The sequence below is a fragment of the Bradyrhizobium sp. HKCCYLS20291 genome (genome assembly GCF_051167715.1).
Lineage (GTDB): Bacteria > Pseudomonadota > Alphaproteobacteria > Rhizobiales > Xanthobacteraceae > Bradyrhizobium.
Genome location: NZ_JBNPTO010000008.1, coordinates 1 through 54297 on the forward strand (window position 1 = coordinate 1; position 54297 = coordinate 54297).

55 protein-coding genes and 1 pseudogene (1 of these 56 only partly in view) are annotated in these 54297 nt (G+C 65.8%); 15 read left to right on the forward strand and 41 right to left on the reverse strand.

The features are described 5' to 3' along the window. Positions 1-623: 623 nt before the first annotated feature. Positions 624-1220: a DUF4265 domain-containing protein gene (locus ACQR07_RS18825; protein WP_434903718.1), complete on the reverse strand. Its 597-nt coding sequence runs from the start codon at positions 1218-1220 to the stop codon at positions 624-626. On the opposite strand from ACQR07_RS18825, the gene ACQR07_RS18830 reads away from it, so the two are divergent. The 4 genes from ACQR07_RS18830 (at position 1213) to ACQR07_RS18845 (ending at position 2669) form a co-directional block, all read left to right on the forward strand. Then, on the forward strand, positions 1213-1542 hold the full coding sequence (locus tag ACQR07_RS18830) for a hypothetical protein (RefSeq protein WP_434903719.1): 330 nt from the start codon (positions 1213-1215) through the stop codon (positions 1540-1542). The genes ACQR07_RS18825 and ACQR07_RS18830 overlap by 8 nt on opposite strands. Before the next feature lie 146 nt (positions 1543-1688). Beyond that, positions 1689-2015 carry an ArsR/SmtB family transcription factor gene (locus ACQR07_RS18835; RefSeq protein ID WP_434903720.1) on the forward strand — a complete coding sequence of 109 codons (327 nt, stop codon included), beginning with the start codon at positions 1689-1691 and terminating at the stop codon, positions 2013-2015. After that, a complete protein-coding gene (locus ACQR07_RS18840) occupies positions 2012-2419 on the forward strand; it encodes an SRPBCC family protein (protein WP_434864569.1) in 408 nt (135 codons plus the stop codon). Before ACQR07_RS18835 ends, ACQR07_RS18840 begins: the two co-directional genes overlap by 4 nt. Positions 2420-2456: 37 nt before the next feature. Next, a complete protein-coding gene (locus ACQR07_RS18845; RefSeq protein WP_434903721.1) occupies positions 2457-2669 on the forward strand; it encodes a hypothetical protein in 213 nt (70 codons plus the stop codon). A gap of 55 nt (positions 2670-2724) precedes the next feature. Here the strand turns inward: ACQR07_RS18845 and ACQR07_RS18850 are convergent, their stop codons facing one another. Next, on the reverse strand, positions 2725-3318 hold the full coding sequence (locus ACQR07_RS18850; protein ID WP_434903722.1) for a hypothetical protein: 594 nt from the start codon (positions 3316-3318) through the stop codon (positions 2725-2727). 129 nt (positions 3319-3447) lie between these two features. Between ACQR07_RS18850 and ACQR07_RS18855 the strand changes: the two genes are divergently transcribed. Next, positions 3448-3852 carry a hypothetical protein gene (locus ACQR07_RS18855; RefSeq protein ID WP_434903723.1) on the forward strand — a complete coding sequence of 135 codons (405 nt, stop codon included), beginning with the start codon at positions 3448-3450 and terminating at the stop codon, positions 3850-3852. A 125-nt stretch (positions 3853-3977) separates the two neighbouring features. On the opposite strand, the gene ACQR07_RS18860 is transcribed toward ACQR07_RS18855, so the two are convergent. Further along, the gene (locus ACQR07_RS18860) at positions 3978-7469 is read right to left on the reverse strand and encodes an indolepyruvate ferredoxin oxidoreductase family protein (RefSeq protein ID WP_434903724.1); all 3492 of its coding nucleotides are present in this window, start codon (positions 7467-7469) and stop codon (positions 3978-3980) included. 317 nt (positions 7470-7786) lie between these two features. Continuing rightward, complete coding sequence (locus tag ACQR07_RS18865; RefSeq protein WP_434903725.1) at positions 7787-8431, reverse strand: trimeric intracellular cation channel family protein; 645 nt, start codon at positions 8429-8431, stop codon at positions 7787-7789. Between the two features lie 148 nt (positions 8432-8579). Here ACQR07_RS18865 and ACQR07_RS18870 point away from each other — a divergent pair, with 148 nt between their 5' ends. Both ACQR07_RS18870 and ACQR07_RS18875 read left to right on the forward strand, forming a co-directional pair. Then, positions 8580-9029 (forward strand): hypothetical protein, encoded by a 450-nt coding sequence (locus ACQR07_RS18870; protein WP_434903726.1) that lies wholly within the window; start codon positions 8580-8582, stop codon positions 9027-9029. Positions 9030-9254: 225 nt separating this feature from the next. Then, positions 9255-9578 (forward strand): hypothetical protein, encoded by a 324-nt coding sequence (locus tag ACQR07_RS18875; protein ID WP_434903727.1) that lies wholly within the window; start codon positions 9255-9257, stop codon positions 9576-9578. A gap of 69 nt (positions 9579-9647) precedes the next feature. Here the strand turns inward: ACQR07_RS18875 and ACQR07_RS18880 are convergent, their stop codons facing one another. Further along, positions 9648-10463 carry an isocitrate lyase/PEP mutase family protein gene (locus ACQR07_RS18880; RefSeq protein WP_434903728.1) on the reverse strand — a complete coding sequence of 272 codons (816 nt, stop codon included), beginning with the start codon at positions 10461-10463 and terminating at the stop codon, positions 9648-9650. A gap of 45 nt (positions 10464-10508) precedes the next feature. Further along, the gene (locus ACQR07_RS18885) at positions 10509-10823 is read right to left on the reverse strand and encodes an NIPSNAP family protein (RefSeq protein WP_434903729.1); all 315 of its coding nucleotides are present in this window, start codon (positions 10821-10823) and stop codon (positions 10509-10511) included. Between the two features lie 75 nt (positions 10824-10898). Between ACQR07_RS18885 and ACQR07_RS18890 the strand changes: the two genes are divergently transcribed. Then, on the forward strand, positions 10899-11597 hold the full coding sequence (locus ACQR07_RS18890; RefSeq protein WP_434903730.1) for an ArsR/SmtB family transcription factor: 699 nt from the start codon (positions 10899-10901) through the stop codon (positions 11595-11597). A 25-nt stretch (positions 11598-11622) separates the two neighbouring features. On the opposite strand, the gene ACQR07_RS18895 is transcribed toward ACQR07_RS18890, so the two are convergent. The 10 genes from ACQR07_RS18895 to ACQR07_RS18940 all read right to left on the reverse strand — a co-directional run bounded on the left by ACQR07_RS18895 (position 11623) and on the right by ACQR07_RS18940 (position 22942). Next, the gene (locus ACQR07_RS18895; protein ID WP_434903731.1) at positions 11623-11955 is read right to left on the reverse strand and encodes a twin-arginine translocation signal domain-containing protein; all 333 of its coding nucleotides are present in this window, start codon (positions 11953-11955) and stop codon (positions 11623-11625) included. Between the two features lie 133 nt (positions 11956-12088). Then, positions 12089-12403 carry a hypothetical protein gene (locus tag ACQR07_RS18900; RefSeq protein WP_434903732.1) on the reverse strand — a complete coding sequence of 105 codons (315 nt, stop codon included), beginning with the start codon at positions 12401-12403 and terminating at the stop codon, positions 12089-12091. Between the two features lie 58 nt (positions 12404-12461). Next, positions 12462-13181, reverse strand: a complete 720-nt coding sequence (locus ACQR07_RS18905) for an alpha/beta hydrolase (protein ID WP_434903733.1) — start codon at positions 13179-13181, stop codon at positions 12462-12464. Between the two features lie 178 nt (positions 13182-13359). After that, the gene (locus ACQR07_RS18910) at positions 13360-13818 is read right to left on the reverse strand and encodes a hypothetical protein (RefSeq protein ID WP_434903734.1); all 459 of its coding nucleotides are present in this window, start codon (positions 13816-13818) and stop codon (positions 13360-13362) included. A 143-nt stretch (positions 13819-13961) separates the two neighbouring features. Beyond that, a complete protein-coding gene (locus ACQR07_RS18915; protein WP_434903735.1) occupies positions 13962-14198 on the reverse strand; it encodes a cytoplasmic protein in 237 nt (78 codons plus the stop codon). 117 nt (positions 14199-14315) lie between these two features. Further along, entirely contained in the window at positions 14316-15848 is a 1533-nt protein-coding gene (locus ACQR07_RS18920) for an acyl-CoA carboxylase subunit beta (RefSeq protein ID WP_434903736.1), read from the reverse strand. Between the two features lie 311 nt (positions 15849-16159). Further along, positions 16160-16876, reverse strand: a complete 717-nt coding sequence (locus ACQR07_RS18925) for a class I SAM-dependent methyltransferase (protein ID WP_434903737.1) — start codon at positions 16874-16876, stop codon at positions 16160-16162. A gap of 407 nt (positions 16877-17283) precedes the next feature. Continuing rightward, a complete protein-coding gene (locus ACQR07_RS18930) occupies positions 17284-20439 on the reverse strand; it encodes a multidrug efflux RND transporter permease subunit (RefSeq protein WP_434903738.1) in 3156 nt (1051 codons plus the stop codon). A 29-nt stretch (positions 20440-20468) separates the two neighbouring features. After that, positions 20469-21650 (reverse strand): efflux RND transporter periplasmic adaptor subunit, encoded by a 1182-nt coding sequence (locus ACQR07_RS18935; protein WP_434903739.1) that lies wholly within the window; start codon positions 21648-21650, stop codon positions 20469-20471. A gap of 722 nt (positions 21651-22372) precedes the next feature. Then, a complete protein-coding gene (locus ACQR07_RS18940) occupies positions 22373-22942 on the reverse strand; it encodes a hypothetical protein (protein ID WP_434903740.1) in 570 nt (189 codons plus the stop codon). Positions 22943-23262: 320 nt separating this feature from the next. Here ACQR07_RS18940 and ACQR07_RS18945 point away from each other — a divergent pair, with 320 nt between their 5' ends. After that, positions 23263-24231 (forward strand): dienelactone hydrolase family protein, encoded by a 969-nt coding sequence (locus ACQR07_RS18945; protein WP_434903741.1) that lies wholly within the window; start codon positions 23263-23265, stop codon positions 24229-24231. 100 nt (positions 24232-24331) lie between these two features. Then, on the forward strand, positions 24332-24817 hold the full coding sequence (locus tag ACQR07_RS18950; RefSeq protein WP_434903742.1) for a hypothetical protein: 486 nt from the start codon (positions 24332-24334) through the stop codon (positions 24815-24817). A gap of 164 nt (positions 24818-24981) precedes the next feature. On the opposite strand, the gene blaOXA is transcribed toward ACQR07_RS18950, so the two are convergent. From blaOXA to ACQR07_RS18970, 4 genes are all read right to left on the reverse strand, one after another. Further along, positions 24982-25800, reverse strand: a complete 819-nt coding sequence (gene blaOXA / locus ACQR07_RS18955; protein WP_434903743.1) for an OXA-1091 family oxacillin-hydrolyzing class D beta-lactamase — start codon at positions 25798-25800, stop codon at positions 24982-24984. 83 nt (positions 25801-25883) lie between these two features. After that, positions 25884-26165 carry an EscU/YscU/HrcU family type III secretion system export apparatus switch protein gene (locus ACQR07_RS18960; RefSeq protein WP_434903744.1) on the reverse strand — a complete coding sequence of 94 codons (282 nt, stop codon included), beginning with the start codon at positions 26163-26165 and terminating at the stop codon, positions 25884-25886. Then, positions 26162-27811: a flagellar hook-length control protein FliK gene (locus ACQR07_RS18965; RefSeq protein WP_434903745.1), complete on the reverse strand. Its 1650-nt coding sequence runs from the start codon at positions 27809-27811 to the stop codon at positions 26162-26164. The genes ACQR07_RS18960 and ACQR07_RS18965 overlap by 4 nt, the downstream gene beginning before the upstream one ends. 61 nt (positions 27812-27872) lie before the next feature. Further along, positions 27873-28655 carry an ATP12 family chaperone protein gene (locus ACQR07_RS18970; protein WP_434903746.1) on the reverse strand — a complete coding sequence of 261 codons (783 nt, stop codon included), beginning with the start codon at positions 28653-28655 and terminating at the stop codon, positions 27873-27875. Between the two features lie 89 nt (positions 28656-28744). On the opposite strand from ACQR07_RS18970, the gene ACQR07_RS18975 reads away from it, so the two are divergent. Beyond that, complete coding sequence (locus tag ACQR07_RS18975) at positions 28745-29185, forward strand: hypothetical protein (RefSeq protein ID WP_434903747.1); 441 nt, start codon at positions 28745-28747, stop codon at positions 29183-29185. Between the two features lie 6 nt (positions 29186-29191). Here ACQR07_RS18975 and ACQR07_RS18980 read toward each other — a convergent pair whose 3' ends face one another. Next, entirely contained in the window at positions 29192-30583 is a 1392-nt protein-coding gene (locus tag ACQR07_RS18980; RefSeq protein WP_434903748.1) for an RluA family pseudouridine synthase, read from the reverse strand. A 101-nt stretch (positions 30584-30684) separates the two neighbouring features. Here ACQR07_RS18980 and ACQR07_RS18985 point away from each other — a divergent pair, with 101 nt between their 5' ends. Continuing rightward, positions 30685-31635 carry an alpha/beta hydrolase gene (locus ACQR07_RS18985; protein ID WP_434903749.1) on the forward strand — a complete coding sequence of 317 codons (951 nt, stop codon included), beginning with the start codon at positions 30685-30687 and terminating at the stop codon, positions 31633-31635. A 321-nt stretch (positions 31636-31956) separates the two neighbouring features. Next, entirely contained in the window at positions 31957-33054 is a 1098-nt protein-coding gene (locus tag ACQR07_RS18990; protein WP_434903750.1) for an MBL fold metallo-hydrolase, read from the forward strand. A gap of 39 nt (positions 33055-33093) precedes the next feature. Here the strand turns inward: ACQR07_RS18990 and ACQR07_RS18995 are convergent, their stop codons facing one another. Genes ACQR07_RS18995 through ACQR07_RS19005 form a run of 3 tightly spaced genes read right to left on the reverse strand, consistent with a single transcriptional unit; the run spans position 33094 to position 36257 of the window. Further along, positions 33094-34428 (reverse strand): replication-associated recombination protein A, encoded by a 1335-nt coding sequence (locus tag ACQR07_RS18995; RefSeq protein ID WP_434903751.1) that lies wholly within the window; start codon positions 34426-34428, stop codon positions 33094-33096. Further along, positions 34425-35819: a DegQ family serine endoprotease gene (locus ACQR07_RS19000; protein WP_434903752.1), complete on the reverse strand. Its 1395-nt coding sequence runs from the start codon at positions 35817-35819 to the stop codon at positions 34425-34427. Before ACQR07_RS19000 ends, ACQR07_RS18995 begins: the two co-directional genes overlap by 4 nt. Before the next feature lie 60 nt (positions 35820-35879). Beyond that, positions 35880-36257 carry a winged helix-turn-helix transcriptional regulator gene (locus ACQR07_RS19005; RefSeq protein WP_434903753.1) on the reverse strand — a complete coding sequence of 126 codons (378 nt, stop codon included), beginning with the start codon at positions 36255-36257 and terminating at the stop codon, positions 35880-35882. Between the two features lie 116 nt (positions 36258-36373). On the opposite strand from ACQR07_RS19005, the gene ACQR07_RS19010 reads away from it, so the two are divergent. Beyond that, positions 36374-37390, forward strand: coding sequence for a zinc-binding alcohol dehydrogenase family protein (locus tag ACQR07_RS19010; protein WP_434903754.1), 1017 nt, complete (start codon positions 36374-36376; stop codon positions 37388-37390). 1097 nt (positions 37391-38487) lie between these two features. On the opposite strand, the gene ACQR07_RS19015 is transcribed toward ACQR07_RS19010, so the two are convergent. Then, complete coding sequence (locus ACQR07_RS19015; RefSeq protein WP_434903755.1) at positions 38488-38784, reverse strand: hypothetical protein; 297 nt, start codon at positions 38782-38784, stop codon at positions 38488-38490. A 306-nt stretch (positions 38785-39090) separates the two neighbouring features. On the opposite strand from ACQR07_RS19015, the gene ACQR07_RS19020 reads away from it, so the two are divergent. Continuing rightward, positions 39091-40554 carry a hypothetical protein gene (locus ACQR07_RS19020; protein ID WP_434903756.1) on the forward strand — a complete coding sequence of 488 codons (1464 nt, stop codon included), beginning with the start codon at positions 39091-39093 and terminating at the stop codon, positions 40552-40554. Between the two features lie 482 nt (positions 40555-41036). Here ACQR07_RS19020 and ACQR07_RS19025 read toward each other — a convergent pair whose 3' ends face one another. The 16 genes and pseudogenes from ACQR07_RS19025 to rpsE all read right to left on the reverse strand — a co-directional run. Continuing rightward, complete coding sequence (locus ACQR07_RS19025) at positions 41037-42575, reverse strand: amidohydrolase family protein (protein WP_434903757.1); 1539 nt, start codon at positions 42573-42575, stop codon at positions 41037-41039. A gap of 26 nt (positions 42576-42601) precedes the next feature. Next, on the reverse strand, positions 42602-43390 hold the full coding sequence (locus ACQR07_RS19030; protein WP_434903758.1) for an ABC transporter ATP-binding protein: 789 nt from the start codon (positions 43388-43390) through the stop codon (positions 42602-42604). Further along, positions 43390-44292, reverse strand: coding sequence for an ABC transporter permease (locus tag ACQR07_RS19035; protein ID WP_434903759.1), 903 nt, complete (start codon positions 44290-44292; stop codon positions 43390-43392). The genes ACQR07_RS19030 and ACQR07_RS19035 overlap by 1 nt, the downstream gene beginning before the upstream one ends. A gap of 161 nt (positions 44293-44453) precedes the next feature. Continuing rightward, positions 44454-45512: an ABC transporter substrate-binding protein gene (locus ACQR07_RS19040; protein ID WP_434903760.1), complete on the reverse strand. Its 1059-nt coding sequence runs from the start codon at positions 45510-45512 to the stop codon at positions 44454-44456. Positions 45513-45837: 325 nt separating this feature from the next. Next, positions 45838-47142 carry a chloride channel protein gene (locus tag ACQR07_RS19045; protein ID WP_434903761.1) on the reverse strand — a complete coding sequence of 435 codons (1305 nt, stop codon included), beginning with the start codon at positions 47140-47142 and terminating at the stop codon, positions 45838-45840. A 21-nt stretch (positions 47143-47163) separates the two neighbouring features. Further along, positions 47164-47304, reverse strand: a pseudogene (locus tag ACQR07_RS19050) (DUF1330 domain-containing protein); the annotation flags it as partial. 31 nt (positions 47305-47335) lie between these two features. Further along, on the reverse strand, positions 47336-47782 hold the full coding sequence (locus ACQR07_RS19055) for a hypothetical protein (RefSeq protein WP_434903762.1): 447 nt from the start codon (positions 47780-47782) through the stop codon (positions 47336-47338). Between the two features lie 265 nt (positions 47783-48047). After that, the gene (gene rplQ / locus ACQR07_RS19060) at positions 48048-48461 is read right to left on the reverse strand and encodes a 50S ribosomal protein L17 (RefSeq protein ID WP_284423139.1); all 414 of its coding nucleotides are present in this window, start codon (positions 48459-48461) and stop codon (positions 48048-48050) included. A 151-nt stretch (positions 48462-48612) separates the two neighbouring features. Beyond that, positions 48613-49644, reverse strand: a complete 1032-nt coding sequence (locus ACQR07_RS19065) for a DNA-directed RNA polymerase subunit alpha (protein ID WP_434864613.1) — start codon at positions 49642-49644, stop codon at positions 48613-48615. 115 nt (positions 49645-49759) lie between these two features. Then, positions 49760-50149: a 30S ribosomal protein S11 gene (gene rpsK / locus ACQR07_RS19070; protein WP_006611861.1), complete on the reverse strand. Its 390-nt coding sequence runs from the start codon at positions 50147-50149 to the stop codon at positions 49760-49762. A 128-nt stretch (positions 50150-50277) separates the two neighbouring features. Then, positions 50278-50646, reverse strand: a complete 369-nt coding sequence (rpsM, locus tag ACQR07_RS19075; RefSeq protein ID WP_006611860.1) for a 30S ribosomal protein S13 — start codon at positions 50644-50646, stop codon at positions 50278-50280. A gap of 195 nt (positions 50647-50841) precedes the next feature. Then, a complete protein-coding gene (locus tag ACQR07_RS19080) occupies positions 50842-51747 on the reverse strand; it encodes an adenylate kinase (protein ID WP_434903763.1) in 906 nt (301 codons plus the stop codon). 88 nt (positions 51748-51835) lie between these two features. Then, the gene (gene secY / locus ACQR07_RS19085) at positions 51836-53167 is read right to left on the reverse strand and encodes a preprotein translocase subunit SecY (RefSeq protein ID WP_434864615.1); all 1332 of its coding nucleotides are present in this window, start codon (positions 53165-53167) and stop codon (positions 51836-51838) included. A gap of 157 nt (positions 53168-53324) precedes the next feature. After that, positions 53325-53810, reverse strand: a complete 486-nt coding sequence (gene rplO / locus ACQR07_RS19090; RefSeq protein ID WP_434864616.1) for a 50S ribosomal protein L15 — start codon at positions 53808-53810, stop codon at positions 53325-53327. 11 nt (positions 53811-53821) lie between these two features. Next, the gene (rpmD, locus tag ACQR07_RS19095) at positions 53822-54013 is read right to left on the reverse strand and encodes a 50S ribosomal protein L30 (protein ID WP_006611856.1); all 192 of its coding nucleotides are present in this window, start codon (positions 54011-54013) and stop codon (positions 53822-53824) included. Between the two features lie 45 nt (positions 54014-54058). Beyond that, on the reverse strand, positions 54059-54297 hold the final stretch of the coding sequence (rpsE, locus tag ACQR07_RS19100) for a 30S ribosomal protein S5 (protein WP_006611855.1). Its footprint extends 334 nt past the window's final position; 239 of the gene's 573 nt are visible here — the last part of the coding sequence; its start codon lies beyond the right edge, outside the window; it ends in the stop codon at positions 54059-54061.

Sequence of the window (54297 nt, forward strand, 5' to 3'; positions counted from 1 at the left end):
TGCTGCACCCTACCTGGGCTGGACTTGCACCAGCCGGATCGCACCAGCTTTCCTGGCGCACCCTTTGCCCACCCTACAGAGCGACGCTGCGGGCTCGAGGATTCACATTTCAAACAGCACTGGACGCGCGCAACCGCTGCTCGCGGCACGAATGCCCGAGTTTTTGTTCGCAGTTCACCCTCTTGAGAATCGGAGGGCGCAGGGAATGCCGGGTGAAGGCCTCACCCATGGCCCGCCTGCTAAAAAAATGCAGGCGGCAGGTACCACAGGCAAAGCCGGTTCAACCGGCATTCCCTGCGCGACAGTCTTAACGTTTATACGCAGTCTGCCTGGTGCGCCGGGCTTGTTGGCCACCATTGCCCGCGCGGCGCGCAAGCGCCGTCACGAACGTAGCACCAGCGTCGGGGTGCCAGCACGCTGCGACTTCACGTCCGCGCCGAGCCGTTCGTCCGCGCATCCAAGGACACGCTGCGGCTCCATCGCGGCCATCGCTCCCCGCCCCGCGTGTCGTGACGATCGCGCGCAACGCCCCTCCGAGTGAGGCGGGATGGCGAGAATAGAGCACGATTTCCGTAAATCGTAAAGAGAAAAATTCGGTTCACCGGAAATTTCGGCGCAGGACGTCAGTTCTGCTGTAGCGGTCCTCGCCCTTGGCTCGAGACATGGGCATGGCCCTCCTGGAACATCCACAGCCCCATGGCCTCGCCCTGCGCCAGAGCGGCGTAGACGTCCGTCAGATTGGCTCGCGCAGGGACATCGACCGAGTAGAGAATACGCTGACCGATGCTCAAGCTGAGGGCCATGCTTTCAAACGAACAGCCGGCATCCTCCAACATCATCCACTGGGAAGACACGCGCCGATCATCGGGTTCAAACAGCACCATGTAGGTGGAGTGCCCGCCACGTTCGACCACGGATCCAAACGTGTGAATCCCCCGCTGATCGCCAGCCGTCGCCTCGACAAGGTCGAGATGATTGATCCCGCGCACGAAGAACGGCGAATTCCTGATCAGGAAAACCTCTCGGCCGTCCGCGCACAACCGCTCTGCCCAAAGCGTTTCGCTGCCATGTCCATGCCAGTCCGACGCGTCCAGATCGAACCGAATCTTGACCAGGCTCCCCAGGGATCCTTCTGACGTCCTGTCTGCCTCGCGCCGCATCCGGTTCACTTCCCTCTCGAAACGGTTACGATAGTTGCGGGAGTTCCGACTGATGTCCAATGCCATCCTCCATGTGCGGGCAAGAATCAGGCTGCTGACCAGCGAGGAAAGCGGCCGGACGCAGCCGGTTCGCGCTGGCTATCGTCCGAACCACAATTTCTTTGGCCCTGACAACAACGACATGACCTTGGGACTCATCGACCTGCCCGACGGTTTCGAATTGCATCCGGGCGAGAGCATCGACACAACCGTCAAGTTCTCGATGTGGCCCGGGCTCGACGGGCAGATCTATCCCGGCCGCGAGTGGCGTATTCAGGAAGGCGCCAAGCTGGTTGGCATGGGGACAGTGATCGAAATCGCGGATCAGCAAGGATCGTCGTAACGGCGGCGAGCCGAGCCGCCCGTCGCGTGCTGTCAACCGTCCCGACAATCGGCGCGTGACGGCGTGCGCCGGCCCGACTCCGGGGCTTGACTGATTGATAACCAAACGGTTATGCATTAACCCATAACCATTGAGTTATGGATCAGATGCCGCCGCGCTCGCCCGATCTGCTGTTCCGCACGCTTGCCGATCCGACCCGGCGGGCGATCTTCGAGGGGCTGTGCCGCCACGGCGAGCAGACCGTCGGCGCGCTCACCGCCAAGGCCGGCGTGTCACAGCCGGCGGTCTCGAAACATCTCGGCCTGCTGAAGCAGGCCGGGCTGGTGCGCGAGCGCCACGAAGGCCGCCTGACGCATTATCGCGCGCAGCCGAAGGCGCTGGCGCCCCTGCTCGACTGGACCAGCCGCATGGCGGCGTTCTGGGAGAGCCGGTTCGACGACTTGGAAACCCTGCTCAACAGGATGGATCAATGACCTCCGCGCCCGAAACCCGCACCGTCATCGTCGAGCGCGAGTTCGCGCATCCGCCCGAAAAACTCTGGCGCGCACTGACGCAGCCGCATCTGATCGCGGAGTGGCTGATGAAGAACGACTTCGTGCCGGAGCTCGATCACCGCTTCAAGCTCGACGCCGATTGGGGTGTGGTGAACTGCCAGGTCATGGCGATCGAGCCCAACAGGACGCTGTCCTACAGCTGGGCCGCGCTCGGACTCGACAGCGTGGTCACCTGGACGCTGACGCCGACCGCTGCCGGCACGCATCTGCGCATGGAGCAGACCGGCTTCGCCGCCGATCAGACCCGCGCCTATCAGGGCGCGCGCTACGGCTGGCCGAAATTCTTCGACGGCCTCGAACAGACGCTGGCCCGGCTCGGCTGAGCCGCATCGACTGCAAACATCATCATGGGAGGAACGGATGAACTGGAGCAACGCGATCAGACAAATGCATCGCTGGGTGTCCATCGCCTTCACGCTCGGCGTGATCGTCAACATCGCGGCGATGTCGCAGACGCAGCCGGCGTTCTGGATCGGCCTGTTGGCGCTGGTTCCGCTGATCGTGCTGCTGGGCACGGGGCTCTACATGTTTGCTCGGCCTTATGCCGCACGATGGCGCAGCGCGCAGATATGAGGTGGGGCTCGGCTCAAACTGCGTTTTTCGTAGAAAATCTGCCCGACGGGTACGGTCAAATGCAATTCTCGTTGAGCAGAACCTCAGGCTTGAGCCCAACGCTGAAGGAAAGGACCTTGCCGTCCTGCGTCTCGAAGACGATGGCGCGCTTGCGATCGCGTCCCTCTGCGATCATCCAATAATGCGGCGGCGGCTCCGGCTCGGTGAACCCGTGGCTGGCGCGGTCGCGTGCGAACTCCTCGGCCTCCTCCGGACTGATGCCGCGGAAGTCGGGCGACAGCTCCTTCCTGACGTGCGGATATCCGCGGCGAACGTCCGCCTCCGTCGCGCCCACGCCGACGCCGTTCGCATCGACGATGGCCGGATCCGGCTTCGCATAGTCGCGGAGAAACACGGTCACGACCACAATCCGTCCATTGACGATGACGTAGGACAGCGCCTTGTCTCTCCCGTCCGTCCGACCAGTGACGTAGCAATCCCTAGCGAACGGCGGCGAGACCGGCCCTAGCTTTGCCTTCAGCGCGCGCTCGGCCTCGGCAACCGTCATGCCGAGATGCACGGGACCCACGCCTTGCCATGAGAACTCGTGCCCATTCACCGCGGGCGATGTGATGAAAATCAGCGCCAATCCTATCACGATGCGCCACATGATCGTCCCCCTTCGAACCTGCACAAAAACTCCTGGCGAAATGCGACGGATTTGCGAGGAGCCACGACCACAAGCCCATCGCTGCCAAGCTAGCGTTGTCGACGGCGACGTCTACCGGAGCGGAAATTCATGTGGGCTGCAATTGGACTTGTCGGCATCCTCGTCGTAGCCTTCCTCAACGTCACCTGCTTCTGCTATCTGCAAGGCCGTTATCTTTCCACCCGTGAGCTGTTCGAGCTGGCGATCGCGGACCGGCTCGATGACATGGCTGATCTCCAGCCAGGCGAGACGCCGGCCTCATATCTGGCCAAACATCCGAACTGCTGCTCGATTCCGGATTTCCAACCGAGCAATTCCGTCGCGAACCTGCTGCTCGGCTACAAGATCCGCTATATCCGCGTGGTGTATCGCATGCGGCCGGACCTCATTGCGGTCTCGCCGAGGGATGGATCCTTTTACGAGGCGTTCGTCGAAATCTCACCCTGCGGACGCGTCTACCACAAGATCGGCATGCGCCAGGCGACAGCGGATTGAAGCCGGCGCCAATCCGGAAGGTGTGCAAAGGCGCGACGCGGCGCGCCCACCATGGAGCTATGAAATCGCTTCGAGACGGTGGGCACGCGCCGCCGGTGGCGGCGCTTTGCCCACCCTACGCGCCCCTACTCCGCCGCCATCTGGCGCGGCGCGGGCGGCGGGTTGGCGAGGTCGGCGGCCAACTGCGCGTAGCGCGCCTTGGCGTCCTGGACGGCCTTGTCCTTGACCGGGCCGTAGCCGCGGATCTTGTCGGGCAGCGACAAGAACTCGGTGGCGATCTCGGCATTGGCCGGCGACAGCAGGCCGAGCACCGTGGCGACGTCCTTCTCGTAGCCGGCGATCAGGTTGCGCTCCATCTTGCGCTCGGCGGAGTAGCCGAAGATGTCGAGCGGTGTGCCGCGCAGACCCTTCAGCTTCGCCAACAGCCGGAACGTCTTCATCATGCTCGCGCCATAGCTCTTCTTCTTCGGCCGGCCCTGCGGGTCGACACCGCTGTTGAAGATCGGCGGCGCCAAATTGAAGGAGATCTTGTAGTCGCCCTCGAAGGCGTCGTGCAGCTGCTTCTCGAAGCTGCCGTCGGAGAACAGCCGGGCGACCTCGTACTCATCCTTGTAGGCGAGCAGTTTGGCGTAGTTGATGGCGACCGCGCGCGGCAGCGCATCGCCATAGCCGCCCTTGTCAGCGGCCTCGCGGACCTGGTCGACCAGCTTGCGGTAGCGCTTGGCGAGCCGGGCATTCTGGTATGCGGTGAGATGCGCCGTGCGATGGGCGATGATCTCGTCCAGTGTCATCGCGTCGAGCGGTTTCGGCGGCACCGTCTCGTCCTGGCCGGTCATCATGCCGGCGACGCGCTCGGGATTGACGACGATGAGACGGCCGAGCCGGAACGCCTCGGTGTTCATCTTGACCGCGACGCCGTTGATCGCGATCGCCTTCTCGATCGCCTCGGCCGACAGCGGCAGCAGCCCCTTCTGATAGGCGTAGCCCATCATCATCATGTTGGTGGCGATGGAATCGCCGAGCAGCGCCTCGGCCGGCTTGGTGAAGTCGAAGAAGCTCGAATCCTTGCGCAGCGCGGTTTCCAGCAGGCTCGTCACCTTGCGGTTCTGGAAGTTGAAGTCGCGGTTGAGCACGAAATCGGCGGTCGGGATCAGATGGCTGTTGATGACGCCATGGGTACGTTCGGAGTCGCACAAGGTGATCGTCTCCTTGGCGCCCGCCACCACCTCGTCGGCGGCGATGACGAGATCGGCGGTGCCGGTGACGATGCGCGAGCAGGTCACGTCCGCGGTGTTCTCCGACAGCCGCACATGGCTCAGCACCGCGCCGCCCTTCTGCGCAAGACCGGACATGTCGAGGATCATCGAGGCCTTGCCCTCGATATGGGCGGCCATGCCGAGCAGCGCGCCGATCGTCAGCACGCCGGTGCCGCCGACGCCGCCGACGGCGACATTGTAGGGCCGGTCCAGCGACGGCTTGGTCAGCGGCTCCGGCATCACGCCGATGTCGCCGAGTTCGGCCGGCGCGCGCGAGCGCGGCTTGCCGCCGTCAATGGTGACGAAGGACGGGCAAAAACCCTTCACGCAGGAATAGTCCTTGTTGCAGGACGACTGGTTGATGACGCGCTTGCGGCCAAGCTCGGTTTCCAGCGGCTCGACCGAGATGCAGTTCGACTGCACCGAGCAGTCGCCGCAGCCCTCGCAGACGGCCGGGTTGATGAAGACGCGGCGCTGCGGATCCTCCATCGTGCCGCGCTTGCGGCGGCGGCGCTTCTCGGCGGCGCAGGTCTGCACGAACACGATGGCGGACGCGCCCTTGATCTGGCGCAGCGTCTTCATGACGTTGTCGAGCTCGTCGCGATGCGCCAGCTTGACGCCGGGCGCGATGCTGTCGGCGGGATAGGCGTCGGGATTTTCCGAGACCAGATAGATCTCGCGGATGCCCTCCGAATGCAGCTGGAAGGTGATCTGCTGCGGCGACAGGTCGCCGTCATGGCGCTGGCCGCCGGTCATGGCGACCGCGTCGTTGTACAGGATCTTGTAGGTAATGTTGGCCTTGGAGGCGACCGCCTGGCGGATCGCGAGGCTGCCGGAATGGAAATAGGTGCCGTCGCCGAGATTGGCGAAGATGTGCTCCTCATTGGTGAACGGCGCGATGCCGACCCACGACACGCCTTCGCCGCCCATATGCGTGAACGTCTCGGTGTTGCGGTTCATCCACAGCGACATGAAGTGACAGCCGATGCCGGCCAGCGCGCGGCTGCCCTCGGGTACCTTGGTCGAGGTGTTGTGCGGACAGCCCGAGCAGAAATACGGCGTGCGCGCCACCGGCGACACCAGCTGCATCTGCGAGGCGTCGCGGCCGTTGAACCAGTCGGCCTTGGCGCGCAGCATCGCCTTGATCTCGGGATTGAGGTCGAGGCGGAGAAGTCGCTCCGTGAGCGAGGTCGCAAGCGAGGCGACCGAGAGTTCGGTGGCGAACGGCAGGAAGCGCTTGTCGTGGTCGTCCATCTTGCCGACGATGCGCGGACGGACATCGTCGCGCCAATTGAAAAGCTCCTGCTTGACCTGGTTCTCGACGATCTCGCGGCGCTCCTCGATGATGAAGATCTCCTCGAGCCCGACCGCGAACTGGCGCACACCTTCCGGCTCCAGCGGCCAGGGCATGCCGATCTTGTAGAGGCGCAAGCCGATCTTGGCGGCGACCTCCTCGGTGATCCCCAGCTCGCGCAGCGCCTGGCGGATATCCTCGTAGCTCTTGCCGGACGCCATGATGCCGTAGCGGGCGTTCGGCGAATCCATCGTGACGCGGTTGACCTTGTTGGCGCGGGCAAACGCGATCGCGGCAAAGCCCTTGTAGTCCTGCAGCCGGCGATCCTGCTCGAAGCGGTCGTCGGGCCAGCGCAGGTTGAGGCCGCCCGGCGGCATCTCGAAATCGGTGGGAATGACGAACGGCGTCATCTCGTCGTTGAGGTTGATCTCGGCTGTCGTCTCGACCGTCTCGGTGATCACCTTCATTCCGACCCAGCAGCCGGAATAGCGCGACATCGCGATGCCGAGCAGACCCATCTCGATCATCTCGTGGATCGACGACGGATAGAGATAGGGCATCAGCGCCGACATGAAGGCGTGGTCGGACTGGTGCGGCACGGTGGAGGATTTGGCGCCGTGGTCGTCGCCGGCGAGGCACAGCACGCCGCCGTTCTTGGCCGAGCCCGCGGCATTGCCGTGGCGGAACACGTCGCCGCAGCGGTCGACGCCGGGACCCTTGCCGTACCAGATGCCGACGACGCCGTCATACTTGCCGCCGGGTGACAGATGCAGCTGCTGCGAGCCCCAGATCGCGGTCGCCGCGAGGTCCTCGTTCACGCCGGGCTGGAACTTGATGTTGTACTGCTCGAGATGCTTGCGCGCCGAGAACAGCTGCTGGTCGTAACCGCCGAGCGGCGAGCCGCGATAGCCGGAGATGAAGCCGGCGGTGTTGAGGCCGGCGGCGCGGTCGCGCCGGATCTGGGCCATCGGCAGCCGCACCAGCGCCTGGATGCCGGTCAGGAAGATATGGCCGGAGCTTGCGGTGTATTTCTGGTCGAGATTGATCTCGCTCTCGTTGATGCCCATTCCGCCCTCTTGCCGTGCTCTTATCGGGGTGTGCGTGCCTCGCCCGATGGCGGAAGCACGCGTTCTGCCAATAATTTATGTCTGGTTTTGAAGATTGCGCATCACAAATCTCGCCTGCGCAGGGCAGCCACCCGAAATCGCAATTTCGTGGCAGCAGCCGGCTCAGGCTTTTGCCGTTTGTGTCGAAAACGGCGCCCGGCGCGCAATGGGATGATGTGCGCCATGGCTCGGCGAGGCGGACGGTCGACGGTGACCGAGTTCGCGGTGTCGCGATTCCGGCTCGCCCCGTATTGTGCAATGCGACAGGCAAACCGGCGTCAGCTCCGCTCCTCGCTGTTGAAGACGAAGCGCGGCATATTCCATTGGTAGCGGATGGCGAGCAGCCGGAACGACAGCCCGGCGGCGAACGTCAGGGCCGTCCACAGTCCGCTGCCGATCCCGAGCGACAGGCCACTCGCATAGATCAGGCCGGTCAGCAGCGACACGCTGGCATAGAGCTCGGCGCGGAACAGCAGCGGCACGTCGTTGCAGAGGATGTCGCGCAGCACGCCGCCGGCGCAGCCCGTGATCATCCCGGCGACGATGACGATGCCGATCGGCACGTTCATCTGCCAGGCGATGTCGCAGCCCGTCATCGTGAACACGACGAGGCCGACGGCATCGAGCACGAGGAAGGCCGTTGTCAGCCTATGCACCAGCCGCGCCATCGCGATCGTCACGAACGGCGCCAGCACCGTGAGCAGCAGCAGGGACGGTTGCTCGACCCAGGCGAGCGGATAGTGGCCGAGCAGCACGTCGCGCAACGTGCCGCCGCCGAGCGCGGTGATCGCCCCCAGCAGGCAGACGCCCATCCAGTCCATGCTGCGGCGTCCCGCGGCCAGCGCGGCCGTCATCGCCTGCGCCGCCAGCGCCACCCACGACAACAGATGCAGCACGCCGTCACCCGGCGGCAGGTTCCACATCGAGAGCTCCAACAGCAGGACCAGAATCGCAATGCGCGCGAGGAACCTTAGCGCGCCGGGCAGCGGATCCGCTGGGGAATTCGCAAGGTTTCGCGGAACAGAGCCGGGCCTGCGCTGGTTGTCGGGTGACAATCGCAAGGAGGATGACATGGCCAACGAACGGCTTCCGAACGAGCGCTACCCTGATGGAATGAACCGCCCCGACATGCCGCCCCGTCCCGACATGACCACACGCCCGGGCATGGCCGGCAGCGACATGACCGGCGCGGGCATGACCGGCTCCGAGTACGAGCGTGCGGCGCGGATGGACAGCCAGCTGCAGCCGGATCCCGAACTCACCGAGGGACGGTCGTCGACCGGCCGCGTCGCGGCCTATGCACTCGGCATCGCCATTCTGCTCGGCGCCGTGTTCTACGGCCTGAACAACATGTCGACACGTAATGATCAGGCCAGCACCACGCCGGCCTCGCAATCGACCTCGACCACCAACGGCAACGGCAACGGCAATACCTCGCCGGGCGTGACCACCGGCGCCGCGGGTGACCGGACGACCCCGCCACCGGCCCCGGCCGGACAGAGCAACAACAACGCCAAGTAGTCACGCCAAGTAGTTCACCGCGATCTCGCGGGACGGCAGCAGCCGTCCACTCCTGGGCGGCAGATGAGCGATCATCTGCCGCTCCTTTTGTTTGTTGATCTTGTTGTTGATCGCGCGATGCGCCTTGCTAATGCGTGGACGACCGACAGGACCATGGAACAATGTCCTCGCTGGCAGATTGGGTCTGCGGCACTTTGACCCGGTCCTATCAGAGGAGACCACACAATGAAGGCTCTCACCCTTGCTCTCGCCGCCGCAGCAGGCACGCTCGTCGTGACGTCAGCTTCGGCTGCCCCGCTTCTTCTTTCGCCCGACGCTTCGGCGCTCCCGCAGCGCGACATCCAGCAGGTCCGAATGGTCTGCAACGAGGATGGCCGTTGCTGGCGCGAGCACCGCGAACGCCGCGTCATCATCGAGGACCGGGACCGCGATTCCTACGCCTATGCGCCGCGCGAGCGCTATATCGAGCGCCGCCACTATGAAGACCGCGGCGGCATCGGCATCCGCGCGCCGGGCGTCAGCGTCGGCATCGGCGTGGACCACGACTAAGCGCAACGATTGCTGATCATGGAAAAGCCGCGGCCCATGCCGCGGCTTTTCCTCGTGCGCAGATCGATCTCAACCGAAGATCTTGTTCAACTCACCGCCGGGATAGCCGCCTGCCAGCTCGGTGAAGGTGCCCTGCTCGGCCATTTCCTTGGCGGCCCGCATGAAGCCGGCCCAGGCCATCCGTGCCAGTGAGCCGCCGACGCTGATGCGGCGTACGCCGAGATCTTCGGCCTGTTTCAGCGACAGACCTGACGCACCGATCAGCAGGTTCACGGGCTTCGGCGCCACCGCTTTGACGACGGCCGTGATCTCCTCGACCGTCTTGATGCCCGGCGCATACAGACAATCCGCGCCAGCCTCCGCATAGGCCACAAGGCGGTCGGTCACGAGCCCGAGGTCGGGCTTGCCCCACAGAAACGCCTCGCAGCGGCCGGTCAGAAGCACGTCGCCACCGCTGGCGTCGATCGCCTGCCGTGCGGCGCGGATGCGCGCCACCGCCAGCTCGCGATCGAACAGCGGATGGTCCTTGTCCCCCGTGGAATCCTCGATCGAGAGACCGGCCAAGCCGGTCGCGACCGCGCGCGTGACGTTGGCGGCAACGCCCTCCGGCGCCTCGGCGAAGCCGCCTTCGAAGTCGGCATTGACGGGAATGTCGACGGCTGCCGACAGCGCCGCGAAATGCGCGAGCATCTCGTCCAGCACCGTGCAGGTGTCCGCCTTGCCGATCGACCACGCGAAGCCGGCGCTGGTCGAGGCGATCGCCTTGAAGCCGAGATGCTGCAGCATCTTCGCGGTGCCGGCGTCGAACGGGTTCGGCAGCACGAAGCAGCCGGCGCCATGCAGCCTGCGGAATGCGGCGCGCTTGTCCGCCGTGGTCACCGTCATGTCATCCTCCCATGCATTTCTCGCCACGCCATCATAGTACCGCTCTCATGGCCCCGCCACGACGTTGCGCAAAAATGTTCGCTCTTCGCCCAGGATGAATTTGTGCTCCTCCGCCAGCGCGAAGTTCGCCGCGCCCTCGGCGTCGCTGCGCAACGTCGCCCGGTAGCGCTCGTAGGCGGCGAGGCTCTCGAACGAGATCAGTCCATAGGCGATGTCGTTGGTCCCTTCGTGGGGCGTGAAATAGCCGATCAGGTCGCCGCCGCAGCGGGGGATGATCGACAGCCAGCGCCGCGCATAGGCTTCGTACAACTCACGCTTGAACGGATCGATGCGGTAGCGGATGAACACGGTGATGGGCATGACAACCTCAAGTATGATACACCGCGTCGACACTATCCGCTTGCCCGGAGAGAATGCTTCGGTTACCATCGAAGTATGAAATCAGGTCCAGACATCGCCATGGTCGCCGCGCTGGTCGGCGATCCCGCCCGTGCCAACATGCTGACCGCGCTGCTCTCGGGCCGCGCGCTGACCGCGACCGAGCTCGCGCAGGAAGCCGGGGTGACACCGCAGACCGCGAGCTCGCATCTCGCCAAGCTCGAGGGCGGCGGCCTGATCGATCCGGAGAAGCAGGGCCGCCACCGCTACTACCGGCTCGCCGATCCCGACGTCGCCGACGTGCTGGAGAAGCTCGCCGGCCTCGCGGCCCGCACCGGCCACATGCGCGTGCGCACCGGGCCGAAGGAGCCGGAGCTGCGGCGCGCCCGCATCTGCTACGACCATCTCGCCGGCGATCTCGGCGTGCAGATGCTCGACAGCATGACGCGGCAGAAACTGGTGCGGCGGCGCAAGCAGGAGATCGTGCTGACCGATGACGGCGAGCGCTTCCTGGCGAAGCACCTGCGGATCTCGACGGAGATGCTGGCTCACCCGCGCCGTCCCGTCTGCAAGGCCTGCCTCGACTGGAGCGCGCGCCGGCACCATCTCGCCGGCACCCTCGGCGCCCAGCTGATGAAGCGCTTCACGGAGCTGAAATGGGCGGCGCGCGATCCGACACCGGGCAGCCGCGTCGTGAATTTCAGCCGCACCGGCGAGAAGCATTTTGCGGCGCTGTTCGGTCCTGACGGCGACTGACGCGGAGCTGGCGGTTACACCTCGCCTACCAATAGTGCCGGCGGTGCCAGCGTCGATGCCAATGGCGGTGATGGTGGCGCCAGCCCCAATGACGGCGACGCCATCCCCAGTGCCGGCGGCGCCAGCCCCAATGGTGACCGCGATGGCGCCAATGCACCTGCTCCGGCGCGAGCCGGTCGGCCTCGTCCTGGGAACTGAGCGCGCGCTCGACCTTCTGATCAGAGACCGGAGGAACCGCATCGTTCAGCGGCACCGGCGAGAGCGGCGCGGCACGCGCCTCGGTTCCACTGAGCACTGCACCAGTGGCGGCGACACAGCCGAGGCCGAATGCCAGCTTCAGGAAATCCCGTCGTTCCATCACACGCCTCCATGCCTGATCGCCAAATCACGGAGCGAGTATTTGGCGGACCACCTGAACGTGAGCTGAACTCACCGGGTGCGTGACGAGCGATACTGCGCGAGACCTTCATCGTCGTCGCTGGCATCAGACGCTATCCGTCGACACTCTGCGCGAGCACGAGGCTCTCCCGCGTGCGCGTGACGTCGGGCCAGTCGCGATTGAAATCCGCAACCAGCCGCTTCATCTCGTCGCCGCCAACGGCGCGCTCCATCGTGGCGACATCGTCGAACTGATACATCGCCTGATGCACCGCGGGATCGACGAGGCTCCAGACGCGCCACGCCTTGCGCACGCCGAAGCTCTTCAGCGCGTCGGGCAGATGGACATCGCGATACCAGCGGTCGAACGCGTCGCGCCTGGCGGGGTCGGGCACGGTGGCGCGGACGACGAAGATGGCTGCGGGCATGGCTGGATCCTCCGGACATTGATGGTCTCGTCACGGAAGCCTAGCTGCAATCGGTCGTTCAGCGGAAGCCCGCCGCGAGCGACACCACCTGCCCGTCGAGCCCGTTGAAGCCGTGATGGCCGCGCGCCTGGCACGGATCGCCCTCTTCGGCGCCGCCGGACAGCCACTTCACGCGGGCGCGGCCGCCCGACCATTTGATGAAGGGATCGACACCCGCCGGCAGAGTGAACTTGCAGGCATCGCTGCTGTGATGAATGACGAGCGTGCGGGGCAACGCCGACGGCGCCCCCAGGATCGACATCACGTTCGAAGAGCTGCCGGACTCCGGGCTGAGAAAGCCCGATGTCAGCACCAGCGCATCCGGCCGCGCACCGCGGGCGATGCCTTCCGCCGCACGCAACGTGCCGCGGCTGGTGCCGATCACCGTTACCGGCCGCTTGATTGAGGCCATGTAGTCCACCGCGGCCTTCAAGTCTGTATTGGTGTCGGCGACCATCACGGCGAGGCCACGGGCCGCATAGGCCTTGCGGGTGCGCACCAGCTGATTGCCGAGCAGGCCGTGAATGTCGCCCTGTTCGCCGACATTGATGGCGCCGTCGCCGCCGGGCAGCAGGATCACGCTGGCGCGCGCCGAGGCCGGCCTGATCAGCGCCACGCGCGAGCCGCCGACCGAGACGGTCTCATCGGCGCTGGCCGCGCCGGCTGCGGCAGCCGACAGCATCATCGCCACGCCAACACGCACGATCGCACGACACGACCACGTCGCCAGTCCGATCATCGCAGCCTCCCCCGCGCCGACTCGCGCGATGCGGGAAGACTACCAGAAATCTACGAGGCCCGGAGTGCCTAGGAGTCCGGGCCTCGTCACCTCGCGACCTCGCGTGAGCGAAGCCGGTCGGTATTCGTCATATTTTATAGCTCGCCCCGGATTGATGGCATTGAGATGGCTCAAGCCGTCAGTAGCAACGCGTGATCGTGACAGTGTGATCGCCGCCGCGACGTCCCGGCACCGTCACGGTCTGCATCGGGCATGTGGTTACATACGGCCGATCGGACGGCACGACATTCGGCGGATAGCGATGCGCCCAGTCCCAGGGCACGTCATAGGTATAGGTGTAGCGCACGTCGGCGGAGGTGCGCTCGGGGATCTGCTGCGGTACCGCCTCACCGGTGCCGCCATAGGCGAACGCGCCAGTGGCAGGCAGATACGCGCGGGGGCCGCGGACGTGGTGATGAGCGAACGGCCGCACGCCCGACGACGAGGACGCAACCTGTCCAGAGCTTGCAGCGACGGGCGCGGCCACCGCGGCCCCGGACCCGGCCGAGGCGGCCCCGGCGGAAAACATCAGCGCGGCCGACGCCGCGTAGGCCAGCAAAGCTGTGGAATTCCGAAACGCCGATATTCTATCAGCCATGATACGCAACCCCTACTCTTCCGACCGACCAGCGATCCGACAAAGGCTAGGCCCGCGGCCTGGTTCCCGCAAACCCATCGTTAAACGTTAGTTAAGACAGAGGCTTAACGCCAGAGCGGAAAACGGCGCAGATTGCCGCGGCCTCACCCGAACCAGACTTTCCGCATCTGCTCGAGGAAATCCGGGGTGAGTGAAAGCCCCGAGGCGTCGCCGAGCACGCTATCGATCCCGCACGACGGGCAGCGCGCGGTCTGCTCGCGGTCGATCCAGTCGACGATGCGGTCGGGATTGAAAATCCGCTGGCAGTAGAAGCAGCCACAAAGACGACTGGCTTCGATCTCGAGGCGATGCCGCATCGAATGGCGATGCGCCAGCTTCAACGGATGGTCGTCGGGGAGTTTGGACATCGGAGAGGCGGCAGCTTCTGCTGCCGCTACGGTTCAAGTCGTGAATCGGGACGATGGCTCGTGCCGTCATCCCGCCCTGTGCGTCACCGCTCACAGCGGCAGATTGTCGTGCTTCTTCGCCGGCATTTCCATCTTCTTGTCGCGCAACATGGCGAGTGCGCGGGCGATGCGGCGGCGGGTGGAGTGCGGCATGATGACGTCGTCGATATAGCCGCGCTCGGCGGCGATGAACGGCGACAGGAAGCGGTCCTCGTACTCCTTGGTGCGCGCGGCGATCTTGTCCGGGTCGGCCATGTCGGCGCGGAAGATGATCTCGACCGCGCCTTTGGCGCCCATCACCGCGATCTGCGCGGTCGGCCAGGCGTAGTTCATGTCGGCGCCGATCTCCTTGGAGGCCATGACGTCGAAGGCGCCGCCATAGGCCTTGCGGGTGATGACCGTGACCAGCGGCACCGTGCACTGCGAGTACGCGAACAGCAGCTTGGCGCCATGCTTGATCAGGCCGCCATATTCCTGCGCGGTGCCCGGCAGGAAACCCGGCACGTCGACGAAGGTGACGATCGGGATGTTGAAGGCGTCGCAGAAGCGGACGAAGCGCGCGGCTTTCCGCGAGGCGTCGCTGTCGAGCACGCCGGCCAGCACCATCGGCTGATTGGCGACGAAGCCGACGGTGCGCCCGGCAATGCGGCCGAAGCCCGTCACGATGTTCTTGGCAAAGAGGTCAGCGATCTCGAAGAAGTCGCCCTCGTCGACGACCTTCAGGATCAGCTCCTTCATGTCGTAGGGCTTGTTCGGATTGTCCGGGATCAGCGTATCGAGCGACATGTCGACGCGCTCGATGTCGTCGAAGCTCGGCCATTCCGGCACGCCGTCCGAATTGTTCGACGGCAGGAAGTCGATCAGGCGGCGCATCTGCAGCAAGGTCTCGACGTCGTTGTCGAACGCGCCGTCGGCGATCGAGGAGCGCGTCGCGTGCACGGAGGCGCCGCCGAGCTCTTCCGCCGTCACGACCTCGTTGGTGACGGTCTTCACGACGTCAGGTCCGGTCACGAACATGTAGCTGGTGTTCTTCACCATGAAGATGAAGTCGGTCATGGCCGGCGAATACACGTCGCCGCCCGCGCACGGGCCCATGATGACCGAGATCTGCGGGATCACGCCTGACGCCAGCACGTTGCGGCGGAAGACATAGGAATAGCCCGCGAGCGCCGCGACGCCCTCCTGGATGCGGGCGCCACCGGCATCATAGAGGCCGATGATGGGGCTACGCGCCTTCATCGCCATGTCCTGCAGCTTGGTGATCTTCAGCGCGTGGGTCTCGGACAGCGAGCCGCCGAACACGGTGAAATCCTTGGCGAAGACGAAGGTCTTGCGGCCATTGACGGTGCCCCAGCCGGTGACGACGCCGTCGCCGGGGACCTTGCTCTTCTCCATCCCGAACTCGGTCGAGCGGTGCTCGACGAACATGTCGAACTCCTCGAACGAGCCCTTGTCGAGCAGGAGCTCGATGCGCTCGCGCGCCGTCAGCTTGCCGCGCGCATGCTGCGCCTCGATGCGCTTCTCGCCGCCGCCGAGCCGCGCGCCCGCGCGCCGCTTTTCGAGGGTGTCCAGGATGTCCTTCATGCGCGTCCCGCCCGTTGCCGATCTCGTGAGTATTGGCGGCCTTCTATCACGGCTTTTTCGGACCCGGAAAGCCGCTTTCGGCGCCCGCCGGACATCCTCCCACAGTTCGGAATTGGAAGCAGGATCATGGCCATGGAGGTCGATGCCGGGCGGACGCGGCGCTTGCCGGCGCCGCATCCGGCGCGATCCAAGGCGGCCCTGGCCTGCTGCTTCCGCACGAAGGGCTGCGGCTGGCCGCGGGCGCGGCTGCATGTCAAGCCGATGAGGGTGGATCGGGGTGGCCGTTCGCGGCGCCGCCAGGCTCGGATCGGTTAGATCTTTCGCCCGGCAACGCCCGTGGCGCAGCCGAAAAAGTACTTGGAGAACGTCACCTCCAGCCCCTGCTCCCGCAACATGGCCGCCAGCGCCGAAGCGTCGCCGAAATTGGTGCTGTAGGTCCCGATCATCGCGAAGTCCTGGGCGCCGCGCAGGAACGTCCGCTCGATCAGCGGCAGGATGGTCTTGAGGTGAAGCAGATAGAGCGGCCGCAGCCACCAGCCTTTGGGGTCCGAGGCCTCGATCATGGAGAACACGCCGCCGGGCTTGAGCACGCGGGCGATCAAGGCCGCCAGCCGCGCATGCTGCGCGGGGTTGAACGTCTTCAGGCCAAACGTCGAGATGACGAAATCAGCGCTGTCCGGCGGCAGGTCGCTCGCCAGCAGATCGTCCTCGATGAACTCGATACGATGGGCGCGGTGAGCGTGCAGCCGCGCCATGGCGCGGCGGTGCATGCCGGAGGAGATGTCGACGGCAGTGATCGCCTTGATGCCGCCGAAGCGCTTCAACAGATGCGGCCAGACCTCGCCGGTGCCGGCCATCAGATCATAGCCGCGCGCATCGTCGGTCAACGGCGCCGGCAGCGCCTCGACGCATTGCCGGCGCCAGCGCTCGGTGAAGCCGAACGAGCAGATCAGGCTGAAGGTGATGTAGCGATCGGAGCAGCGGTCGAAGACGCCTTTGACGAAGTCCGGATCGTAGATGTCGGCCATGCTCTGCCTACGCTGCTGTCGTCCCGGACCAGCGCAGACGCGCGGCGGAGCGCCGATCCCCGGACAATGTAGCGAAAGCCCTGGCGGCTTGTCTGCAACACACCACGATTTGTGGTTATGGCTTCCGGCCACTGATGATGTCGTGAGAGCCGGGCCAAACACTCTGCTGTCATCCCGGCCTTGAGCCGGGACCCATAACCACCGAAGCCGGAAATGAAGCGAGCTGAAGCTCAGCTGGACTTCAACAACAGGCGGCACGGCCTATGGGTTCCGGCGTTCGCCGGGACGACATCAGAATACGACGGCTGACGACTGCCCGCACGCCTGCGCTTCTCGCTTCACCGCCGCGGCATTGCGATCTGAGACGCGCAGGAGTTGCGCGTCTCAGCGGTCTGGAGGCTCACGCCTCAATGCGCCGCTGACGGCAGTTGCTCCTTCGCGGCGGGGGTGACCGCGGTCTTGTCGCGGGTGAAGAAGCGGATCACCATCACGAAGAACACCGGCACCCAGAACACGGCGAGGAAGGTCGCGGTGATCATGCCGCCGAGCACGCCGGTGCCGAGCGCCTGCTGGCTCGCGCCGCTCGCGCCGGTCGCGATCACCAGCGGCACGACGCCGAGGATGAAGGCCAGCGAGGTCATGATGATCGGCCGGAAGCGGAGCTCGCAGGCCGTCACCGTGGCCTCGATCAGCGGCGTGCCGCGGGCCCACAGGTCCTTGGCGAACTCGATGATCAGGATGGCGTTCTTGGCCGACAGGCCGATGATGGTGATGACGCCCACCGTGAAGTAGACATCGTTCGGCAGGCCGCGCAGCCAGGCCGCGGCGACCGAGCCGATCAGGCCGAGCGGCACCGCCAGCATGACGGCGAACGGAATCGCCCAGCTTTCATACAGCGCGGCGAGGCACAGGAAGACGAACAGGATCGACAGGCCGAGCAGGAACGCGGCCTGCGATCCCGCCAGCTTCTCCTGCAGCGACTGCCCGGTCCAGGCATAGCCGAACCCCTTCGGCAAGGTGCCCATCAGCCGCTCCATCTCGGCGATCGCGTCGCCCGAGGTGTAGCCGGGCTTCGGGTTGCCGGTGATGCGCACCGAAGGGTAGCCGTCGAAACCGACCACTTGCGTGGGCCCGACCGACCAGGCGATGCGCGCGAACGACGAGAACGGCACCATCTCGCCGGCATTATTGCGGACGCTGTAAGTCAGCAGATGCTCCGGCTTGGTCCGCTTGTCGTCGTTGGCTTGCACGACGACGCGCTGCATGCGGCCGAGGTTCAGGAAGTCGTTGATGTAGTTCGAGCCGAGGCTGGTCGACAGCGCACCATTGATCGCCGCGAAGGTCACGCCGAGCGCGGCGGCCTTGGCGCGGTCGATCTCGAGCCGGACCAGCGGCGCCGGCGGCAGCCCCTCGACGCTGAGCTTGCCGAGCACCGGCGAGGCCGCAGCGGCCGCGAACAGCTGGTCCTTGGCCGCCATCAGCGCGTCATAGCCACGCTGAGAGCGGTCCTGCAGGCGGAAGCTGAAACCCGAGGTGTTGCCGAGATTGTCGATCGGCGGCGGCGCCAACACCGACACCTCGGCATCCCTGATCTTCGCCAGCTCCGGATTGAGACGCGCGATCAAGGCATCCGCACTCTCGTTGCGGCCGCGCTCCGACCAGTCCTTCAAGGTGACGAAGGCCTGCGCCGTGTTCGAGCCCTGTCCGTAGAAGCTGAAGCCGGCGATGAACGATACCGTATCGATGCCGGGCGTCTCGGCGAGCTTCTTCTCGACCGTCTTGATCACGTCGAGCGTGCGGTTGGTGCTGGCGTCGGGCGGCGTCAGCACGTCGACCATCACGAAGCCCTGGTCGTCGACCGGCAGGAAGCCGCCGGGCAGGCGCCACAGCGAATAGCCGAGCCCCGCCAGCAGCAGCACGTAGATGATCATGAACCGGCCGCCGCGCGCGACGACCCAGCGCGTCGCCGCGCTGTAGCGGCTCGTCACCCGCCCGAACCAGCCGTTGAACCAGCCGTTGAACCAGCCGAAGAAGCCGCCCTTGGCATGGCCATGGCCCTTCTCGATCGGCTTCAGCAGGGTCGCGCACAAGGCCGGCGTCAGGGACAGCGCCAGGAAGGCGGAGAAGCCGATCGACACCACCATCGAGGCGGAGAACTGCTGATACATGATGCCGACCGAGCCGGGGAAGAAGGCCATCGGCACGAACACCGCCATCAGCACCAGCGTGATGCCGATGACCGCGCCGGTGATCTGCTCCATCGCCTTCACCGTGGCGTCGCGCGGCGACAGCCCCTCCTCCGCCATGATGCGCTCGACGTTTTCGACCACGACGATGGCGTCGTCGACCAGGATGCCGATCGCGAGCACCATGCCGAACATGGTCAGCACGTTGATGGAGAAGCCGAGGCTGAGCAGCACGGCACAGGTGCCGAGCAGCGCGATCGGCACCACGATGGTCGGGATCAGCGTGTAGCGGATGTTCTGCAGGAACAGTAACATCACCAGGAACACCAGCACGACCGCTTCGCCCAAGGTCATCAGCACCTTCTTGACCGAGGCGGCGATGACCGGGGTGATGTCGTAGGACACCTCGTATTTGACGCCCGGCGGGAAGAAGCCCGCGAGCTCGGCCATCCGCGTCTTGACCGCCTTGGCGGTGGCGAGCGCATTGCCGGTCGGCGCCAGCTGCACGGCGACCGCGGCCGCCGGCTTGCCGTCGAGCCAGGACGAGAACGCGTAGGTCAAGCCGCCGACCTCGATCTTCGCCACGTCGGACAGCTTCACCGTCGAGCCGTTGAGATTGGCGCGCAGCACGATGTTGCCGAACTCCTCCGGCGATTCCAGCTGGCCCTTGACCAGCACCATGTTCTGGGTGCGCTGGGTCGACGGCGACGGCGGCACGCCGAGAATGCCGGAGGCGACCTGCGAATTCTGCGCCGCGATCGCGGCGTCGACATCCTGCGCCGTCAGGCCAAGCCCGAGCAGCTTGTCGGGATCGAGCCAGATGCGCATCGCGCGCTCGGTCGCGAACAGGCGCGCGCGGCCGACGCCCGGCAGGCGGCGCAGCTCTGGCAGCACGTAGCGCGTGGCGACGTCGCCGAGGCCGATCTCGTCGAGACTGCCGTCGGTCGAGGTCAGCGTGACGAATTGCAGGATGGCGCTCGAGGCCTCGAGAATGACGACGCCCTGCTTGCGCACGGCTTCAGGCAGGCGCGGCTCGATGCGCTTGATGCGGTTCTGCACGTCGACGGCCGCCAGCTCGATGTCCGTGCCGGGCTTGAACTGGGCGATGATCTCGACCTCGCCCGTGGTGTCGCTGGTCGATTCGTAGTTCAAGATGCCGGAGGCGCCGTTCAGCTCCTCCTCGATCAGGCGCGTGACGCTGTAATAGAGGTTCTCGGTCGACGCGCCCGGATAGGACGTCGAGATCGAGATCGAGGGCGGCGCGATGATCGGGTATTGCGCGACGGGCAGGAACGGAATCGCCAGAATGCCGCCGAGACAGATGAAGATCGCCACGACCCAGGCAAAGATCGGACGTGCGATGAAGAAGCGTGACATGGACGTGCTCTCCGAACCGTGGGCCGCGTTCAGTTCGAAGCGGACGTCTTTTCGGCGCCGGGCGCCTTCCACGGCACCGGCGTGACCGCACTGCCCGGGCCGAACTTCTGGAAGCCGTCGACCACGATCTGCCAGCCCGGCTTGAGACCGTCCTCGACCAGCATGCCGCCATTCAGCGCGCGCCCGAGCCGCACCGGCTGCAGGTTCGCGCGCCCCTCATTGTTGACGACGTAGACGGCGCTGCCGCCGGCCGTCGTGCGCTGCACGGCCTGGCTGGGCACGACGAGGCCCGCGGCATCGATCGCCTCCTCGATCTGCACGCGGACATACATGCCCGGAAGCAGCTCGCCCTCCGGATTGGGAAACTCGCCGCGCAAGGTCACCTTCGCGGTGCTCGGATCGACGCTGACATCAGAGAACAAGAGCCGGCCGGGATGCTTGTACATCGAGCCGTCATCGAACAGCAGCCGGACGCGCGCCGCCTCGCGCGACACGCTCTTGAGACGACCTTCGGCCAGATCGCGCCGCAGCTGATTCAACTCGTCCACGGACTGGGTGAAGTCGGCATAGACGGGGTCGAGCTGCTGGATGGTGGCCAGATGTGTCGTCTCGTTGGGATTGACCAGCGCGCCCTCCGTCACCAGTGCGCGGCCGATGCGGCCCGAGATCGGCGCCCGCACCGTGGCCCAGTCGAGATTGAGCTGCGCCTGCGCGACCGCCGCCTTCTGAGCCGCGACGTCCGCCTGCGCCTGGCGCTCCGCGGCGACGGCCAGCTCATATTGCGCCTGGGTGGTGGCCTCGCCCTTCAAGAGATTCTTCAGACGATCCTCCTGGCGGTCCGCCTGATAGAGCACGGCCTCGGCCTTGGCGAGCGCCGCTCGCGCTTTCTCGAGCTCGACCTCGAACGGCGCCGGATCGATGCGGTAGAGCACCGCGCCGGCTTCGACCATGCCGCCCTGCTGAAAGCTGCGCTCGATCACGATGCCGCTGACGCGCGGCCGCACCTCCGCGATGCGCATCGAGGTGATCCGCCCCGGCAGATCCTTGGTCAACGTCACCGGCGCGGAGACCAGACTGACGACACCGACCTCGGGAGCATTGGACGCATGCGGCGCCGCCGCGCCGCCTTGGTCGCTGCAAGCCGCAAGCGTGATGACGGAGACAACGCAGAACATCGCACCAACGGATCGGATCAACTGCTCTCTCAACATGAGGCCCATCTGATGACGTCACCCGGCGCGCTTAACTTCCTGACGGCCGCTCGACCAACCGGATCGATGAGTCCGGTCGTCTCGACTTACAGGTCGTCGCTCACAAACTTGGCGCGCCGTATGCCACGGTCGCGAGCTGACGAACTTTCGTGCGGCGGTTACATAGGTGACGCTGCAGCTTGCGACCAGCTACTTTCCTCAACAAAGACACACCTGCGACAACAAGGCCATGTTGTTCGGCCAACGTCGGGGCGACCCTGCGCGTTTTGTCGCGCCTCGAAAGTACTTACATGACATCGCAACGACCGAACGACGGGGCATCGCTTCCGGATCAGTGACAACGCCAAGACCGCTCGCTATTTTGTCGCAGGCATGAAGTCGTCGCGGGACCGGCAGCAAAGGTATCTTCCGAAACGATGTCGTGGCCGGCCTTGCAGCCGCCGACAAGCAACGCATCGAACGTCGGTCGAGCCGGTCACCGATCGTTTACGATCCCGTGCATTCGGTGCCATCACACCAGTCGCAAACGATGCGACCGAGTGCCGGCCAGCTGCTCATGCCTCGAGTCAGGATCAAGCAACTAATTTGTTGCGATCCGCGATTGGTCGAGCTTGCTGCAAGAGATGGCTGCCTCCATCAGCAGGGTCGGAGCGATGTCCATAGGCAGCACGCCTTTGACGTCATGGAGGGGGCGGCTCGAAGGTTGCGGAGGGTATCCGCCATCAATCCCGTTGGACATCCTCCGGTCGAAGCGGTGTGCGGTGCCAATCGAATTCCTTCAGCAGGCTTGCGGCCTCTGCATCGAATTCAGCGCGATAATGATGGGTGTGAGCGCCGAGCCGTTCCAACTGGCCTTCGCGAAAGCCGGACTGCAACAGCGCTTCTCTCACGTCATCGAGTGCGTGGCCTTCGGCAAACAGCAAGTTGTGCCGATCCCAGACGAGGGTGGCGTGCGAGGCGGGTGAATGGACCCAGAGGTCATGTCGTGCATCGCTCGACCAGAACACGGCATACGTTCTCAACAGATAGGTGAGCTCCTGCCGCGAGAGCTCGGGGCTCTGGTATCGTCCCGGCTCGGCCTCCCCTCTCGGAGTATGGAGGATGTAGAGCGCGAAATACGGCGGCGACAGCAACGCGGTCAATTGGCAGAGGAGATCGGTCTGCTCGTTCGGCACGCTGAGGACGATCTGCGGCGCGCCGGTCGACATCTTGCGCGTTTCGAAAATGGCCGGTGACGATTGCTCCCGCTCGGCTCCGTCGACGAGCAGTGTGAGTTTTTGCATCCGATGCATTCTCCCGGCTTCGCCAATCGGAGCTGCTGCTCCGGCGAACGCTCAGCCTTGCATTTCGCAGCGCACCACCCGGCGCCCTGCGCAGCGTTGTCCACCGATGTCGGCGAGCACAGCCGACGCCGCCATTTGACAGCCTCGCGCCCGCTCGTTCTACTTGGTTCCAACGCCGCGCCACAAGCGGCGAGCCAGGAGGACGTGACATGGAGCGACACATCGATGCCGCGCCGGCGGTGGATGCCGCGTGCGCTGATTTCAGTCCCATGCGTGCAGTTCGGGCCGCTCGACGGCCGCAGCGTGCGATCGCTGCAGCAGCCGTGACGATGCTGATGACTGCATTCGGAATTGCGCTCGCCGGCAACGCCCAGGCGCAGGGCATCCCGAAGGACGCCCCGGCACGCATCGAGATGTACCCGATCCCCTCGCTCACGCTGTCCGACCGGCAATTCCTGGCTGGCGACGACAACGGCAAGCCGGTGACGGTCGTCGGCGAGCTGCGCGTGGCGCAGGGCAGCGGCCGGATGCCGGTGGTGGTTTTGATGCATGGCTCCGGCGGCGTCGGCGCCAACATTCCGGCCTGGACGCGCACCTTCAACGGCATGGGCATCTCGACCTTCGTGATCGACGGCTTCACGGGGCGCGGCATCACCGCGACCAGCACCAACCAGGCGCAGCTCGGCCGTCTCAACCTGATCATGGACATCTACCATTCGCTCGACGTGCTGGCGAAGCATCCGCGGGTCGATCCCGACCGCATCGTGCTGATGGGCTTCTCGCGCGGCGGACAGGCGGCGCTGTATGCGAGCCTGGAGCGCTTCCACAAGCGCTGGAACACGTCTGGGCTGCAGTTCGCCGCCTACATTCCGTTCTATCCGGACTGCGCCACAACCTATGTCGGCGACACCGATGTGATGGCGCGCCCGATCCGGATCTTCCACGGCGGTCCGGACGACTACAACCCGGTGCGCACCTGCAAGGCCTTCGTCGAGCGGCTGAAGACGGCGGGACGCGACGTCGAGCTGACCGAATATCCGGACTCGCCGCACGGCTTCGACATCGGCCTGCTCGGCGCCAACATGGTTGCCGTGGCGGCCAAGGCGCAGACCGTGCGCAACTGCCGCATCAAGGAGACCGACGGCGGCATGCTGGTCAACGCCGAGACGCAGCAGCCCTTCACCTATCAGGATCCCTGCGTCGAACTCGACCCGCATGTCGGCGGCAATCCGGCCACGGCCGAGGCGGCGCGCCAGGCGGTCACGGACTTCCTGCGCGCGCTGCTCAAGTTGTCGTGAGCAAAAATAGAACGATCCGGATCAATTCTTGAAGTGACGGATCGAACGGATCGGGCTCTGCTGCGTTGTCGCTCGCTTTTCGACGATGAAACGGAGCCCGATGATGCGCGCCTCTTGCCTTGCGATTCCTGCTCTGCTGACCGCGGTCGCGCTGGGCGGCGCGGCCCATGCGGCACCCGCCTCGCCTTTCCGGGCGCTGGAGGGCGCCTGGACCGGTGGCGGCGTGATCAGCATGTCCGACGGCAACCAGGAGCGGCTGCGCTGCCGCGCCGCCTACGATGTCGGCGGCGCCGGTGAGCAATTGAGGCTGAACATCCGCTGCGCCAGCGACAGCTACAACATCGATCTCTCCAGCGACATTGCCTATCGCGGCGGCGAGATCTCCGGCGAGTGGACCGAGTCGAGCCACAATGCCTCGGGCACGATCGAAGGCCGCGCCGTCGGCAACCGCATCGAGGCGCAGGCGCGCGGCCAGACGTTCTCTGCCGGCCTGGCGCTGACCACCAGAGGGAAACGGCAGACGGTGTCGATCCGGCCGGCGGGGACGGAAATCCGGGGCGTCGATCTGGAGTTGGCGCGGCGGTAACGAATGTAGGGTGGGCAAAGGCGCGCAGGCACGACGCGCTCGCGTCGTGCCGAGCACCGTGCCCACCGCGATTTCGCAACGAAGCACGGTGGTGGGCACGGCGCGCCGCATCCTCGGCAACAACTAACAGCCTGCCACGCGCCTTTGCCCACCCTACGGCAGCATCACAGCGCGCCGATATCCTTCAGGCACGCCTGCGTGAGGGTCATCCGGGCCTCGACGTGGCGCGGCTCGGGGCAGTCCATATTGAGCGCGAACACGGTCGGCTGGTCTGATTTGTCGACCCAGCCGACCATCCAGCCGAGCGAGCCCTGCTCCTTGCCGAGCAGCCCCGACTTGAAGTGAATGACGGCGTCGCCCACCTTGGTCACCGGGATGATGTCGCGCGTCAGATCCTGGCTGCGCTTCAACACAGGCAGCGCGCCGCGCCTGAGGCGATCGATGAAATCGACCTGCTCCACCGGATCGATGCGAAGCGCGCCGGTCAGCCAGAACTGGTCGATGCCGCCGCCGATGTCGTGATTGCCGTAGTCGAGCTCCTCGAGATATTTCTGCATCCGCTCGAGCCCGATGCGGCGCGCGATCTCCTGATAGACTGGCACCGCGGAAACGGCGATCGCGCTGCGCAAGGTATGATCCTTGTTCCAGGCCTCGATCGATCTCGTGACACCGTCCCACTTGAACACGTCCTTGTCGGGATCCTCGACCACGCCGGTGTCCAGCGCGATCAGCGAGTTGGCGATCTTGAACGTCGACGCCGGCAGCCGCGCCTCATTGGACCGATCGCTGTCGCTCGCAATGATCAGATACTCCTCAGGCTTGTAGGCGAGGAACGTGCCCTTGGTGCCGATGTCGGTGAATCGCTGAACGAGCGCGCCGCGGATCTCGTTGCGGGGCGGCGCGACATGGGCCCGCGCGCGCGCGGGCAACAGGCTGGCGCCGGCCACCAGGGCCAGCGCGTGGCGGCGGCTCATCATCGTCATCGCAAATCTCTCCGTCCGAATTTCCGCCCTCGTATCACAGGGCGATCGCAACCGGCGCATGGCGGAGATCACAAAACGGCGCACTAGCGCGCCGGCCGCGACAGATTGAGGACGAACACCAGGACCTCGGCGACGGCCTTGTAGAGCTCCTCGGGGATCTCGTCGCCGATCTCGACATTGGAGAGCGCGCCGGCCAGCACCTCGTTTTCTTCGATCGGGATATCGTGCGCCTTGGCGACCTCGATGATCTTGGCGCCGATCGTGCCCTTGCCCTTGGCGACGACGCGCGGCGCGCCCTGCCCCTTGTCGTAATGCAGGGCGACGGCGAGCTGGGTCTTGCTGGCGGCCTTCACGTCGATGCTCATAGCGCGCGATCCAGGAAATGGCCGGCCTTGGGCGGCATCGCAGCCGGCGGTGGGCCGTCCTGCACCACGAGATCGCCCGGCGACAGCTCGGCGCGGCTGAGCGCCTGGCTGAGATCGGAGAGGCCGGCGCGCAACCGCGCGGCGGTGACTGGACGCTCGGCCCACATGCGCACCGAGGTTCGCTCGCCGCTGAAGGCGACCAGCGCATGCACCGGACCGGCCGGCTCGACGTCGAGCGTGAAGCGCGCCCGCCAGACCCGCTTGGCGGCATCGGCCCCCTGCGTGCTGCCGTCGCGCGAGATCTCGAACTGGGCCATCGCGGTGCCCTGCGGCGTGGCGAACGGGATCTCGAAATTCCAGCGCGGCTGGGTCGGATCATTGCGCGCGCCTGACGCATCGGGACGATCGGGCAGCGAAGCAACCTGCAACAGGGTCTGCCGCGACAGCGCCTGATCGGTCTCGTCGAGCAGCCGGTGGGCGACCGCCGGCAGCGGCGTGTCCGGCCGGAGCGTCGGCGTCGCCACGGCTTGCGGCATCGGCGCGCCGCCGCGGAACGGTGGTGGCGGGGTGTTGGTGCGGACGACGACGTCGCCGCGGCCATTGCCGTTGCGGCCGGGCACGAGGCCGGCGGCGCGCGGGATCTGCTGCTGGGCCTCCTGCAGCACGGCAAGCACCGCGCCGGGAGTCAGCGACTGCCCCTTGGCCTGGCTCAAGGTCTCGATCAGTGCCGAGGAGGTGAAGCCGGTCGATGCGACGTCCGGCCGTGCCGTGCCGATGCCCCAGGGCTGCGGCGGCAGCTCGATCTCGAGGCCGGGCACCAGTGACGGCGCGGCACTCTGCTGTTGCGCGGCGACGGTGCGGCCGGCTTCCGACAGCACCGACGCGTAGGACGCGCCGGGCTGAGGCTGGGTTGACGCGGTGGTGCCGGGATCGACGGTCTGCAGCACCGACGCCAGCGTCTGGCGCAGCACGATCAGCGCGGCCTTGAGGTCAGGCGTGCCGGCGCCAGCGCTGCCATTGGCAAGCGAAGCTTCCAGGAACAGGCCGGAGCTCTTGGCGGCGCTCTGAACGTCATCGGCGGTCAGTGACGGCGTGAGCGGCGTCTGCTGCGCCAGCACCTGGGCGACGGCGGCGCGTAGCGCGGGCGGCAGGTTCGGCGCATCAGCCACCGCCTGCAGATCGGCAAACAGCTGGCCCTGGCTGCCCTGCCGGGTCACCGCCTCCTCGCTGGCGACGGAGATCGCGAGTCGCTCCAGCCCGGTCAGCAGATCGGGCTGCGGCGCCAGCGTCGGCGCCAGCCGGCCGGTGACGTCGACGACGGTGGCCGCGGGAGTAGCGGTTGCGCCGGTGCCGGCCGCTCCGGCGCCGCCCTGCCCAACGATGGCGAGCTGCAGCCCCTGCTGCGTCTGCGATACCGCGACCTGCACGGTCTGGCCGGCCTGCAACGGCAGCTCGCTGGCGAGCTCCATCGACAGGTTTCCGATCGCGACCTGGACCAGATTTTCGGCGAGCACCTGCTGCACCCTCGCACTGAGCAGCGCACCGGCCTGCAGCGTCGTGGCGGCCGTCGCCGTGGTTCCAGCCGACGAGCTGCCGACCCCTCGGGGGGCGCTCACGGACGGCGGCGGGGTGACACTCTGGACCATGCGCGTACTCGGGTTACGCGCACAGCCTAAACGTTCGCCCTAAACCCGGCGTTAACCGGCCTCAGCTGGCGGACCCGACCGCCTGCAGGATGCGCACGGCGGCCTGGTAGTCGATCTGCTTGGCGGCGCGGCGGCTCATCGCCTCCTCGTCGGCGCCCCATTGCGCCGCGTTCCAGTCCTCGTCGACATTGGCCGCCGCCCAGACCTGGTCGGCATCGCGCACGCCATGCAGCAGCGCCAGGGCCAATAGCGCCGAGCCGGTGATGGTGGTCACCACATGCGCCGCCGCCACCGCCCACGGGCCGGCCGGCAGCGCATCCCGCGCCGCCTGCACCGCCGCCTCGGGCTGGGCCACGTGCATGATGCCCTCGGACAGGATGAAATGCGCGCCGAGACCGTCGCGCGCCCAGTCCAGCACCGGGTCCCAATGCGCGGCCTCGGCCGCGACCAATCCTTCCGGATGGCCGGCGCGGTAGAACAGCAGATCGGACTGGAGGTATTTGGCGATGTCGTCGCGGACAGCATCGACGCGATCGACCACCGACTGCACCACGCTGTTGGTGAACCGCGTCAACGGCATCCTGGTGGGATCGATGCTCTCGCCCTGGGCCTGCCATTCCCCGGCGACCGCCTCGGCGAGTTCCCTGACCGGAACCACGACGACGCGCCCCGAGGGCGTGCGGATCGGCCGGCCGTCGAGTGTGACCTGGAAGCCGCCCTCGGCCTCGGCCGTACCGGCCGCCTTGTAGAAGCGCTTGCGCAGCGGCGCGCGCATCGCCTGGCGCGCTGATTCCTGCGGATCGAGCGGCGACTGGCCGACCACCTCGTCGAACAATTCACGCATCAGAATTCCGGCCCTCTCGCGGGATGATCACACTGGATTGGTTGTTTGCGCGGTAGATAAGGCCTGATCGACCGAAATGCGAGCCGCCGATGCGTCCCCTGCTCTCCGTCCTCATCCTGCTCGGCAGCGCCGTCGCGGCGGCCGCCGGATTCGGCTCGCCGGAATCGCTGGTCCGCAACGTCTATGCGCATTACGGCCAGGGCGCGCCGGAGCTCTCCGCCGGGCTGCCGCGAACGCCGGAGGCGGCGCGGCAGTTCTTCGACCCGAGCCTGGCGAAAGCCTGGACCGCGCCGCGGCACGAGCCTTACGACTTCCTGGTACAGAGCCCGCGCTGGAAGCTCGGGCCGGTGGCGATCTCGATCCTGCGCAAGCAGTTCGACAAGACCTATGTCGCCGCCAGCTTCGACAACCAGGGCCGCCGCGTGACTCTCAACTTCATCGTCGTCAAGGGCCCGGACGGCTGGGTCATCCTCGACGTCGAGACGCCGCACGATTCGCTCACGCTATTCCTGGAGCAGTTTCGCAACTGAGCGAGGCTACTCCTCCGGCGCGTTCTCGATCGGGTCGAAGCGGTCGTGCTCGAGGCCAAGCAGGTTCCAGGACTGCAGCATGTGCGCGGGCAGCGGCGCCGTCGCATCGATGAAGCCACCGCGCGGATGCGGGATGACGATGCGGCGCGCGAGCAGATGCAGCCGGTTCTGCAGGCCGCCGGGCAGCGCCCAGTTCTCGATGTTGAAATATTTGGGATCGCCGACGATGGGATGGCCGATATGCGCCATGTGCGCGCGCAGCTGGTGCGTGCGCCCGGTGACCGGCTTCAAGGACACCCAGGCGAGCTTGTTCGCGGAGGCCTCGACCACCGCGTAATAGGTCACGGCGTGGCTGGCGCCCTCGTCACCATGCGCAGCGACGCGCATGATGGTGTCGTCCTCACTCTCCTCCTTGGCGAGGTAGGTCGAGATGCGGCCCTGCTTCGGCTTCGGCACGCCGGCCACCAGCGCCCAATAGATCTTGCGCGCCGAGCGGCTGCGGAAGGCGCCGGTCAGATGCGTCGCTGCGAAGCGCGTCTTGGCGATCAGCAGACAGCCGGAAGTCTCGCGGTCGATGCGGTGCACGAGCCGCGGCTTCTGCCCCTTGGCGTCGCGCATCACCTCGAGCATCTGGTCGATGTGGCGCGTCATGCCGGAGCCGCCCTGCACCGCGAGCCCCACCGGCTTGTTGAGGACGAGCACGTCGTCGTCCTCATACAGCGTCATCGCCTTCAGGCTATCGAGCGTCTTCTGCTCGGCCTCGGACAGCACGCCCGACACCTTGGGGGTATCGAGCTTGAGCGGCGGAATGCGGACGGTCTGGCCTTCCTCAAGGCGGTCCTTGGAGTCGGCGCGCTTGCCGTTCACCCGCAACTCGCCTTTGCGGACGATGCGCTGGATGTGGGAGAACGACAGGCAGGGAAAGCGCGCCTCGAGGAAGCGGTCGACGCGCATGTTGTTCTCGTCGGCGGAGACCACGACGGTCTGCACCTTGGTGGGCAGCAGCGCGGTCTCCGGCTCGGCCTTCTTCGGCGGTGGCGCGGGCGGCGGCTTGCGCTCGGGCCGCTCGGCGCCAAAGCGCGCAGGCTTGCCGGTAGCGGCGCGCTTGCCGCGCGGCTCGAAGCTGTCGCGGCGATCCTCGCGCTCGGCACGTGGGGCACGGACGCGATCGCCTTTGCCGCGCCCGAACTCGCCGCGCGGCGAAGCTTCGCGCTCGCCTGCAGCACGCTCGCGTCGCGGACGATCGCCATCGGCGCGCTTGCTCGGCTCACGCTTCGCGGACTCACGCTTGGGCGACGCGCCAACGTTGCGCGCGGCCTCCGCCTTCGGCCGCTCGCCCTTGCGGCGGTCGGCGGGACGGTCGGATTTACTCTGGGTTCGCTTGATGCGGCGGCTCATGCGTGGTGCGTATCCCAAAAGCCACTGCCAGTCACGGCGAAATCGCGATAATGGCGGCGAGCACGTGTTCTGCCGAATCGGTATTGATCGGAGCGAATCGAATGACGCTGACGCGACGGGCCCTCACGATCCTTGCAGCCATGCTGGCGCTGAGCTCCGCGCATGCGCAGCAAAGCCCGATGTCCGACGACATTGCCTGGAAGCTGGTCGAGATCGGCCGGGTGATCGATCCGCCGAAGACCGCTGCGATCTACGCGCCGTTGCAGGCCAGGGAACCCTATGCCGGCGTCAAGGTGCAGCGCGACGTCCGCTACGGCACGGCCGAGCGTAACCTGCTCGACGTGTTCACGCCGGACAGCGCGGCTGCCCCACGCCCGGTCCTGATCTTCGTGCATGGCGGCGCCTTCATCGGCGGCAACAAGCGCACCACGCCGGACAGCCCGTTCTACGACAACATCATGCTGTGGGCGGCCAGGAGCGGCTTCGTCGGCGTCAACATCACCTACCGCCTGGCGCCGAAATTCCCCTGGCCCGCCGGCGTCGAGGACGTCGCCAGCGCCGTGCAATGGGTCGCCGCCCACGCCGCCGAGAACGGCGGTGATCCCGCCCGCATCTTCCTGATGGGACATTCGGCCGGCGCGGTGCACGTCGCGAGCTACGTGTCGCACCCGGAATTCCACAAGGTCGGCGGCGGCGGTCTCGCCGGCGCGATTATGGCCTCCGGCGTCTACGACCTCACGGCAACGCCGCTCGGCGACCAGGAGATGGCCTATTTCGGCACCGACCCTTCCCGCTTCAAGGAGCGCTCTTCCTTGGCCGGCCTGCAGGCCTCGACTTTGCCGCTGCTGATCGCCTCCGCCGAACTCGACCCGCCGCGCTTCGTCGAGCAGTTCGACCTGCTGAAGCAGGCCGCCTGCAAGCGCCCTACTACTGGCTGCGCCCGCGCGGTGATGCTGCCGCAGCACAGTCACATGTCGGAGGTGTATGCGATCAACAGCGACGACGACCGGTTGACGCGGGAGATCGCGGAGTTCGTGCAGACTGGGAAGTAGCTCGCGGTCAGTTGGCGCGGCGACGCAGATCTCTAAGACCGAGAGATGATCGGAGTCGCGCAGACTCATGCTGAGTGACGCATTGCGGCAAATCTTGTCCGCTTGATGCAAGTCAAGGTTCTCGTCGAGGTTGAGCCATATCCTGATCTTGGACGCGCGCAGCGACAGCCTTCTTGCAAGGAGGGTGACATGCTCTTCCGCAGCTGCACTTGTGGTCTTGGCCCTCCATCGTCGTCTCAACGCGGACGGTTCCGTGCCGATGACGGCTCCCTCCCGAACCGCTCGAGCAGCAGTGTCAACCGACGACATGCGCTGTGCGGCATGGGCGCCGCGGCTCTGTGGACCACCATCGGCGGCTTGTTGGGGAGCGCAGCACCGGCCCGTGCTCAGAAGCTCAGCGTGCCGATGCCGGAAGTCGACGCGCTCACCATTCAGGTGATCACGGACAGTTTTCAGCAGGTGTTCGCGCCGCCGATGCGCTTGGCGAATGTCGAGGTGCAGCCGTTTTCGCTGGGGCTCACGGACAAGCCTCCGCGTCATGTCCTGGAGAGCGAGTGGGGCGTTTCCGCGTTGATGCAGACGCAGTCCGGAACCGAGCGTCGATCTGTCCTGGTGGATTTCGGCTACACGCCCGAGACCCTGATGAACAACATGGCCTTTCTCCGGGTTCAACCGGACATGCTCGACGCCATGGTCATGACGCATGGTCACTACGACCATTTCGGAGGGATGGCCGGATTTCTCGGCGCCAGCAAAGGCCGCTTCAAGCCGGGCCTCTCGCTCTATCTCGGCGGTGAGGAGGCTTTCTGTACCCGAGAGATCGTCGTGCCAACATCGCCGCCGCAATCGTACAATTTCGGCGCACTCGACCGGACCTCGCTCGACAGCGCCGGCGTGAAGGTCGTGTTTGCCGATCAGCCAACACTGGTTGCCGGCCAGCTGATCACGACGGGCGCCATCGGCCGACGCAGCTTCGAGCATGTGACCGCGCCGACGCGCATGAGCGTGGGCGTGACCGACGGCTATGGTTGCTTTCCGCAGCAGATGCCGGAGGCCAAGCGGAGCGCCCAGTCGATTCCGGACGACTTCAGCCACGAGATCGCGCCTTGCGCAAACCTGCGCGGGCGCGGCCTCATTGTATTTACCGGCTGCGGTCACCGCGGAATAGTCAACACGCTGAAGCAAGCCATGGCCGTTACCGGAATCGACAAGATCCATGCCGTCATGGGTGGCTTTCATCTTGCCCCGGAGAAGGACGGCTACGTTCAGGACACCGTCGCAGCGCTCAAGGACCTCAATCCCGATTTCGTTCTGCCGATGCATTGCACCGGTGATCTGTTCGCCAGGCTGGTCGAAAGGGACATGCCGGGCAAGCTCATTCGGATCAACACCGGGACCCGCGTCACGTTCAACGCCTGATGCAGTCCTCCCGGTGTCAGATCCAGGTGACATGGCCGGCTACCCGCCCCGCTCCTTGCGCAGCTTCGCCCAGTAGTCCAGGCGCTTCCGGATCTCGCGCTCGAAGCCGCGCTCGGGGGGATCGTAGAACTGCTGACGTCCCAGGGCTTCGGGGAAGTAGTCCTGGCCCGAGAACGCGTCGGGTGCGTCGTGGTCGTATTGGTAACCGGAGCCGTAGCCTTCGCTCTGCATGAGCTTGGTCGGGGCATTGAGGATATGCTTCGGCGGTAGCAGCGACCCGCCCTCTTTCGCAACGCGCTTGGCGGCGCCGAAGGCCTTGTAGGCGGCGTTGGATTTCGGCGCGGTCGCGACGTAGATCACGGCCTGGGCGATCGCGAGCTCGCCCTCGGGCGAGCCGAGGAAGTCGTAGGCGTCCTTGGCGGCGTTGGCGATGACCAGCGCCTGCGGGTCGGCGAGGCCGATGTCCTCCACCGCCATGCGGACGATGCGGCGCGCCAGGAACAACGGATCCTCGCCGGCGTCGAGCATGCGGGCAAAGTAGTACAGCGCGGCATCAGGATCGGAGCCGCGCACGGACTTATGCATCGCCGAGATCAGGTTGTAGTGGCCGTCGGCCGATTTGTCGTAGATCGGCGCGCGACGCTGCAGGATCTCCTGCAGCTGCACCGCGTTGAAGATCTCGCCCTTGCGCGCCGAGCGCCAGACTTCCTCAGCCAGCGTCAGCGACGCCCTGCCGTCGCCGTCGGCCATGCGGATCAGGACGTTGCGCGCGTCTTCGTCGAGCGGCAGCTTGCGGCCCTCGATCGCCTCGGCGTGGCTGTAGAGCTTCTCGATTGCGGCGGCATCGAGCGAGTGGAACACCAGCACGCGCGAGCGTGACAGCAGAGCGGCGTTGAGCTCGAAGGACGGGTTCTCCGTGGTCGCGCCGACCAGCACGACGGTGCCGTCCTCCATCACGGGCAGGAAGGAATCCTGCTGCGCGCGATTGAACCTGTGCACCTCGTCGACGAACAGCAGCGTGCCCTGCCCGGTCTCGCGGCGCGCACGCGCGCCGTCGAACACCTTCTTCAGGTCGGCGACGCCGGAGAACACCGCCGAGATCTGCTCGAAATGCAGCTCGGTGGCGTCTGCCAAAAGGCGGGCCACCGTGGTCTTGCCGGTGCCCGGCGGGCCCCAGAAGATCAGCGAGCCGAGCGTGCGCGTCTCCAGCATGCGGGTCAGCGCGCCGTCGGGGCCGAGGATGTGATCCTGTCCGACGACGTCGGACAGCTTGTGCGGGCGCAACCGCTCCGGCAGCGGCCGTGGCGCGTCGTGCTCCATCCCCGCCGCGGCGAAGAGGCTCGGGCCTCCCTGCTGGGGACGCTTCGGGCTCATCCGCCGAGCGTGACGTTGATCTGCTGGCCGCCGCGCAGCACGGTGATGCGCCAGACGCGGGCCTGCTCGCGCGAGGCCTTGTCGAGATCGACGGTCTTGGCGATCTTCTGGTTGTTGACGGCCATGATGACGTCGCCCTTCTGGAAGCCGACATTGGCCGCGGTGGTGCCGTCGCCCGGCTCGAGCACGACAACGCCCTCGGTGTCGGCATCGAGATGCAGCTCGTCGGCCACCGCCGGCGAGATGTTGGCGACCTTGGCGCCCTGGAATGGCGAGCGGCCGTTGATGACCATCTCGTTGCGGCCGGTGTCCGGCGCCAGCTCCAGCGCGACCGCGACCTTCACCGGCTTGCCGCCGCGCTGCACCTCGAGCTGCGCGCTGCCGCCGAGCGGCCGCGTCGCAAAGCGATAGTCGAAGGCATTGGGATCATCGACGGCCTGGCCATCGATCGAGACGATCAGGTCGGACGACTTGATCCCGGCGCGTGCCGCCGGGCTGTTCGGCGTGACGCTGGCGACCAGGGCGCCGGTCGGCGAGCGCAAGCCCAGGCTCTCGGCGATCTCCGGCGTCACCGCCTGCAGCCTTGCGCCGAGCCACGGCCGCTTCACCGCCTTGCCGCCGCTCTTGGCCGAGGCGACGACAACGCGGACCATGTTGGCGGGGATCGCGAAGCCGATGCCCTGCGAGCCGCCGGACTTCGAATAGATCGCGGTGTTGATGCCGGCGAGCCGGCCGGTCATGTCGACCAGCGCGCCGCCGGAATTGCCGGGATTGATCGCGGCATCGGTCTGGATGAAGAACTGATAGTCGGTGATGCCGACCTGGGTGCGCGCCAGCGCCGAGACGATGCCGTGGGTCACGGTCTGGCCGACGCCAAACGGGTTGCCGATCGCCAGCACGACGTCACCGACCAGCAGATCGTCGGAGTTGGCGAGCTCGAGCGTCGGAAACTGCTCGCGCGTGCCCTTCAGCTTGAGCACCGCGAGATCGGTGCGGCTGTCCTTCAGCACGATCTCGGCCTCGAACTCGCGCTTGTCGGACAGGGAGACCTTCACCTCGTCGGCGCCCTCGATGACGTGCACGTTGGTGACGACGAGACCGGACGCATCGATCATCACGCCGGAGCCGAGCGAGCGCTGCATCTGCTCCTGCGGGCCGCCCTGCAGGCCGAAGAAGCGGCGGAACACCGGGTCGTCGAGGAAGGGATTGCGGTTCTGCACCATCTTGGCGGCGTAGACGTTGACGACCGCCGGCTGCACGCGCTGCACGATCGGCGCATAGGACAGCCGCAGCTCGGCCCCCGATTGCGGCACGCGCCGCTCCTGCGCCGCGAGCGGAGTGGCGGCCAGCAGGGACAGCAGCAGGATCACGGTGGTGCGAATCAACGTCATGCGAACAATCCTGGGAAATTGACGGCTTCGATATAGGCGGAACGGCCGGTGCGGCCAAGCTCAGGCGGTCTGATGCGGCGTTTTGATGGTGTCTGCAACGGAGCCGCAGGACAGCCGTTCCTGGTGCCGCTCGCCCCAGTTCCTCAGGACATCGATGACAGGCCGTAGGCTCTCGCCGACCTCGGACAAGGTGTAATCCACCCGCGGCGGCACCTCGGCATAGACCTTGCGAACCACCAGCCCGTCGTCCTCCAGCGCCCGCAACTGCTTGGTCAGCATGCGCTGGGTGATGCCAGGCATCAGCCGCCTGAGCTCGCCGAAGCGCTGGCTGCCGCCCTGCAGGTGGTAGAGGATGACGCCCTTCCACTTGCCGTCGATCAGATCGAGCGTGGCTTCGACCGCGCAGCCAGGCCGGCGGGTGAAATTCTTCCGTTTCATCGTGTCTTGGCCCAATAGTATCCAAATGGGGACTAGTTCCCCATTTTTACAGTACTTGTCGAAATGACGCCAGCAGGACAAACAGGCCCAATTGGAAGGCCAGCCAGGAGGTTGTCATGAAGGCCGTCGGTTACCAGCAGTCGTTGCCCATCACCGAGGCGCGCGCGCTGTTCGATTTCGAGGCGGACAAGCCCGAGCCCAGCGGACGTGACATCCGCGTCGCGGTGAAGGCGGTGTCGGTCAATCCGGTCGACACCAAGGTCCGCAAGCGCGCCGCCCCGCCGGCCGGCGGGACCAAGATCCTCGGCTACGACGCCGCCGGCGTGGTCGAGGCAGTCGGCCCCGAGGTGACGCTGTTCAAGGCAGGCGACGAGGTGTTCTACGCCGGCTCGATCCTGCGCCAGGGCACCAACGCCGAATTCCATCTCGTCGACGAGCGCATCGTCGGGGCTAAGCCCAAGAGCCTGTCGTTCGCACAGGCCGCCGCCCTGCCCCTGACCTCGATCACCGCCTGGGAATTGCTGTTCGACAGACTCGGCGCCGTTCCCGGCAAGAGCCTCGACGATCGCACTTTGCTGATCACGGGTGCTGCCGGCGGCGTCGGCTCGATCCTGATCCAGCTCGCGCGCCGGCTCACCGGGCTCACCGTACTTGCCACCGCGACGCGGCCGGAGTCACGCGACTGGTGCCTTGCGCTCGGCGCCCATGCCGTGATCGATCACGCCAAGCCGATGCAGGCGCAGATCGATGCGCTGAAGCTGCCGCCGGTCGGCCTCGTCGCCAGCCTCACCCATACCGAGCAGCACTACAAGTCGATCGCCGAATTCCTCGCGCCGCAGGGCAAGTTCGGCCTGATCGACGATCCCGCCGAGTTCTCGCTCGCCGCGTTCAAGGGCAAGGCGATCTCGATCCACTGGGAATCGATGTTCACGCGCTCCTCGTTCACGACGCCCGACATCATCGCCCAGCACAATCTGCTCAACGACGTCTCCGACCTGATCGACAAAGGCGTCATCCGCACCACCCTCGGCGACAACTACGGCACCATCAACGCCAAGAACCTCAAGCGCGCGCATGCCCTGATCGAGAGCAACACCTCGCGTGGCAAGATCGTGCTGGAGGGGTGGGGCTAAGCTACAGCATTTGTAGTGCCCAGCGGCTGCGCGATGCAGTGCCCTCTCCCCTTGTGGGAGAGCGCATCGCCGGCCCATCCACAAAGACGATTGGGTGAGGGGTATCTCTCCGCAGACAACGCTCGTGGAAGCATACCCCTCACCCAACCGAGTTCGCCGCACTTTCCTACATGCCCTCTCCCACAAGGGGAGAGGGCGCAGTCACGGGCACCGCGCCCGCGGCTCATCTCGTCAGTTCCACGTATTCAAACAGCCTTTTACAGACGTGCCTCTTCCCCCTCGCGGCGCGATGCGCCCGAGTGATGCGGCAGTCTCGCCCGTCTCGACGACGAGAGGGCGCAGGGAAGGCCGGGAGCTCGCCGCCCCCATGGCCCGCCAGCGAAAGAAATGCTGGCGGCAGGAACCACAGGTGCAGCCGAGACATCCCGGCCCTCCCTGCGCGATGGTTTTCACGCTTACTTCGCGATCTCCCCGGTGTCCGGCTTGTTAGCCACCGTCGCCCGCGCGCTTCGTCAAAAGCACGGCGGACTTGACGCCAGCTTCGGGGCGCCAGGACCACGCGACTTCGCGTCCGGGATACAGCGCTCGTCCACGCACGAATGCGCACGCTGCCACCCCGGCCACCGCATCCCACACTCCACGTATCGTGACGACGCGTACGCCCCTCTGCATGAGGCGGGATGGGCGGAGTGAAACATGATTTTTGAAAAAACGAAACAGAAAAATTTCGATCGCTGCTTGCCGTGATCGAGGCCGTTGTACGGACAGAGAAAAATCGCTCGCGGCTTCCACGCTCCGCACGGCTGCAAGCCGCATACGCGACCTTCACGCCGTTCACGCGCGCAGTTGATTTGCCCGACGTGCCGGATCGGCCACAGTCCATCGCCGCACGCCGCCGCGACTGATAGCAATCACCGCGCTGCCAGATGCAGTGCCCTCTCCCGCCCTGGCAAAGCTCCGCTTGGCTTTGGGGCAGAGGGCGCAGTCATGGGCACTGCGTCCGCGGCTCATCTCGTCCGATCCATGTCACCTGACAGCGCAATGGTGGGCACGGGTCGCCGACGGCGGTGCCATGCCCACCCGCCAATCCGCGCCGCCTAATTATGCTTCTTCCAGAAGATGCGCGCACCCTGCACGGATTGCGCGACGTTGATGCGGGCGCGCTCGTACGACGTCACGACGCCGTCGGCGTTGGCCTGATTCTTCAGCTTCTGCACGTGGATCTGGCCACGCACGAGCTGCTGCGTCTCCGGGTAGGTCAGCCGTCCCGACGCGATGCCGTTATAGATGCGATGCGACTGGACGCTCTGCCGGGCATCGATCAGCGGCGTGCCCGCGAAGCTCGCTCCGGACGTGAGGACCAGCACGATGGCACCGGCAATGATGGATTTCATTTCACTCTCCTGTGGCTGATGTCCACTGGTGTGAGGACGTCATTGTCCGCACTCGTCCAGCGAACGACCGCAGCCTGCACGCATGGCCGGGAGCCGACTGTGCCGCAGCTCACGCTGATCTGATCGATGGCGTGGTCGAGCTCGTGAAAAAATTCCCGCGACCGTGAGATGCCGGTCTTGCAAATCTCACCTTTGGATGCATGTTTGTCACGCACTACCTTTGAATGAATCATATTTAACATCATTTGCTGCGCATCGCGGTCGCACGCCGTCCGCCCGGCGCACACATCACATGGAGATTCGGCCATGAAGACACTTCATTGGCTCATGATCACAGTCGCGACGACGATCAGCGCAACCGTCGTGGCCGGCGCAGTCACCGCCGGGCGCGCCGCGCCGCCACCGCCTGCGAAGAACTGCCCGGCCTTCGGGTGGTCGGAGGGGCTGGGCCAATATCTGAAGCCGGACGCCGCATTCCCGACCTCGGACACGAGGACGATCCCGACACCGGACTGCGCTTTCCATCAATGGTCGTGGGAGGCCTTCGTCTGGGCGACGGCGCTGGTGAAGGACCAGGGCTCCGGCACGACGGTGCCGCGCTTCATGACGTTGGCGACGCCCGACGAGCTGCTCGGCAATACCGAGAATGCCGGCGCGCCAAAACTGCGCCCGCTGACGCTCGCGGCGCGCGCGCAGGTCTTCCACGGCATGCCCGGCTTCACCGAAGGCGCCGGCGCGATCGTCCAGGCCGACGGCCACATGCTGGTGGCCCAGAACGGCTACCCGGTCTACGCGTCGGTGCACATGAACCAGACCTACTTCAACACGGCGCGGAAGAACCTGATCGCGACCGGCGGCTACCAGAGCCAGCCGGCGGACTCGTCGTTTGCGGTGGGCGACGCCGTGTTCAAGGCGACCTGGCTGCGGCTCGATCAGGGACAATCACCGCCGGCCGGCGCCTACACGACGCAGGCGCAGGTGCCGGTGCTTGAGAACAAGATCACACCCGGCCAGATCACGATCCAGCCGGTCGACGGCAAGTTCGTCACCGTGACCGTGGCGCTGATCGGCCTGCACGTGGTCGGCTACACCGAGAACCATCCGGAATTCCTGTGGGGCACGTTCGAACTGAAGAACAATTCGCCGCAGACGCCGGACAACACGTTCGTGCCGTCGGCGAGCCGCTCCGACCCGAAGACCTACACGCTCTACAAGGGCGGCACGCCATTCTCCCAGGTCAACGTCGCGGCTGTCCCCGGAGCCAACCGTCCGCAGCTGCGGCTCGATCCCGCGACCCAGAAGCTGACGCCGATGACCAATGTCGTGCTGGAGAACCAGACCGGCGGCGAGAACCAGCCGAACGGCGTCGGCAACATCTTCGCCATCACGGCGCAGGCGCAAGGCTTCCTGACCAAGCTGAAGAGCCCGCAATCGACGTTTGCGAGCTACAGCCTCGACGGCACCGTCTGGATGCTGCCGAACTCGTACAATCTGAAAAGCGACCAGACCAGCGCGGTCGGCTCCGTCAACCTCGCCAACGCCACCGCCGAGACCTTCGTGCAGCAGGCCGACAACACGCCGATCAAGAACGTGCTGAACTGCTTCCTGTGCCACAACCCGACGTCCTATTCGTTCCAGGACCCGCCGCCGGCGAAGCTGCCGAACCGGCTGATCGCACTGAGCCACGTGCTGTCGGTCGGTTCGCCCTACGAGGTGCCGAACTCGATCTCCGGCAAGCTGCTGATGCGGCCGGATCCGTTCCGGAAGTAGGGAAGCAGAAGTGCGTGCTCACCCTATGAATGAACAACATGGGGAGCACAGCGTGCCGCCACATCGTCATTCCGGGGCGTGCGCAGCACGAGCCCGGAATCCATACCCACGGGATGTTTTGTGAGGCACGAAGGTCGTTGCGTCTCGGTCCCTCGACTCGGCCTGTGGTTATGGATTCCGGGCTCATCGCTGCGCGATGCCCCGGAATGACGTGTGGAGAGAGATTGCGAGCCGCGCGAGGCAATCCAGAGTCCCGCCCACGACTCTGGATTGCTTCGTCGCTTCGCTCCTCGCAATGACGGAGCAAGCGGAGGCGGCGGAGAACACCAGATCGTAGGGTGGGCAAAGGCGATGCGGCGCTCCCTCGCCAGAACGAGATCGCAATGGCGCCGTGCCCACCATCTGGCCCAGGAGCTTGCTGAGCTGCGGTGGGCACGCAGCCGCCTTCGGCGGCTGCTTTGCCCACCCTACGGATCGACTCATTACGTTCGCGTCGAGGTCCGATAGAACGGCGTGTGTTCGGCACCGTCGAAATAGCCGTCGTAGAACTGCTTGACGTGCGGGAACACCGCGAGGCCGAGCTCGCGGCGGGCGACCTCGTCCTCGCTGCGCGGCTTGGCGAGGATGTCGGCGATCTCGGCCAGCACCTCGTCGCGGTTGACACGGGTGAAGCGGCCGTCGGCGTAGACGATGTCGCCGCCGACATACACGGCCGACACGTGCTGCGACTTGGCGCGTTGCACCAGGGCATCCAGCATCGGAATGTCGGGATCCTGGAACGGATAGGTCGCGGCGTTCCAGTCGATCAGCACGGCATCGAACAGCCGCCCCTGCTCCAGTTTGCCGATGCTCTCGCCGAACGCGGTCGTCTTGGCGCCGCTCTCGGTCGCCATGCGCACGATCTGCGGCGCCGTCGGCACCTCGTCGTCCATGCCGGGCGTGCGGTGGACGCGCAGCGCCAGCTTCAATTCCTGCAGCATGTCGCGGTCCTCGTTGATGCCGGCTTCGTCGAGGCCCATGCCGATGGTGATGCCTTTCTTCTCCCAGACGTTGAGCGGCGCGAGCCCCGAGCGCAGCCGGAAGTTCGACGAGCAGTTGTGGCAGATGCAGGTGCCGGTGTGGGCGACGATGTCGATGTCCTCCTCGGTCAGCCAGACGCCGTGGCCGAGCGTCATGTGCGGGCCGAGCACGCCGAGATCGTGCAGATGACGCACGGCGGTCTTGCCGGTGCGCCGCCGCGCATATTCCTTCTGATAGGCGGTCTCGAGCAGGTGCATGTGCATCGGCACCTTGGCGGCGCGCGACTTCTCGTGCAGCGCCACGAGGCCGTCATCGGTGCACCAGTGCAGATTGGCCGGCGCGAGCTGGATGCGGGTCAGGCTCTGGCCGGCGTTCTCGGCGGTCAGCACGTCGAACAGCTTCATGTAATCGTCAAACGGCACCTGCTGCGCCTTGAGGTGCGCGGACAGCCGCGCGTTCCAGGGCGCGGGCAGCCGGGCGCAGAATTCTTCGTCGGCCTCATAGACCAGCCGGTTCTGCTCGCGCACGGCGTAGCAATAGGAGGCGCGCATGCCGATGGCGCGATAGGCCTGCAGCACCTTGGTGGCGGCGCCATGGATGGCGTCGAAGCCGCCGGCCATCCAGCCATGAATGTGCTGCACGGTGGTGACGCCGGAGGAGATCATCTCGAACGCCGAGTACAGGGTGTCGAGATAGAGGTCGATCCGGCGCGCCGGCAGGCGGCTGGCGAACCACAACTCCAGCGCATGATCCGGCGAGCCGAGCTGCAGCGGCGTCAAGCCGACATGGTGGTGGCTGTTGACGAAGCCCGGCAGCATCACATGGTTCGGATGGCGCGTCACGGTGGCCTGCGGCGCGAGCTTTTCAAGCTCGGCGAGCGGTCCGACCGCAACGATCACACCATCGCGGGCAAGCACGGCGCCGTTCTCGATCACGACGGGCGTGTGCCGATCCTGGATTCCGGAGACGACCCACTTCGCCCCGACCAATATGTCAGCCATCTCGTTCTTCCTCCCGGTTGTTCGGATTACAGGCCGGACTGTTCGGCGAAGGCCTTGTCGACCTCGGCGGCGAGCAGTTCGGTGAAATAGTCGCGATATTCGTGGTAGCGCGGCGAGCGCGTCGGACGCGGCCGTGGCAGGTCGATCGGCACGATCTCCTTCACCCGGCCAGGCCGCGCCGTGAACACGATGACGCGGTCGGCGAGGCTGATCGCCTCGTCGATCGAATGCGTCACCAGCAGCACCGAGGCGCCGCTGTCCTGCCAGATCTGCAGCAGGAAATCCTGCAGCTTGGCGCGGGTCTGGACATCGAGCGCGGCGAACGGCTCGTCCATCATCAGCACGCGCGGCTGCATCACCAAAGCGCGCGCGAACGCGGCGCGCTGGCGCATGCCGCCGGAGAGTTCGTCCGGCTTCTTGTCGAGCGCGTCGCCGAGCCCGACCCGGCGCAGGATCTCACGCGCCTTCTCCTTGCGGCGTTCCGGCAGCTCCGCGCGGATGGCGAGGCCGAAGGCGACGTTGTCCAGGATCGTGAGCCAGGGAAACAACGAGGCTTCCTGGAAGATCAGGCCACGCTCCGGTGATGTGCCGGATATCGCCAGGCCATCGTCCTCGATGACGCCGTTGCTGACGCTCTCCAGGCCCGCGATCATGTAGAGGAGCGAGGACTTGCCGCAGCCGGAGGGGCCGAGCAGCACGACGAACTCGCCGGGCGCGACGTCGAAGGACAGGTCATCGATGGCGCGCAGCGGCGGACGCCCCTCGACGTCCCAGGTCTTGCCGACATTGCGAATGGACACGGCCGGTCGCACCATCACACCCCTCCCCGGTTTGGCGCCACCCACCACAGCATGCGGCGCTGGATCTGGCGCAGGCCCCAGTCGCTGAGGAAGCCGAGCGCCCCGATCACGGCCATGGTGAAGAACACCAGCTTGGCATTGAAGGTCGCGCGCGCCATCGAGATGATCTGGCCGAGCCCGGTGCCGACGCCGACGGTTTCGGCGATCAGCACCACCATCCAGGCGCCGAACAGATTGAGCCGCAAGGTCATGAACAGGCTCGGCAGGATCGACGGCAGGATGACGCGCCAGAACAATTGCGTCTGTGTCGCCCCCATGATGCGGGCGACATGGATGTAGTTGACCGGCACGCTTTCGATCTGCGCCGACGTCGACAGCACGATGGTGAAGAACACGGTGATGAAGACCAGGAAGATCGCCGGCACGTCACCGATGCCGAACACGAAGATCGCCACCGGCAGCCACGCCACCGGCGAGATCGGCGCCAGCAGCAGCACGGTCGGCATCAAGAGATTGCGCAGCCAGCGCACGTAATGCAGCGTGGCGCCGACGGCGACGCCGCTGACAAAGCCGAGCGCCAATCCGGTGAAGACGCGGAACGTCGTCCAGACCATCGTGATCGCCAGCGCGCCGATGCCGCCGCCGGAGGCGACCGAGCCGACGCGGTTGGAGCGGTCGAAGAATTTCAGCGTGCCGGGAATGTCCTGCAGGAACAGATGCGGCGGCGGCAGCAAGAGCGGGTTGATCTTTTCGAAGTACCAGAGTGCTTCCCAGATCGCGGCGAACAAGCCGATCGACAGCGTGGCCCAGGCGAGCGCGGCAAGGCGGCGCTGGGCCTTGCGCCAGTTGCGCGAGGGAACGGCGGGAGCCGGCACCTCCACGGCAGGCACGGCAACGGCGACGGATTCAGTTCGCATGCGTGTGATCCACGATGTCGGGGAGTGGCGGGCCTCATGGTTCGAGACGCGTCGCAAGAGCGACGCTCCTCACCATGAGGATCGGCAGTTGCGCCGCGTGGCAGCCCTCATCCTGAGGAGCCGGCCCGAAGGCCGGCGTCTCGAAGGATGGCCACAAGCACCTAAGCCGATTTCAGCTTCAGCCCGTCATACAGCGCCTTGTTGTCGGCGATGACGGACTCCAGCAGCGACCAGTCGAAGGCGCCCTTGTCGGGCAGCTTCTTGACGTAGCCGAGCTCCTTCATCGACACGCCGCGGTCGATGATGAACTGGGTCTGGCTGCGCTGATCGACCACGATCGGCTGCTTGGACGACGCATCGGTCGCCGCCTCCATCGAGGTCTTGTAGTACTTGCCGACGGTGTCCTTGAGCGCGGCGGCCTTGTCGGCCTCGGCCTGGCTCTGCGCCACCATCAAGGCCTTGATGACGGCCTTCACCGCCGCCGGGTTCTTCTCGATCAAGGGCGTGCGCGCCGCCAGCACGCAGTCCGAATAGCCCTTGCCGTAGAGGTCGGTGCCGTCGGACAGCACGGTCGCGCCCTTGCGCTGCTGCACGCATTGCGTTGCGTAGGGCTCGATGTGGCAGATCGCGTCGACCGCGCCGGCCATGAAGGCTTGCGCCAGCTCCGGCGAGGTGTCGAGATATTTGATGTCGACGTCCTTGAACGACAGCCCGGCCTTCTTCAGGTAGTCGTAGGGCAGCACTTCCAGCGTATCCGCCTGGAAGGTGCCGAAGGTCTTGCCCTTGAGGTCGGCGGCGGACTTGATGCCCTCCTTGGCGACGATGATGCAGCCCTGCACGCCGCCGCCGGCGACGATCTTCACCGGCGCGCCGGCGTCGTAGAGCGTCATGAAGTTGGAGTACGGGATCATCGAGATGTCGACGAGGCCGGCGCCGAACATCGTGGTGATCTCGGTGTTCGACGGCGTCACCACGAATTCGAGCTCGACGCCGTCGGCGACCGTGAGGTTGCGCTCCTTGGCGAGGAAGATGCCCATGTTGCAGAAGCCGGAGCCATGGGTGGCCTTGACGACAGTCCCTGCGGCCATCGCCGGCGTCGGCGCCAGCAGCGTGGCGAGATGAGCGGGAATGGCGACGGTGGCAGCCGTAGCAGCCACCGTGGACTTGAGGAAGTTGCGGCGAGAGAAGCTGCGATAGAAGGTTCCGTCACGATCGCACATGCGAGTCTCCATCCAGACGACGGGATGGACCCCATGGTGGCGACGAGCCGTAAGGCTCCACCGACGGTGGGCGCGACCTGCATCGTCCCACCGATCCCACGGGATCCCGACGATGGGCACGCCAACCCGAGAGAGCGATGCTCTGCGCTGAGCCTAACTACGCAAGCCGTGTGCCAACGGCTGTTATGTTGAACGGACAGCGGAATTTGTGATGATGCGGCCGCAGACGCAGCGCACGCGCTCAATCGGGCATCAGCCTGCCCATGAGCGCGGCATCGTCGCGCGCGCGGGGTCAAATGGTGCGTAGCCCCGGATGAGCGCCGCGCTAGGCTGCGGCACTCGCCTCCGCCTTGGCCACAAACCCCTTCGCGAGGGCGTGATAGAGCCCCTCCTCGCAGATCAGCTTCGAGGTGCCGTAGGCGATCAGCGAGGCCATCATCAGCGGCACCACCATGGCGTGGTTGTCGGTCATCTCGGTGACGATGACGAAGGCGGTGATCGGCGCCTGCACCACGCCGGCGAAATAGGCCACCATGCCGAGCAGCATGATCGGCGCCAGCGGCGCGTGCTGGAACAGGCTCGCGATGTTGGCGCCGATGCCGGCGCCGACCGCAAGCGACGGCGCGAAGATGCCGCCGGGGATGCCGCTGATCGCCGCGAAGGTGGTGGCAAGGAATTTCAGCACGCCGAAATCGTGCGGCAACGGCGTGCCGGTCTCCAGCGCGCTCTTCACCTGCGCATAGCCGGTGCCATAGATCGTATCGCCCGAGGCGAGACCGCAGATCGCGACGGCAAGGCCGCAGCCGAGCGCGAACAGCAGCGGCCGGCCCTTGATGAACCGTCCGACGGCGCCGGGCAGCCCGCGCGCCATGGTGATGAGGATGCGGCTGAACAGGCCGCCGGCCGCGCCGCCCACGACGCCGCAGATCGGCACCGCCAGCCAGTCGATGCCCTTGGCCAGCGCGATCGGCGTGGTGCCGAAATAGGCGTAGTTGCCCATCAGCGCCAGCGAGGTCAGGCCGGCCGCGATCACGGTGGCGATGACGAGGCTGGAGGTCCGCGTCTCGAAGGCGCGGCTCATCTCCTCGATGCCGAACACGATGCCGGCGAGCGGCGTGTTGAACGCGGCGGCAACGCCGGCTGCGGCGCCTGCGAGGATCAAGCCGGGCTGACGGCGCGGCGACAGCCGGCCGAGCGCGAACATGATGGAGGCACCGACCTGCACGGTCGGTCCCTCACGGCCGACCGAGCCGCCGCACAGTAATCCGAGCAGCGTCAGCACGATCTTGCCGATGGCGATGCGGATCGATACCAGCGGGCTGCGCGCCCGCGTGTCCGACAGGTGCCGCGCGGCGATCGCCTGCGGGATGCCGCTGCCCTGCGCATTCGGAAAGTAGCGCTGGGTCAGATAGACCGAGAGCGCGAAGCCTGTGGGCGTCACGATGAGCGAGGCATAGCGCGATTGCGCCAGCAGCCAGTTGAAGGCGAGCTGGGCCTGGTCGGCGAGCTCCGCCAGCACCACGGCGGCGGCGCCGACCACGAGGCCGCCGGCCACAAACAGCACCCGCCGCTGCCAGCGCGCCGAGGTCAGCTTCAGCCAGCGCTTGCGGCGGGGAGTAATCTTCAACATCGGTCGTCGCCGGTCCGGGCCTTACGCAGGTGCAGCACAGTCGGCGAAAATCAGCCGGCGGTCCAGCGCCTTCCAGCGCTCGCCGAGCGCTTCGGCCTATTCGGGCGACGCATACCATTCGCGCGGCCGCGCCATCGACGGGAACTGGACGATGATGAGCCGATCCTTCTCCGCGGGCCAGCGGGGCCGAACCCTAGCTTGTGGTGCCCATCAGGATTGCGACCTGACGACGCCCCTTCAGCATGTCCCCAAGCTCGACAGCGAAGCGCTCGAGGATCGCATAGTCGGTCAGGAAGCGGATCGAGGCGCTGTTCTGCACGTCGGCATCCGGTGTGCTCTGAACGAGCGTGGCCAGATCCGCCTGCACCAACAGATGCCCGCGAAAATCATGCGGCTTGACGACGATCCGGACGAAGCATTGCTCAAGCGCTCCCTTTCCATCGAAGTATCCGCCTTCGATCATCGGCGGCTTGTCCCGCGACAGCGGATAGCAGCGCAGATCCTTCACGAAGTCATCCAGGTGGCTGCCGAACCACGCCTCGCCGCGCCCGGCAAACGCGCCGGCCCTGGCGGTCGCGATGATCTTGCCGGTGCGATCCTCGTCCGGCTCGTAGGCGATGTGCAGTTCTGCCGCGGTCATACGCTGCGCTCCGATTCAGGTCGTCGATGACCTGCGTAGCACGGGTCCATGCGAATCGTAGGGTGGGCAAAGCGGCCGCCGAAGGCGGTCAGCGTGCCCACCGTCCGTCAGCCAGTTCTCGATGAGATGGTGGGCACGGCGCCACCGAGAGTTCGCGTGAGGAGACAGCTGGGCCGCGCCTTTGCCCACCCTACCGAGCAACCATCCTCGAAACGAAAACGGCGCCCGAAGGCGCCGTTCTGCAAACCAAAGATCGGATCGCTGCTTACGCGGCTTCCGAGGTCTCCTGCACCGGGCCGGAATCCTGGCCCTTGGCATCGACGTCGCGATCGACGAACTCGATCACGGCCATCGCGGCGTTGTCGCCGTAGCGGAAGCCGGCCTTGATGATGCGGGTGTAGCCGCCGTTGCGGTCCTTGTAGCGGGGTGCCAGCACGTCGAACAGCTTCTTGACCTGGTCGACGTCGCGCATCTCGGAGATGGCCTGGCGGCGCAGCGCGAGGCCGCCCTTCTTGCCAAGGGTGACGAGCTTCTCGACGATCGGCCGCAGCTCCTTGGCCTTCGGCAGCGTGGTGACGATCTGCTCGTGCTTGATCAGCGCGGCGCACATGTTGGCGAACATCGCCTTGCGATGCTCGGCGGTGCGGTTGAGCTTCCGATGAACCTTGCCGTGACGCATTGTATTAGTCCTTCATTTCAATCTGCCGCGACGGTTCGTCGGACATGTTGCTCAGGTGGGCTGCCTGCGTTCGCCCAGAGAGGCGAGTAGCGAATGGCGAGTAGCGAATAATTCGCCAATCCCTATTCGCTATTCGCCACTCCCTATTCGCTCAGTAATGATCCTCGAAGCGCTTGGCCAGCTCGTCGATGTTCTCCGGCGGCCAGCCGGGCACTTCCATGCCGAGATGCAGACCCATCTGGGCCAGCACTTCCTTGATCTCGTTCAGCGACTTGCGGCCAAAGTTCGGGGTGCGCAGCATCTCCGCTTCCGACTTCTGCACGAGATCGCCGATGTAGACGATGTTGTCGTTCTTCAGGCAGTTCGCCGAACGCACCGACAGCTCGAGCTCGTCCACCTTCTTGAGGAAGGCCGGGTTGAAGGCGAGGTCCGGGATGATCTCCTGGGCGACTTCCTTGCGCGGCTCTTCGAAGTTGACGAACACGTTGAGCTGATCCTGCAGGATGCGGGCGGCGTAGGCCACCGCGTCCTCCGGCGAGATCGCGCCGTTGGTCTCGATCGTCATGGTCAGCTTGTCGTAGTCGAGGATCTGGCCCTCGCGGGTGTTCTCGACCTTGTAGGAGACCTTGCGGACGGGGGAGAACAGGCTGTCGACCGGGATCAGGCCGATCGGCGCGTCCTCGGGCCGGTTGCGATCGGCGGCGACATAGCCCTTGCCGGTCGCGACCGTGAACTCCATGCGGATCTCGGCGCCCTCGTCCAGGGTGCAGAGCGGCAGGTCGGGGTTGAGCACGACGATGTCGCCGACGGTCTGGATGTCGCCAGCCACCACCGCGCCCGGGCCCTGCTTCTTCACGACCATGCGCTTCGGGCCTTCGCCCTGCATCTTGATCGCGATGTCCTTGATGTTCAGCACGATGTCGGTGACGTCCTCGCGGACACCGGCAATCGAGGAGAACTCGTGCAGCACGCCGTCGATGTGCACCGACTGCACGGCGGCGCCCTGCAGCGACGACAGCAGGATGCGGCGGAGCGCATTGCCCAGCGTCTGGCCGAAGCCGCGCTCCAGCGGCTCGGCGACCACGGTGGCGAAACGGGTCGCGTCGGAGCCCGGCGTGACCTGGAGCTTGTTCGGCCGAATCAATTCTTGCCAATTCTTCTGGATCGTCACTGTTTCACCCATGGGCCAGTCCGTCTGGGGGACGACTGACTGGCGTTGGAGAACCGCGCATCAGATCGCGGCAATCGAAATGGTTCAAAAGCAAGACGAGGCGGACATGCTGTCCGCCTCCTTCACATCAGACGCGCCGGCGCTTGCGCGGACGGCAACCATTGTGCGGGATCGTCGTCACGTCGCGGATCGAGGTGACGGTGAAGCCCGCAGCCTGCAGCGCGCGAAGCGCCGATTCACGGCCAGAGCCAGGGCCGGCGACCTCGACCTCGAGGGTGCGCATGCCGTGTTCCTGGGCCTTCTTGGACACGTCCTCCGCCGCGACCTGCGCGGCATACGGGGTCGACTTGCGCGATCCCTTGAAACCCATCGTGCCGGCCGACGACCAGGCAATGGTGTTGCCCTGCGCGTCGGTGATGGTGATGGTGGTGTTGTTGAACGACGAATTCACATGCGCGACGCCGGAGGCGATGTTCTTGCGCTCACGACGGCGGACACGTGCGGCTTCCTTGGCCATATAAGTACCTTTCTCGAGATCTCAACGCCGCCGTAATGCCAGCGGCTACACCAAACGAGCGAATGGTAAATGGCGAATAGCGAGAAGGGCTTCCCCTACCCGCTACCCGCTCATTCGCAATTCGCCAATTACTTCTTCTTGCCGGCGATCGCCTTGGCCGGACCCTTGCGCGTGCGCGCATTGGTGTGGGTGCGCTGGCCGCGCACCGGCAGGCCGCGGCGATGACGCAGGCCGCGATAGCAGCCGAGGTCCATCAGCCGCTTGATGTTGATACCGGTCTCACGGCGAAGGTCGCCCTCGACGACGTAGTCGCGGTCGATGATTTCGCGGATCTGCAGGACTTCCTGGTCGCTCAGCTGATTGACGCGGCGATCCTCGGCGATCTTCACCTTTTCGACGATCTCGCCCGCGATCTTCGGGCCGATGCCATGGATATACTGGAGCGCGATCAGGACGCGCTTGTTGGTCGGGATGTTGACACCGGCAATACGGGCCACGGACTTCTCTCCTGTCACCGATCCGAGGTCGGACCGGTCTTCTCTGTCGCTATCTCGGGCAGGTGTCCGCAAACGCGAACAAGACGCCCACCCCTCGATTCACGGGGCCCGGCATCTTTCGAAAACTATCCGACTTGGATGCGGGCTTATTAATGGATTCACGGAGCGGTCGTCAACCACTCCTAGCGGATTCGGTCACCTCTTGGCGCGCTTTTTTGCAGATTTCGCAGAGGTTTTCCGGGTTCCCTTGGCTGCCTTTACGGCGGCCTTGGAGGCCTTCTTCGGAGGCTTCTTGGGGGCCTTGGCGGCCTTTTTCGCAGTTTTGGCCGTCTTGGCAGCCTTCTTGGCGGTCTTGCCGGCCTTTTTTGCAGGTGCAGCCGGCTTGGCGGCCTTCTTCGCGGCCTTCTTGGCCGCTTTCGGCGCCTTGGCGGGGGTCTTCGCTGCGGCCTTGACCGCCGCCTTCTTGCTCCGCTTGGCCGGGCTCGCCGTCTTGGCCGCGCGGCTGCCGCCGCTCTTGCCGACCGCAGCCAGGATCCGGCCGATCTCCTCGGTCACCTCCTCGATCGGCATCATGCCGTCGACGGTCGCGAGCATCCGGTGGTCGGAATAATAGTGGATCAGCGGCTCGGTCTGGTCGCGGTAGCTGGCGAGGCGCTTGGTCAGCACCTCGGGAGTGTCGTCAGCCCGCACGGCCTCGCCGCGCGCCCGCGTCTCGGCGGCCCGGCGCTCGACCCGCTCCAGCAGCACGCCCTCGTTGACCCGGAGCTCGATCACGGCATCGAGCTTCATCTGCTTCTGCTTGAGCAGCGCATCCAGCGCCTCGGCCTGCGGCACGGTCCGCGGGAAGCCGTCGAGGATGAAGCCGTTGGCGGCGTCCGGCTGCTCGATCCGGTCGGCGATGATGCCCACCACGACCTCGTCCGGAACCAGCCCGCCGGCGGCCATGATGTCCTTGGCCCGCAGCCCGATCGGAGTTTGCGCCGCAACGGCGGCGCGCAGCATGTCACCGGTCGAGAGCTGGACGATGCCGTGACGCTGCACCAGACGCTGCGCCTGCGTTCCCTTGCCCGAGCCGGGCGGTCCCAGAAGAATGAGTCTCATACGAATTTCGCCCCCCGGCACACGGTGAGCGACCCTCCCGCACACCTTGTTTTTGGCTTTTGGTTCCCGGGCCGCGATCCGCCACTGATTAGCGGCGGCGACCCCGCAGCTTCGACTTCCTGATCAGCCCCTCATACTGATGGGCGAGCAGATAACCCTGAACCTGCGCCACGGTATCCATCGTAACGCTGACCACGATCAGAAGCGAAGTGCCACCAAAGTAGAATGGGACGGAAGCGTAGGAAATCAGAATTTCCGGGATCAGACACACGATCGCCAGGTAGATGGCGCCGAGCACGGTGATGCGCGACAGCACGTAATCGATATATTCCGCGGTGCGCTCGCCCGGCCGGATGCCCGGGATGAAGCCGCCATGCTTCTTCAGGTTGTCGGCGGTCTCGGTCGGGTTGAACACGATCGCGGTGTAGAAGAAGGCGAAGAACAGGATCAGCGCCAGATACATCACCAGGAACAGCGGCCGGCCGTGGCCGAGCTGGGTGGTGATCCACTGGAACCACTCCGGGCCCTTGCCGGCGTTGAAGTTGGCGACCGTGGTCGGCAGCAGCAGCAGCGACGAGGCGAAGATCGGCGGGATGACGCCCGAGGTGTTCAGCTTCAGCGGCAGATGCGAGGACTGGCCCTCGAACATCTTGTTGCCGACCTGGCGCTTCGGATACTGGATCAGGAGCCGGCGCTGGGCGCGCTCCATGAACACGATGAAGGCGATCACAGCGACCGCCATCACGATGACGATCAGGATCAGGCCGGTCGACAGCGCGCCCTGGCGGCCCAGTTCGAGCATGTTGGCGAGCGCCGAGGGCAGCTCCGCGACGATGCCGGACAGGATGATCAGCGAGATGCCGTTGCCGATGCCGCGCGAGGTGATCTGCTCGCCCAGCCACATCAGGAACATGGTGCCGCCGGTCAGCGTGATCGCGGTCGACAGGCGGAAGAACAGGCCGGGCTCCGCCACGACGTTGCCGGCGCCCTCGAGGCCGACGGCGATGCCGTAGGACTGCACGGCGGCCAGGATCACCGTCAAATAGCGGGTGTACTGGTTCAGCATCTTGCGGCCGGACTCGCCCTCTTTCTTGAGGGCCTCGAGTTGCGGCGAGACGGTGGTCAGGAGCTGAATGATGATCGATGCCGAGATGTACGGCATGATGTTCAACGCGAAGATCGCCATGCGGTGGATGCCGCCGCCGGCGAACATGTTGAACATGCCGAGGATGCCCCCGGCCTGAGTGCGGAACACCTGCTCCCAGATGTTGGGATCGATGCCCGGCAGCGGAATGTAGGTGCCGAGGCGGTAGACCAGCAGCGCACCGAGGGTGAACCAGATGCGCTTCTTCAGCTCATCGGCTTTTGCAAGCGCGCCGAAATTGAGGTTTGCCGCAAGTTGTTCCGCTGCTGAGGCCATATCTAGCTTTCTCCCGCCGCCCGTTCTTGACCGCATCAGCCCCGCGAGGGCTCGCGGGGCTTGGGCAGACGTCGGATATTATCTGGTGCGCAGACGCATTCTGTCCATCGCCCTGCCCCACCAAGCCTGAGCCTGTGGCGGGGCGATGACGCAGAAGTTACGCCGCTTCGCCTTCGTCCTTGGCGGGCGCCAGGATCTTGACGGTGCCGCCGGCCTTCTCGACCGCCGCGACGGCCGACTTCGAGGCGCCATACACCTCGATGTTGATCTTGGCCTTGAGCTCGCCACGGCCGAGCAGACGCACGCCGTCCTTGGAGCGGCGCAGCGCGCCCGACTTCACCAGCGCCTCGGCGTTGATGACGCTGCCAGCGTCGAGCTTCTTGGCATCGATCGCCTGCTGGATCCGGTCGAGATTGATCTCGACGAAATCGAGCGCGAAGATGTTGTTGAAGCCGCGCTTCGGCAGACGGCGATGCATCGGCATCTGACCGCCTTCGAAGCCCTTGATGCGCACGCCGGAGCGCGCGGTCTGGCCCTTGCCGCCACGGCCGGACGTCTTGCCCTTGCCGGAGCCGATGCCGCGGCCGACGCGCATGCGCTTCTTGCGCGCGCCGGCGTTGTCGGCGATATCGCTGAGCTTCATCGCCCTTCTCCTTACTTCTCGTCGACGATGCGGACGAGATGATGAACCTTGGTGATCATGCCGCGGACCGCCGGGGTATCCGGCAGCTCGGTCACGCGGCCGATCTTGTTCAGCTTCAACCCGATCAGCGTCTCGCGCTGCGAGTGATGCCGGCGGATCGGGCTGCCGATCTGCTCGATCTTGATCGTCTTGGCGCTAGCCATTGTCCTCACTCCGAGATGCGCCGGCCGAAAGGCGGCGCGCGTTCGTTAGTCGGCGGCTGCCTCGGCATCGCCACCGACGCGGCGGGCCTGCAGGGTCGACACCTTGATGTTGCGGCGGGCAGCGACCGAACGCGGGCTGTCCTGGTGCTTCAGCGCGTTGAAGGTCGCACGCACCATGTTGTACGGGTTGGACGAGCCGATCGACTTCGCCACCACGTCCTGGATGCCCAGCGTCTCGAACACGGCGCGCATCGGACCGCCGGCGATGATGCCGGTACCGGCCG

Excerpts from the sequence above, each read along its gene's own strand:
- ACQR07_RS18920 (WP_434903736.1), bottom strand. The coding sequence starts at position 15,848 with ATGAAGGACATCCTGGACACCCTCGAAAAGCGGCGCGCGGGCGCGCGG.
- ACQR07_RS18910 (WP_434903734.1), bottom strand. The coding sequence starts at position 13,818 with ATGGCTGATAGAATATCGGCGTTTCGGAATTCCACAGCTTTGCTGGCC.
- ACQR07_RS18875 (WP_434903727.1), top strand. The coding sequence starts at position 9,255 with ATGAAGGCTCTCACCCTTGCTCTCGCCGCCGCAGCAGGCACGCTCGTC.
- ACQR07_RS18975 (WP_434903747.1), top strand. The coding sequence starts at position 28,745 with ATGCGTCCCCTGCTCTCCGTCCTCATCCTGCTCGGCAGCGCCGTCGCG.
- rpmD (WP_006611856.1), bottom strand. The coding sequence starts at position 54,013 with ATGGCTAGCGCCAAGACGATCAAGATCGAGCAGATCGGCAGCCCGATC.
- ACQR07_RS18930 (WP_434903738.1), bottom strand. The coding sequence starts at position 20,439 with ATGTCACGCTTCTTCATCGCACGTCCGATCTTTGCCTGGGTCGTGGCG.
- ACQR07_RS18900 (WP_434903732.1), bottom strand. The coding sequence starts at position 12,403 with ATGCCCGCAGCCATCTTCGTCGTCCGCGCCACCGTGCCCGACCCCGCC.
- ACQR07_RS18950 (WP_434903742.1), top strand. The coding sequence starts at position 24,332 with ATGATGCGCGCCTCTTGCCTTGCGATTCCTGCTCTGCTGACCGCGGTC.
- ACQR07_RS18885 (WP_434903729.1), bottom strand. The coding sequence starts at position 10,823 with ATGCCCATCACCGTGTTCATCCGCTACCGCATCGATCCGTTCAAGCGT.
- ACQR07_RS19015 (WP_434903755.1), bottom strand. The coding sequence starts at position 38,784 with ATGAAATCCATCATTGCCGGTGCCATCGTGCTGGTCCTCACGTCCGGA.
- ACQR07_RS19020 (WP_434903756.1), top strand. The coding sequence starts at position 39,091 with ATGAAGACACTTCATTGGCTCATGATCACAGTCGCGACGACGATCAGC.
- ACQR07_RS18985 (WP_434903749.1), top strand. The coding sequence starts at position 30,685 with ATGACGCTGACGCGACGGGCCCTCACGATCCTTGCAGCCATGCTGGCG.
- ACQR07_RS18870 (WP_434903726.1), top strand. The coding sequence starts at position 8,580 with ATGGCCAACGAACGGCTTCCGAACGAGCGCTACCCTGATGGAATGAAC.
- ACQR07_RS19040 (WP_434903760.1), bottom strand. The coding sequence starts at position 45,512 with ATGTGCGATCGTGACGGAACCTTCTATCGCAGCTTCTCTCGCCGCAAC.
- ACQR07_RS19030 (WP_434903758.1), bottom strand. The coding sequence starts at position 43,390 with ATGGTGCGACCGGCCGTGTCCATTCGCAATGTCGGCAAGACCTGGGAC.
- ACQR07_RS18970 (WP_434903746.1), bottom strand. The coding sequence starts at position 28,655 with ATGCGTGAATTGTTCGACGAGGTGGTCGGCCAGTCGCCGCTCGATCCG.
- ACQR07_RS19055 (WP_434903762.1), bottom strand. The coding sequence starts at position 47,782 with ATGACCGCGGCAGAACTGCACATCGCCTACGAGCCGGACGAGGATCGC.
- ACQR07_RS18935 (WP_434903739.1), bottom strand. The coding sequence starts at position 21,650 with ATGTTGAGAGAGCAGTTGATCCGATCCGTTGGTGCGATGTTCTGCGTT.
- ACQR07_RS18830 (WP_434903719.1), top strand. The coding sequence starts at position 1,213 with ATGTCCAATGCCATCCTCCATGTGCGGGCAAGAATCAGGCTGCTGACC.
- ACQR07_RS19045 (WP_434903761.1), bottom strand. The coding sequence starts at position 47,142 with ATGTTGAAGATTACTCCCCGCCGCAAGCGCTGGCTGAAGCTGACCTCG.
- ACQR07_RS18865 (WP_434903725.1), bottom strand. The coding sequence starts at position 8,431 with ATGTGGAACCTGCCGCCGGGTGACGGCGTGCTGCATCTGTTGTCGTGG.
- rplQ (WP_284423139.1), bottom strand. The coding sequence starts at position 48,461 with ATGCGTCACGGCAAGGTTCATCGGAAGCTCAACCGCACCGCCGAGCAT.
- ACQR07_RS18905 (WP_434903733.1), bottom strand. The coding sequence starts at position 13,181 with ATGATCGGACTGGCGACGTGGTCGTGTCGTGCGATCGTGCGTGTTGGC.
- ACQR07_RS19065 (WP_434864613.1), bottom strand. The coding sequence starts at position 49,644 with ATGGGTGAAACAGTGACGATCCAGAAGAATTGGCAAGAATTGATTCGG.
- rplO (WP_434864616.1), bottom strand. The coding sequence starts at position 53,810 with ATGAAGCTCAGCGATATCGCCGACAACGCCGGCGCGCGCAAGAAGCGC.
- ACQR07_RS19000 (WP_434903752.1), bottom strand. The coding sequence starts at position 35,819 with ATGACGTTGATTCGCACCACCGTGATCCTGCTGCTGTCCCTGCTGGCC.
- ACQR07_RS18995 (WP_434903751.1), bottom strand. The coding sequence starts at position 34,428 with ATGAGCCCGAAGCGTCCCCAGCAGGGAGGCCCGAGCCTCTTCGCCGCG.
- ACQR07_RS18860 (WP_434903724.1), bottom strand. The coding sequence starts at position 7,469 with ATGGGCATCAACGAGAGCGAGATCAATCTCGACCAGAAATACACCGCA.
- ACQR07_RS18945 (WP_434903741.1), top strand. The coding sequence starts at position 23,263 with ATGCTGATGACTGCATTCGGAATTGCGCTCGCCGGCAACGCCCAGGCG.
- ACQR07_RS18855 (WP_434903723.1), top strand. The coding sequence starts at position 3,448 with ATGTGGGCTGCAATTGGACTTGTCGGCATCCTCGTCGTAGCCTTCCTC.
- secY (WP_434864615.1), bottom strand. The coding sequence starts at position 53,167 with ATGGCCTCAGCAGCGGAACAACTTGCGGCAAACCTCAATTTCGGCGCG.
- rpsK (WP_006611861.1), bottom strand. The coding sequence starts at position 50,149 with ATGGCCAAGGAAGCCGCACGTGTCCGCCGTCGTGAGCGCAAGAACATC.
- ACQR07_RS18960 (WP_434903744.1), bottom strand. The coding sequence starts at position 26,165 with ATGAGCATCGACGTGAAGGCCGCCAGCAAGACCCAGCTCGCCGTCGCC.
- ACQR07_RS19010 (WP_434903754.1), top strand. The coding sequence starts at position 36,374 with ATGAAGGCCGTCGGTTACCAGCAGTCGTTGCCCATCACCGAGGCGCGC.
- blaOXA (WP_434903743.1), bottom strand. The coding sequence starts at position 25,800 with ATGACGATGATGAGCCGCCGCCACGCGCTGGCCCTGGTGGCCGGCGCC.
- ACQR07_RS19035 (WP_434903759.1), bottom strand. The coding sequence starts at position 44,292 with ATGCGAACTGAATCCGTCGCCGTTGCCGTGCCTGCCGTGGAGGTGCCG.
- ACQR07_RS18845 (WP_434903721.1), top strand. The coding sequence starts at position 2,457 with ATGAACTGGAGCAACGCGATCAGACAAATGCATCGCTGGGTGTCCATC.
- ACQR07_RS19080 (WP_434903763.1), bottom strand. The coding sequence starts at position 51,747 with ATGAGACTCATTCTTCTGGGACCGCCCGGCTCGGGCAAGGGAACGCAG.
- ACQR07_RS18835 (WP_434903720.1), top strand. The coding sequence starts at position 1,689 with ATGCCGCCGCGCTCGCCCGATCTGCTGTTCCGCACGCTTGCCGATCCG.
- ACQR07_RS18940 (WP_434903740.1), bottom strand. The coding sequence starts at position 22,942 with ATGCATCGGATGCAAAAACTCACACTGCTCGTCGACGGAGCCGAGCGG.
- ACQR07_RS18965 (WP_434903745.1), bottom strand. The coding sequence starts at position 27,811 with ATGGTCCAGAGTGTCACCCCGCCGCCGTCCGTGAGCGCCCCCCGAGGG.
- ACQR07_RS18895 (WP_434903731.1), bottom strand. The coding sequence starts at position 11,955 with ATGGAACGACGGGATTTCCTGAAGCTGGCATTCGGCCTCGGCTGTGTC.
- ACQR07_RS18925 (WP_434903737.1), bottom strand. The coding sequence starts at position 16,876 with ATGGCCGACATCTACGATCCGGACTTCGTCAAAGGCGTCTTCGACCGC.
- ACQR07_RS19005 (WP_434903753.1), bottom strand. The coding sequence starts at position 36,257 with ATGAAACGGAAGAATTTCACCCGCCGGCCTGGCTGCGCGGTCGAAGCC.
- ACQR07_RS18850 (WP_434903722.1), bottom strand. The coding sequence starts at position 3,318 with ATGTGGCGCATCGTGATAGGATTGGCGCTGATTTTCATCACATCGCCC.
- ACQR07_RS18980 (WP_434903748.1), bottom strand. The coding sequence starts at position 30,583 with ATGAGCCGCCGCATCAAGCGAACCCAGAGTAAATCCGACCGTCCCGCC.
- ACQR07_RS18990 (WP_434903750.1), top strand. The coding sequence starts at position 31,957 with ATGGGCGCCGCGGCTCTGTGGACCACCATCGGCGGCTTGTTGGGGAGC.
- ACQR07_RS18840 (WP_434864569.1), top strand. The coding sequence starts at position 2,012 with ATGACCTCCGCGCCCGAAACCCGCACCGTCATCGTCGAGCGCGAGTTC.
- ACQR07_RS19025 (WP_434903757.1), bottom strand. The coding sequence starts at position 42,575 with ATGGCTGACATATTGGTCGGGGCGAAGTGGGTCGTCTCCGGAATCCAG.
- ACQR07_RS18880 (WP_434903728.1), bottom strand. The coding sequence starts at position 10,463 with ATGACGGTGACCACGGCGGACAAGCGCGCCGCATTCCGCAGGCTGCAT.
- ACQR07_RS18890 (WP_434903730.1), top strand. The coding sequence starts at position 10,899 with ATGAAATCAGGTCCAGACATCGCCATGGTCGCCGCGCTGGTCGGCGAT.